Consider the following 55,408-nt stretch of genomic DNA (forward strand, 5'->3'; position numbering starts at 1 on the left):
GCGCCTCGTTCCCGTCTCCCTCGCCGTGGCCTGCGCGATGATGCTGACCGCCTGCCAGACGGGTGAGCGGACCAACCGCGCACCCGTGGTGCAGGGGACCGCCAGCGCCTCCCCGGCCGGACTCGACACCGTCTCTGGCGAGTGGGAAACCGACAAGACCACCGCGCTGCGCTCGCAGCCGAGCAACAGCGCGCCCATCATTGCCACCTTCCCGCCCGGCCAGCCTTTGAAGGTGCTGGGCCGTGCCCGCGGCACCGACTGGGTGGCGGTGCAGGCGGTGGGATCGACCGCCTATGTGCGGATGCATCTGCTGCGCCTGCGCGGCAGCGCGCCCGTCCAGGCCGCCCGCGGCACGACGACCACCGTCGCCAAGCCGGAGGACAACGCCGGCCCCTCGATCAAGGCCGCCCCGCGCCGCAAGATCGAGGCGACGCCGATCGCGAATTGAGGCGGGGGGTGCGGCTTGCCCCCACCCCGGCCCTCCCCCTCTTCGAGGGAGAGGGTGCCTTCTGCGAAGCGGCATCCGTCCCCTCCACCTCGAAGAGGGGGAGGGTTAGGGAGGGGGCAACGTCAGCGTCCGCATGACCTGACGAAAACGCTCAGAACTCCTTCCAGTCGTCGTCCTCGCTGACGTTGCGCTTGAGCGCGGCGCCCGAATGGGCCGCTGCGCGGGTCGGGCGGGACGCCGAAGCGGCCGGACGCGCCACCGGCGCGACGTGCCGCGGGCTCGAAGCGGTGGTCGCAACCGCGACCGGCACGGCCCGCGGGTCCAGCTTGAAGAAGCCGATCAGCCCCTTCAGGTCGTTGGCCTGACCGGCCATGGCCTGCGCCGCCGCGGTGGTTTCCTCGACGAGCGCGGCGTTTTTCTGGGTCATCTCGTCCATTTGCGAGACGGTGGCGTTGATCTCGTCGAGCGCCGCCGCCTGCTCTGACGAGGCCGAGGCCATCTCGGCGATCAGCCCGGCGACCTGCTGGACGCCCGAGACGATGCCCTCCAGCGCGTCGCCGGCCTTCTTGACCAGCTCCACCCCGTCCTTCACCTGGGCGTCGCTGTCCAGGATCAGCCCCTTGATCTCCTTGGACGCCTGGGCGGAGCGCTGGGCGAGGTTGCGCACCTCCTGCGCCACCACGGCGAAGCCGCGGCCGGCGTCGCCGGCCCGCGCCGCCTCGACCGCCGCGTTCAGCGCCAGCAGGTTGGTCTGGAAGGCGATCTCGTCGATCACCCCGATGATGTCGGTGATCTTGCGGCTCGACGCCTCGATGCGCTTCATCGCATCGATGGCCGAGCCCGCCACCGTCCCTCCGGACTCCGCGGCGGTGCGGGCGTCGGCGGCCATGCCGTTGGCGCGCTGGGCGTTGTCGGCGTTGGAGCGCACCGTGGCGCCCAGCTCCTCCATGCTCGCCGCCGTCTCCTCCAGCGAGGAGGCCTGCTGCTCCGTCCGCTCCGCGAGGTCGGAGGAGCCGATGGAGACCTCGCCTGCCGCCGAGGCGATGGTGTCCGCCGCCTGGGTGATCTGGCCGACGATCTCCGACAGCTTGGCGGAGGTGGCGTTGACGTCGGTCTTCAGCGTCTGAAAGGCCCCCTCGTAGTCGCGCTCGACCCGCTTGTTGAGGTCGCCCTGGGCGAGCGCGCTGAGCACCGCGCCGAGATCGGCGATGACCGCCTCGACCGTGTCGGTCAGACGGTTGATGCCCGCCGACATGGTCCGGTAGAAGCCGTCCTTGCCGGAAAGGTCGAGGCGGCGCGACAGGTCGCCCTTCGACACGCCGTCGATCAGCGCGGCGATCTCCTCGCCGATCGCCGCCTCGCGGGCGCGCTGCGCCTCGTCGGCGCGGCGTTCGGCCTCCAGGCGGGCGCGCTCGGCCTCGTCCATCGCCTTCTTCTGGATGGCGTTGTCCTTGAACACCTGAACCGCCTGGGCCATCTGCCCGATCTCGTCGCCGCGGTCGAGGCCGGGAACGGCGACGTCCAGCTTGTCGGCGGCGAGGTCGTGCATGGTCGCGCTCATCGCCCGCACCGCGCCCATCTGGCGGCGGACCAGGAAGAAGCTGACCAGACCGAAGGCCAGCGTGACCAGCGGCGCCACCACCAGGATGGCGCGCTCCACCTCGTCCACAACCCTCATCACGTCGGCCCGCTTCAGCCCGACGAACAGAACGCCGACCACCGAGCCGGAGGCGTCGAGCAGCGGGTCGTAGGAGGTGAAGTAGCGCTCGCCCAGGATGTCGGCCTCGCCGCGGTAGGGCTTGCGCTGCGTGATGACGCTGTCGAAGACCGGCCCGGCGCCCAGCTTGGTGCCGTTGGCCCGGCTGCCGTCGGGGTTCTGCACGGTGGTGGCGACGCGGGTGTCGCCGCGGAACACCGTGGCCGCACCGCCGGTCAGCTCGCGGATCTGGTCGACCATGCGGGTGTCGCCGTCAACCCGCACCGACCCGACGTAGAGCGCGCCGTCGCGGATGCTGTAGTCGGCGCCGTTCTGCTTCAGCAGCATGTGGGCCAGCGCCATGCTGCGCTCCCGCTGCTCCTGCGCGGAGGCGGCGCTGCGGTCGCTCAGCACATGGCTGGAGGCCAGAGTCAGCACGATGGCCAGGATGAACAGCCCCAGCACGTTCAGAAGGGACAGTTTGGCGGTCAGGGAGAGGTTTTTCAGCACGTTCGGCCCTATGCGGCAATCGCTCCGCAGCCCTCGCCGACGGAGATAGGCTTTTAGTCTAATACGGTTTTATCCATTCGTCCGCGTGCAATTTTTCGGAGTCGGTCTCCCGTCCGTTCCACCGGGGAGACCCGATCGACCGCCATGCAGCGGGCGCACGGCGCGTCTTCCTTGGTTGGCGGCGCATGTGGCCCTAGGTTAGGGCAGCCGCTTTTGGCAACCGACCCTTTTCCCGGACTCCCCCATGCGCCGCCGCACCAGCAACCCCAGCCCGGCCCCGTCCTATGCGGAGGCCGCGTCCAGCACCGGCGACATGGCGGCGCTGCGCTCGCTCGTCCCTTACCTGTGGCCGCAGGATTCCTTCGAGACGAAGCTGCGCGTCGTCGTGGCGCTGGTCCTGCTGGTCGGCGCCAAGGTGGCGAACGTCTGGGTTCCGCTCTTCTACAAGCGGGCGGTCGACGCCCTGTCGCCGGGCGACGCCGGGGCGCTGGTGACGATCCCGCTGGGGCTGATCGTCGCCTACGGGCTGGCACGCGTGATGTCGCTGGTCTTCGCGGAACTGCGCGACGCGGTGTTCGCCAACGTCGCCCAGCGCACGATCCGCAAGGTCGCCCTGTCGGTCTTCCAGCATCTGCACGCCCTGTCGCTGCGCTTCCATCTGGAGCGGCAGACCGGCGGCCTGACCCGCTCGCTGGAGCGCGGCACCCGCGCCATCGAGACGCTGCTGCGTTACGCCCTGTTCTCCATCGTGCCGACGCTGGTCGAGATCACGCTGGTCTGCGTGATCCTGTGGCGGATGTTCGACGGCTGGTTCGCGCTGGCGACCTTCGCCACGGTGGGAAGCTACATCGCCTACACCTTCTTCGTGTCGGAATGGCGCATCCAGTTCCGCCGCGCCATGAACGAGACCGACAACAAGGCCAACACCAAGGCGGTGGACAGCCTGCTGAACTACGAGACCGTCAAGTATTTCGGCAACGAGGGGCACGAGGCCCGGCGCTACGACCAGGCGCTGGCCTCCTACGAGCAGGCGGCGGTGAAGAGCCAGCGCAGCCTGTCACTGCTGAACATCGGCCAGTCGGCGATCATCTCGCTGGGGCTGGCGGTGGTCATGGGCATGGCGGCGCGCGGCATCGTCAACGGCACGATGACGCTGGGCGACTTCGTTCTGGTGAACACCTACCTGCTCCAGCTCTACCAGCCGCTGAACTTCTTCGGGGTGGTGTACCGCGAGATCAAGCAGGCGCTGATCGACGTGGAATCGATGGTGACGCTGCTGTCGGTGGACCGCGAGGTGGCCGACCGGCCGGGCGCCCCGCCGCTGGCCATCACGGGGGGCGAGCTGCGCTTCGACGGGGTGGAGTTCGGCTACGACCCGCGGCGCCCGATCCTCAAGGGGGTGAGCTTCACCGTGCCCGCCGGGCGGACGGTGGCCATCGTCGGGCCGTCCGGGGCGGGCAAATCGACCATCGGCCGGCTGCTGTTCCGCTTCTACGACGTGTCGGGCGGCGGCATCCGGATCGACGGGCAGGACATCCGGGAGGTGACCCAGCAATCGCTGCGCGGCGCCATCGGCATCGTCCCGCAGGATACGGTGCTGTTCAACGACACGGTCTATTACAACATCGCCTACGGCCGCCCCGGCGCCAGCCCGGCGGAGGTCGAGCAGGCGGCCCGGCTGGCCCACATCCACAACTTCATCATGGCGCTTCCCGACGGCTACGAGACCACGGTGGGGGAGCGCGGGCTGAAGCTGTCCGGCGGCGAGAAGCAGCGCGTCGCCATCGCCCGCACCATCCTGAAGAACCCGGCGATCCTGCTGTTCGACGAGGCGACTTCGGCGCTCGACACCCACACCGAGCGGGAGATCCAGGCGAACCTGCGCGAGGTCAGCCGCGGCCGCACCACGCTCGTGATCGCGCACCGCCTGTCCACCGTGATCGACGCCGACGAGATCCTGGTGATGGAGGCCGGGCGTGTGATCGAACGGGGACGCCACATGGAACTGCTGTCGCGCGGCGGCGCCTATGCCGCATTGTGGGCGCGGCAGCAGGAATCCTCGCAGGGGCCGGAACCGGTTCCGGAAGTCCTCGCCCCCACTTAACCTCATCATCACGACGGAGCATCTCTTTGGGACCGGTACGGCAGGCGCTGCGCGAGGCGACCCGCGACATTCATGAACGGCTGGACCGCGCGGCGGTCCTGCGCCCGCTGACCAGCCCGACGATCACCGTGGAGGAGTATCGCAACGCCCTGATCGCCCTGCACGGCTTCAACGCCCCCATTGAGAGGGCGTTGGGCGAGGGGGCCGAGCGGCTGGACCTGCTGCGCGCCGATCTCGCCGATCTGGGGGTGGATGCGGACTCATTACCGGTGGCCGCGGCGTTGCCGGCGCTGGACGGCCTGCCGGCGCGGCTGGCGGCGCGCTACGTGCTCGACGGCTCCGCCCATGGTGGGCGGGCGATGCTGCCCAACGTCACCCGCGCGCTGGGCTTCGACGCCACGCGCGGGGCGCGCTTCCTGGCCTCGGCCGGGATCGACATGGCCGGGCGGTGGAGGGCGCTGCTCGCCCGGCTGGAGAGCGATCTGGAGACGCCCGAATCGGCGCAGGCCGCCTGCGCCACGGCGGTCGGCCTGTTCGCCGCGCTGGAGGTCTGGCTGGACGGGCTGGCCGCGAAGGCGGCGTGACGCTCATCGAAGCCGACCGATCGACGCAGCGGATCGAAGAGGGGCTTCACCGCGCCCGCCGCGCCCGCTAGGGTCCTGCCATGACGACCGCCCCCGCCCCCGCCCTCACCACCCCCGCCGCGCTCGCCGACGCGGTGCTGCGGGGTGACCGCCGCGCGCTCGCCCGCGCCATCACGCTGATCGAATCGACCCGGCGCGACCACCGCGCCCAGGCCGACGCCCTGCTGGAGACTCTCCTGCCCCACACCGGCAACTCGGTGCGGGTGGGCATCTCCGGCGTGCCGGGGGTGGGCAAGTCGACCTTCATCGAGGCGTTCGGGCAGCACGTCATCGCGGGGGGGCACAAGGTGGCGGTTCTGGCCATCGACCCGTCGTCGCAGCGCACCGGCGGCTCCATCCTGGGCGACAAGACCCGCATGGTGGACCTGTCGCGCGAACCGAACGCCTTCATCCGCCCGTCGCCCGCCGGCGCCACGCTGGGCGGTGTGGCCCGCCGCACGCGCGAGGCCATGCTGGTCTGCGAGGCGGCGGGCTTCGACGTGATCGTCGTGGAGACGGTGGGGGTCGGCCAGTCGGAGACGGCGGTGGCCGACATGGTCGACCTGTTCATGCTGCTGCTGCTGCCCGCCGGGGGCGACGAGCTTCAGGGCATCAAGAAGGGCATCGTCGAGCTGGCCGACCTTGTGGTCGTCAACAAGGCGGACGGCGACCTCGCCAACACGGCGCGGCATACCGTCGCGGACTACCGCCACGCCCTGACCCTGCTGCGCCACGGCGACTGGCGCGTGCCGGTGCTGAGCTGCTCGGCCATCACGAAAGCCGGCATCGACTCGGTGTGGGAGACCATCGGGGAGCACAAGGCGATCACCGAGGCGTCCGGCGTCCGCGCCACGCGCCGCGCCGAGCAGGCCCGCGCCTGGCTGTGGAGCGAGATCCGCGAGACGCTGGTCGACGCCTTCAAGGGGCATCCGGCCGTGCGCGCCGATCTGTCGGCGCTGGAATCCCGCGTCACCGGCGGCGCCATCACCCCCACCGCCGCTGCACGCGTTCTGCTTGAAAAGTTCCTCGGACGCGCGGTGGAGTAGGTCCTTTCGGGTATGCTGCACCGCAACATTTCCGTTGCGCCGCGATTCTCCCGTGCATAAGGTGGCGTGGGCGGAAAAGGAGCGCCACCGTGGCGCTTGGGCGAGAGGTTTGCCCGCAGTCTCCTGGGGTATGAGCCGGAGTTGACTTGTCCGACACCGCCTCCGCGTCGAGTCGCCAACGGGAGACCTTAGGACATGGCCGCCAACTTTCTCGATCTGTTTGAACGCTTCAATCCCCTGACCAATGGGCCTCTCGCCCTGTCGCCGCTGGGCAAGGTGAACGCCGGGACCTACGCGGCCCGCACGACCCGCGTCGCCGGCGTGATGCAGGACGGCTGCCGCCGCCTGCTCGACGGCGTCACCGCCGGCATCGGCGAGACGACCCAGCTCGCCGGCGAATTCGCCAAGGTGCGCAGCCCGGCCGACCTGGTCGCCGTGCAGCGCGAATGGGCGACCGTCGCCCAGGCCCGCGTCGTCAACCAGGTGCAGACCGTCCTCGACGTCTCCTCGAAGATCGCCGCCGAACTGGGCGTCAGCCCGGTGGCCCTGACTCCGGCCGCCCCGGCTCCGAAGGCTGCTCCGGTGGCCGCCCCGGTCGCGGCGCCGGTTCCCGCTCCGAAGGCGGAGGCTCCGAAGGTCGAAGCGCCCAAGGCTGAGGAGAAGAAGGCCGAGGTGAAAGCCGAGGCGGCTCGCGCCCCGGCGCCGAAGAAGGCTCCGGCGGCCCGCAAGGCTCCGGTCAAGGCCGCCGCTCCCAAGGCGGAGGCCCCGAAGGCCGAGGCGCCCGCTCCGAAGGCGGAGCCGGTGAAGGCCGAAACGCCGAAGGTCGAGGCGGCTCCCGCCCCGGCGCCCAAGGCGGAAGCCCCGAAGGCCGACGTGAAGGCCGCCCCGAAGGTCGAGGAAAAGAAGGCGGACGTGAAGGCCGAGGCGCCCAAGGCCGAAGCCGCCAAGGCCGACGCGCCGAAGCCGGAAGAGGCCAAGGCCGCCCCGAAGGCTGAGGAGAAGAAGGCCGCCGCTCCCGCCGCCGAGTGAGTCCACCGGATCGCGGTCCCCGCCGGCCCGGGGACCGTCGATCGGCGCGCGCCCGTCTCTTCCTTCCTTGACGGGCGCGCGCTTGTTCGACTATAACGCCGCCTCCTTCGGGCGGTATGCTGCCCGGGACCGGGTTTCATTTGCTAAAATAAAGGATCACTCCGATGGCACGTCGGTGCTCCGTGACCGGCAAGGGCACGCAGTTTGGCAACAACGTCAGCCACGCCAACAACAAGACCCGCCGCCGTTTCCAGCCGAACCTGCAGGAAACCGCGCTGCTGAGCGACGCTCTGGGTCAGATGGTGCGCCTGCGTATCTCCACCAACGCGATCCGTTCGATCGAGCACAAGGGCGGCCTCGACGCCTTCCTGCTCGACGCGAAGGACGACGTCCTCAGCCTGGAAGCGCGCCGCCTGAAGCGCCGCATCGCCAAGGCCCAGGACAAGCAGCAGGCCGTCGCGGCCTGAGGCTGACCGCCTGGAGGCGCCGGAGCGCATCCAGGCGATTCTGGTGATGTCACCGCGGAACGGCAAACTCCGCGGCCGGGTGCTGAGCCCCACACCAGGACAACTCCGACTCTCGGTTGCACCGAACCCCGGTTGAGAGTGCCGCGCGCATCGCCGAAAGGCTTTGCGCGCGTTTTGTCGTGTCCGGACAGCGAGTTCTAGAACGATCGCTGCACGCCCAGCAGCAGGCGGTAGCGCGGCGAATCGGGGCCGAATCCGACGCCGACACCGGCACCCACGGCGAGGTCTTCGCCGACGAGATGCCGGACGCCGGCCTCCACGAAATTGTCGGCCTTGCCGCGTTCCGGCGACTGCTCGCGCACCACGTCGAAGGCCACGGCGGTGGCGGGGCCGACCGGGGCGTTCATCCCGGCGGCCATGATGAAGCGGTTGTCGCGCTCGCCCGGCTCCGGATCGAACAGATGCCGCCAGGACAGGTTGGCGTGCAGGCGCGGCGCGCCGGCGGCGGTGCCGAGTGGTTGGGTCAGGCGCCCAGTGATCCCGGCCTCCGTCGTCTTGCTCCCCGACCCGTAGGGGATGCTGACCAGCGGCTCCACCGACAGGCCCAGCCGGCCCTGCGAGGGTTCGCGGATGTTGTATTCGGCGGACAGCTTGACGTCGCCCTGCTGCGCGTCGTCGGCGTTGCCGACGCGGTAGCCGGGGTTGACCTTCAGCGCCAGGCCGTTGGCGACGCCGACCTGGAGTTCCGGGTCGAAGGTCAGGCGGTTGCGCCCGCCGTCCCCCTTCAGCCGGTCGAAGAAGGCGCGGACCTTCACGTCGACGCTGCCCTTCTCGATGGCGGCGGCGTCCTCGACGGTGATCGGCAGCTCCGACGACAGCGCCATGCGCTCGTCGTCCTGCGCGCTGGCGGTGCCTGCAAGGGCCAGCAGCCCGGCGGCGAGGGTGAGGCCCGCGAGGGCGGCGTGGCGCATGTCTGCTGTCCCGAAACGGTGGCGTTTGCCGAACAACAGCCGGGCGGGGCGAACGGGCCGCGGCGGGGACGGGGTTACTCCACCGAGTTCGGGGTCTTCGGCGTCCACCACCCGGCGGGCGATGTCGTAGGCGAAGCCGGCGCGGCCCAGCGCCGCCAGATCCTTGTCGCGGAATTCCGCGCGCTTGTCCGGCAGGCGGTAGGGGCCGAGCCGGCGGCGGCGGGCCAGCGCCAGGGCGGCGGTCAGGTTCAGGTCGCCCTCCACCTCCTCGTCCAGCGACTCCAGCGCGCGGTCGGCCTCGTCGCGGCCGATGCCCTTGGCGGACAGCTTTTCGCGGATGGCGCGGGTCGAGGTGCCGCGGCGGTGCAGGCTGGCCGCCCGCATCTCGGCGTAGGCCGTGTCGTTCAGCAGGCCGCTGCGCAGGTAGCGGGCGATCAGGTCCTCGACCCAGCGCGCGCCCTCCGCCGGGTCGGTGCCGTGGGCCTGGGCGGAGCGGTCGACCTTGCGCATCAGCACGCGGCGCAGGCTGGCCGAGGAGCTGGCGAAGCGCTGGAGATAGTGCAGGGCCGCGTTCTCCAGATACTGGGCGGTGACGAGGCGCGGCGGCTTGCGGGCCGGCGGCTGGTCGCGGGTCATGGCTGTCTCCCGTCCGGGGGCGGTTGCCGGAACGGGCGCCGCGCCCTAAAGTCCGGTCCAATCCTGTTGATCGTGGTGCGATGACTCATCCTCTCCCTCCCATGCCCCGCCAGGTCGGCGCCGTCAACTGGGTCGGCCTGTGGACCCTCTACGCGCGCGAGGTGCGCCGGTTCCTGAAGGTGCACCAGCAGACCGTCTGGGCGCCCGTGGTCACCACCCTGCTGTTCTACGCCGTCTTCGCGCTGGCGCTGGGCGGTGCGGTGCGGATGATCGGCACGGTGCCCTACCTGGAGTTCCTGGCCCCCGGCCTGATCATGATGGCGATGGCCCAGAACGCCTTCGCCAACACCTCCTCCTCCGTGGTGATCGCGAAGGTCCAGGGCAACATCGTCGACATCCTGATGCCGCCGATGGCCCCGCTGGAGCTGGCCTTCGGCTTCGTCATGGGCGGGGTGACGCGCGGCCTGCTGGTCGGGCTGGTCACCGGGCTGTCCATCTGGGCCTTCGTCCCGGTGCGCATCGCCCATCCGGAATTCGTCATCTTCCACGCCCTGATGGCCTCCATGCTGCTGTCGCTGCTCGGGCTGGTCGGCGGCATCTGGTCGGAGAAGTTCGACAACATCGCGGCGGTCACCAACTTCGTGGTGACGCCGCTGTCCTTCCTGTCCGGCACCTTCTATTCGGTGGAGACGCTGCCGCCGGTGTTCTGGTGGATCGCCCATGTCGACCCGTTCTTCTACATGATCGACGGCTTCCGCTACGGCTTCATCGGGCGGTCGGACGGCACGCTGGGGATCGGGATTCTCGTCATGCTGGCCGTCAACGGCGGCCTGTGGTGGCTGGCTTGGCGCATGCTGAAGACGGGCTACAAGCTGAAGGCGTAAATCCGCCGGAATCCGGCCGAATTCAGCCGGTCGGCGTAGCCAATCCGTTGACAGGGTGAAGTGACATCTTGATATTCGACGGTTCCCGGCGGGCGAGGGTGTCCGCCGGGCTTTCCTCATTCGGAGGTTTTCGCTGTGATTCCGGTCGTCATGCCCACATATGCCCGCGCCGACATCGTGTTCGAGCGCGGCGAAGGTCCGTATCTGTACGCGACCGACGGGCGACGATTCCTCGACTTCGCCGCCGGTGTGGCGGTGAACGTCCTTGGCCACGCGAATCCCTATCTGGTCGAGGCGCTGACCGCCCAGGCGCACAAGCTGTGGCACACCTCCAACCTGTTCCGGGTCGCCGGGCAGGAGAGCCTCGCCACGCGGCTGACCGCCGCCACCTTCGCCGACACCGTGTTCTTCACGAACTCAGGCGCCGAGGCGTGGGAATGCGGCGCCAAGCTGATCCGCAAATACCATTACGAGAAGGGCGACAAGGCCCGCACCCGCATCATCACCTTCGAGCAGGCCTTCCACGGCCGCACCCTGGCCGCGGTGTCGGCGGCGCAGCAGGAGAAGCTGATCAAGGGCTTCGGCCCGCTGCTCGACGGCTTCGACCTCGTGCCCTTCGGCGACCTGGAGGCGGTGCGCAACGCCGTGACCGACCAGACCGCCGGCATCTGCCTGGAGCCGATCCAGGGCGAGGGCGGCATCCGCGTCGGGTCGGTGGAGTTCCTGCGCGGCCTGCGGGAAATCTGCGACGAGCACGGGCTGCTGCTGTTCCTGGACGAGATCCAGTGCGGCATGGGCCGCACCGGCAAGCTGTTCGCCCATGAATGGGCCGGCATCACGCCGGACGTCATGGCGGTGGCCAAGGGCATCGGCGGCGGCTTCCCGCTCGGCGCCTGCCTCGCCACGGAAAAGGCGGCGTCGGGCATGACCGCCGGCACCCACGGCTCGACCTACGGCGGCAACCCGCTGGCCACCGCGGTCGGCAACGCCGTGCTGGACAAGGTGCTGGAGCCCGGCTTCTTCGACCATGTGCAGCGCATCGGCGGCCTGCTCCAGGACCGGCTGGCCGGGCTGGTGGCCGAGAACCCGGCGGTCTTCAAGGGCGTGCGCGGCAAGGGGCTGTTGCTCGGCCTCGCCTGCGGCCCGGCGGTCGGCGACGTGGTGGTGGCGCTGCGCGCCAACGGTCTGCTGTCCGTTCCGGCGGGCGACAACGTGGTCCGGCTGCTGCCGCCGCTCAACATCGGCGAGGCCGAGGTGGAGGAGGCCGTGGCCATCCTCGCCAAGACCGCCAAGGAGCTGGTGTGATGTCCGCCGTCCGTCATTTCCTCGACATCGACCGGCTGGACAAGGCGACCCTGCGCCAGATCCTCGCCATGGCCGCGACCATCAAGAAGGACATCCCGGCCTACCGCTCGCTGTTCGCGGGCCGCACGCTGGCGATGATCTTCGAGAAGCCGTCGACCCGCACCCGCGTCTCCTTCGAGGTCGGCATGCGCCAGCTCGGCGGCGACGTGGTGGTGCTGAAGCCCGACGACATGCAGCTCGGCCGCGGCGAGACCATCGGCGACACCGCCCGCGTGCTGTCCCGCTATGTGGACGCGGTGATGGTCCGCACCATGGGCGAGGAGCGCGTGCACGAGCTGGCCGAGTTCGCCTCGGTGCCGATCATCAACGGCCTGACCGACCAGTCGCACCCCTGCCAGATCATGGCCGACGTGATGACCTTCGAGGAGCATCGCGGCCCCATCGAAGGGCGCACGGTGGCCTGGATCGGCGACGTGAACAACGTGGCGGTGAGCTGGGTCCATGTGGCGGTGCGCCTCGGCGTGGAAATCCGCCTCGGCTGCCCGGAAATCTACGGTCCGGCGCCGGAGCTGCTCGACTGGGTGAAGCGCGAGGGCGGGCGGATCACCGTCACCACCTCGCCGGAGGAGGCGGTGCGCGGCGCCGACTGCGTGGTCACCGACGCCTGGGCCTCCATGCACAACACCGACGTGGACGAGCGGGCGGCGATCCTCGGTCCCTATCAGGTCAACGAGGCGCTGATGGCGCTCGCCGCCCCCGACGCCCTGTTCATGCACTGCCTGCCCGCCCACCGCGGGGAGGAAGTGACCGACGGGGTGATCGACGGCCGGCATTCGGTCGTCTGGGACGAGGCGGAAAATCGCCTGCACGCCCAGAAGGCCATACTGGCATGGTGCCTCGGCGCCACTATTTAAGAGCACTTGGGGCTGAGTGCCCTTGGAATTGGAGTCATGGCCCGGCGCCGCCCCCCGCGATGAGCGGGATGGCGGCGCCGGGCCATGGCCTGTCGTAACTTCGAGGACATCATGGACGATCCTTCCGTCCAACCGATCACCGACGATCTCGTTCTGCCCTTCCAGATCGAGGCGTCGCGCCTGCGCGGCCGCATGGTGAAGCTGGGCCCCGCGCTGGACGAAATCCTGACCCGCCACGCCTATCCGGAACCGGTGGCCCGCTTCCTGGCCGAGACGATGACGCTCGCCATGCTGCTGTCCAGCATGCTGAAGTACGACGGCATCTTCACGCTCCAGACCAAGGGTGACGGGCCGGTCCGGCTGATGGTGGCGGACATCACCTCGGTCGGCGACATCCGCGCCTACGCCCAGTTCGACGAGGAGGCGCTGGCCAAGGCCGGCGACGACGTGGCCATCGCCCCGGCGCCGGCCCTGCTCGGCAAGGGCCACATCGCCTTCACCGTGGACCAGGGGCCGAACACCGAACGCTACCAGGGCATCGTCGAGCTGTATGGCAAGACGCTGGCCGACTGTGTGCAGCACTATTTCCGTCAGTCGGAGCAGATCGACACCGGCCTGACCGTGTCGGTGGACCAGGAAACCCTGCCGGACGGCAGCAAGGGTGCTTGGCGGGCCGGCGGCATCATGATCCAGCGCCTGCCGCAGGACGCCACGGAAAAGGTGCTCGGCTCCGGCGACGAGGACGCGTGGCGCCGCGCCATGGTCCTGCTGTCCAGCACCACCGGCGACGAGCTTCTCGACCCCGAGCTGCCGGCCCGCGACCTGCTGTTCCGCCTGTTCCACGAGGACGGCGTGCGGGTGTGGCAGCCCAAGGCCCTGCGCTTCGGCTGCCGCTGCTCGCGCGAGCGGGTGTCGGACATGCTGTCCCGCCTGCCGCGGGACGAGGTGCAGGATCTGAAGATCGACGACGGGCGCGTCGAGGTGGTCTGCCAGTTCTGCTCCACCGCCTATCACTTCGACGACGCGGACCTCGACCGGGTCTACGGGACGGCGAAGTAAGCGGCTCCAGGTTCCGGATGCGCTCATGAGGCGGCGCGGCTATAGTGCCGCGCCGTTTTTCGTTCTATCGACGTCCTGTCCAACCGGAGCGATCATGCCCACCCGCCGTTTCGTTCTCGCCGCCGCTCTCGCCACCGTGGCCCTGACGGCCTGCCAGAGCACGCCGCCGCGTCCGGCGGCCCGGCCCATCGACTATTCCAACTTCGGCCCGATCGTCCTGAACGCGGGCGGCGTCGACGTGGTGGACGCCCACCGGCCGGCTGGCACCACCGTCGACCAGCGCATCCCCCTGCCGCCCGCCGAGGCGGTGCGCCGCTGGGCCAATGAGCGGCTCCAGGCCGCGGGCGGGCCGGGCCGCGTCCGCGTCACCATCCGCGACGCCAGCATCGTCGAGGTCCAGCTTCCCAAGACCGGCGGGGTGAAGGGCTACTTCACCAACGATCAGGCCCAGCGCTATGACGGGCGGATCGAGGTCGAGGTCAACGGCGAGCTGCCTGGCGAATCGACCTTCCGCGGCATGACCAAGGCGACGGTGACCCACTCCACCACGGTGCCGGAGAACATCTCGGTGGCCGACCGCGAGGCGACCTTGCAGGACCTCGTCCGCCGCATGATGGACGATCTGAACGCTCGGCTGGACGCCGGCATCCGCAAGGATCTGGCGCCGATGGTGCGGCGCTGATGCGACCCACGCCGTCCGGCGCGGCCTAATCCGGATGGCGGGTCGGGGTGGCGGGGCCTTGGGGTTGCCCAGGGCCTTTTACCGCGGCGCATAAGATGAAAATCAGTGTTGCGGCACCCGCAAGTTCGGATTAGCCTTGATCGATCGTCAGGGTGCTCCCGAGTGGGAAACCTTTTTGTTTTTTTCCGGGGGCGGGTGCGCAATGGCTCTTTCGGCCTTCCAAGAGACGAACGATTCCGCCGCAGACACTCCGACCCAAGGCGCGATCCGCACAAACTCCCGCGTCGCGCCGACACGGACCGAACGGACCGGTGAGTCGACGTCGCAAAGCCTTGGTGCCGCCTATCTGAACGCGCCCCGTCCGGAGCGCATGATGCCGGGCGAGGGGGCAAAGGTCACCATGTTCGATGCCCTTCTTCCGGCGGGGGTGCGCCAAGCGTTGGGCCAGCACATCAACCGGAACCGCATCGGGTAACGCCATCCTTCATGGGGAGACACGTCGATTATCTGCGCGAGCCCGTCGCGCACGCTTACGCGATTGCCGTGATCGCGTCTGCCGGACGTGTGTTGGACCCCAGCGACCTCAACTTTTTCCTGGCTGACGCTCTGACGCGCGACATCGCGGATCGCAGCATCGCCAGCCAGCCCTTTTTCGTCGCCTACGAAACCACCTTGCGGTCGTTGCGGCGCGATCCCGGCACGTCGGATCGCGCCTACGCGTTGCTGTGCGCCTGTTCGGGGATCACCTACCAGACGGTTCTTGCCGATCAGGCGTGGGTGGACGGGATGCCCAATCCCATCGACGGCTCCTTCGACTTCCAGGGGGTGGGAAGGGGTTTCTTCCGGGCGGCCTTCGCCGCGACCCTGGTGGGGCGCCTGTGGGGGCAGATCTCCTCCCGGGCCGTCGAGCGCGACCGCGACCTCTTCCAGCGGCTGGGCCTGAGGGTGGCCACCGAAGAGCAGGTCGCTTTGGAATGTGCCGCGCTCGCACGGGATCTGGTCGGCGTTCCCGGCGTCGCCGGGCCTGGCAACCCCATCCTGATGGGGGCGTTCGAAGACGCCTGGGCCCGTTCAGCGGGCGGCACGCTGGTGCCGCGCATGGAAGCGGTCCACACGGCGATCCGCGGGCTGATCGACGATCTGTGCCGGCGCCGCTGAGACGACGGCCTGGCCATCGTCTGGCCGGGGCGCCGCATCCGCCCCATGAAAAAGGGCCGCCCACTGGGGCGGCCCTTTCCGTTCCGATCCGTCCGGAACCGCTTAGTAGCGGTAGTGGTCCGGCTTGAACGGGCCTTCGACCTTCACGCCGATGTACTCGGCCTGCTTGGCGGACAGCGTGGTCAGCTTGGCGCCGATCTTGTCCAGATGCAGGCGGGCGACCTTCTCGTCCAGGTGCTTCGGCAGGACGTAGACCTTGTTCTCGTAGCTGGCGGCGTTGGTCCACAGCTCGATCTGGGCCAGCACCTGGTTGGTGAAGCTGGCGCTCATCACGAAGCTCGGGTGGCCGGTGGCGCAGCCCAGGTTCACCAGACGGCCCTGGGCCAGGACGATCAGGCGCTTGCCGTCGGGGAAGACGACCTCGTCAACCTGCGGCTTGACCTCTTCCCACTTGTAGTTGCGGAGAGCCTCGATCTGGATCTCGCTGTCGAAGTGGCCGATGTTGCAGACGATGGCGCGGTCCTTCATCTGGCGCATGTGGTCCAGCGTGATGACGTCCACGTTGCCGGTCGCGGTGACGAAGATGTCGCCCTGCGGGGCGGCCTCGTCCATCGTGACGACCTGATAGCCTTCCATGGCGGCCTGGAGCGCGGTGATCGGGTCGATCTCCGTCACCAGGACGCGCGCACCCTGCGAGCGCAGCGAGGCGGCCGAGCCCTTGCCCACGTCGCCGTAGCCGGCGACCACGGCGACCTTGCCGGCCACCATCACGTCGGTGGCGCGCTTGATGCCGTCGACCAGCGACTCGCGGCAGCCGTAGAGGTTGTCGAACTTCGACTTGGTGACGCTGTCGTTCACGTTGATGGCCGGAACCTTCAGCGTGCCCTTCTTCATCATCTCATAGAGACGGTGGACGCCGGTGGTGGTCTCCTCCGACAGGCCGCGGACCTCGGCCAGCATCTGCGGATACTTGTCGTGCATGATCTGGGTGACGTCGCCGCCGTCGTCCAGGATCATGTTCGGGGTCCAGCCGTCCGGACCACGAAGGGTCTGCTCGATGCACCACCAGAACTCCTCCTCCGTCTCGCCCTTCCAGGCGAAGACCGGGATGCCGGCGGCGGCGATGGCGGCGGCGGCCTGGTCCTGGGTCGAGAAGATGTTGCAGGAGGACCAGCGGACGGTCGCGCCGAGAGCGGTCAGCGTCTCGATCAGCACGGCGGTCTGGATGGTCATGTGCAGGCAGCCGACGATGCGGGCGCCGGCCAGCGGCTTCGTCTCGCCGAACTCCGCGCGCAGCGCCATCAGGCCGGGCATCTCGGTCTCGGCGATGGTGATTTCCTTGCGGCCCCACTCGGCGAGGCTGATGTCCTTGACCTTGAAGTCGGTGAAGTTGGCGGGCGCGGCCATCGGGGAGTCTCCTGGGGGGCTGTTTGCGGGACAGCAATGAAAAGGGGCGGGCGCACCGGCCCGCTGTGGCGTTGGTGTAGCAGCGCATTCGGAACCCCGCAAGCATAAAGATATCTTTATGTTTGCGGGCCAATCGTTCGCGGGCGACCGCTTGGCCGCAGCCGTTCCGGCCCGGCGGACCTTTTCCGTGCGGGCCGGCGTTCCCATAACCGGTCTGTGACGGACGGGGGGCAGGGGACGGGCGATGGCGCTGGCAGGATTGAGGGCACCCGGCTTCTGGACGAGGCTCGGCCGGCACGAATTGCGGCTTCTCGTTGGCATGGCGGTCAGCGCCGGGCTGATCCTGGCCTTCGCGCTGCTGGCCGGCGAGGTGATCGAGGGCGAGACGGCGGCCTTCGACCGTGCGGTGCTGATGGCGCTGCGGGTGGCCGGCGATCCGGCGATGCCGCTGGGGCCGCCCTGGCTTCACAACGCGGCGCGCGACGTCACCGCGCTGGGCAGCATCACCGTGCTGTCGCTGATCACCGCGGTGACGGCGGGGTTCCTGCTGCTTCAGGGGAAGCGCGGGGCGTCGCTGCTGGTGCTGCTGTCGGTCGGCGGCGGCATGGCGATCAGCAGCCTGCTGAAGAACCAGATCGGGCGGGAGCGCCCGGACATCGTCCCCCATGGCGACATCGTCTTCACCGCCAGCTTCCCCAGCGGTCATTCCCTGCTGTCGGCGGTCGTGTTCCTGACGCTGGGCGCCATGCTGGCCCGCTTCGTCGAGGGGCGGCGGCAGAAGGCCTATGTGCTCGTCGTGGCGATGGCGGTGACGCTGCTGGTCGGGTGCAGCCGGGTCTATCTGGGCGTTCATTGGCCGACCGACGTTCTGGCGGGCTGGTGCGTCGGGGCGGGCTGGGCCACGCTGTGCTGGCTCGTCGCCCTGTGGCTGCAAAGACGCGGTGCCGTCGAACCGGAGGGTGAAACCGGAACGGTGCCGGATCGCACTTGACCCCACCGGTCCTCAGCCGATATTTCGGGTGATCCCGCCGATCAACCCACAGCATGTCGATGCGCGAAGGCACTTTGGACCGTGAAACCCTGCAGGCTGTCGGCGTGCTGAAGCGCGCCGTGGACGAGGCGCGGGTGCCGGGGGTGCTGGAGTTCCGGCTGCTGTCCAGCGCGTTGGACCGCACGCTGGAAACGGAAGACCTGCATGAACTGAACGAGGCCAAGCGCGTTTACGAAACGCTGGACGGCGAATGCCGGACGCTGGTCGTGGAGCGCGCCACCAGCCTCGCCCATGCCGAGGCCGCCGAACGGCGGGCGCCGCATGAGGAGGTGGAGGCCGAGAAGGAGCGTGAGGCCGTCCCCGCGTTCCGGCCCCTTCCCGTCGCCGCGGCGATTCCGCAACCGTCGCCGCCGCCAGCAATAGGAACGCCGGCAACGGGAACGCCGGCAGCGCCTCCGCCGGGGTTGCGCGGTGGCCGGACCATGCGTCCGGCCACCGGCTTCCTGGCGGCGCTGAACGGTGTGCGCTCCGCCGCGCGGAGCCAGCCGCCGGGGCACGCGGCGGGCCAGCCGCCGCCGGACGGCGCGCCGGACAGCCGCGCCACCGCGAAGTCGCGGCTGATGGCCGCGGTGGAAGAGCGGCGCGAGAGCGACCAGGGCGTGCGGTTCCGTTCCGGCGGTCCGGTGTCGGACAGCGATTGATTGACAGAGGATGTTCACAGCATGACAGCGTTCAGGGTCGGGGATCAGGTGACGATCCACAACAGCCAGACCGGCCCGGAGAGGATCGCCACCGTCGATGCCTTCACCGAGGGCAACCGCTGCATGGTGCTGTCCGACGGCACCAAATGGCGGGCGGACGGCCAGCGCCAGTGGCGCGTCGGCAGCGGCTACTACAAGGGACCGGTGGTCGAGCGGACGCGGCCCGGCGACGTCGACATCGTGACCCGGCGCCGCGCCATCGGCGTGATCCGCAAGTTCGCCCAGGACCTGAACATGGAAAGCCCGTTCGACGCTGCGGCGCTGACCCGCATCGTCGAGCGGATCCAGGCGGAGCAGGCCGCCGCCCCCAAGCCTGTGGAGTCCGAGGACTAAAGGACCGCAAGCCTCCGGCCCCGTCCGTCGCGGGGCGCGGGGAGCGGGCCAGCCGTGTTGCGTTGTCATGCAAATGCGTATCATTATCATGGTATGCAGCCGTGAACCGGCCAGGCAACCGCATTCGGGCTGAAATCACATGACGGTCAAAAGGAAGGACGCCGCGACGCGTCCGGAGCCGGAGACGTCCGGTCCGCGCCAGACGGCTCCCGGCAACCCGGAGAACCGGCTGTCGCGTGGGCGTCTGATCGTCGCGCTGGACGCGCTGCTGTCGAAACGGAACGTCACGCTGGCCGCTCGCGACCTCGGTCTGCAGACCTCGGCGCTCAGCCGGCTTCTGGCGCAGATGCGCGAGGAGTTCGGCGATCCCCTGTTCATCCGCTCGGGCCGCGGTCTGGTGCCGACGCCCTTCGCCGAAGCGCTGCGCCCGCGCGTCCAGGCGCTGGCCCGCGGGATCGACGCCCTGTTCGAGCCGCTGGTGGAACGCCCCGTGGTCGATGAGACCTTCGACCCCCGCTGGAATGTGCCGACCGGCATCGACGCGCCGCCGCTCCAGGTGCGGCCCGCCGGCCTGCTGGAGGGACAGCCGTCCCCGGCCCAGATCGACGCCAAGCTGGACGGGATCGCGCCGGACGCCCCCGCGCAGGACCGTCTGGCCCGCCACATCGGCGTGCTGGGCGTCGCCGGCGGCGGCCACGGGCGCCCGCTGACCGCCGAGGAGGCGGAGGAGGCGATGACCATCATCCTGGCGGGCGAGGCCGATCCGGTGCAGGTCGGCGCGCTTCTCGGCATGATGCGGATGCGAGGCTCGACCGCGCCGGAACTGGCCGGGATGGTGCGGGCGATGCGGGCGCACGTCGCCGCCGGGCTTGGCCGGACGATCCAGGCGGACATCGATTGGCCCTGCTTCACCTCGCCCAATTACCACAACCCGCCCTGGTTCTTCCACGCGGCGCGGCTGGTCGCGCAGGCCGGGCCTCGGGTGCTGCTGCACGGCGGCACGGGCTGCAGCGCGGCCTCCGGCCGGTACGAGTTCATCGCGCCCACCGTCGGCATCCCGGTCTGCACCAATGCGCGGGAGATCGCGGCGGCGCTGGCGGCGCAGCGGATCGCCTACGCGCCGCTGGCCGCCCTGTCCCCGCAGATCTACCGGCTGATCGGGCTGCACCGGCTGACCCAGACCCGCTCCGCCGTGTTCGAGGCCGTGCATCTGCTGAAGCCGGCCAAGGCCAAGACCTCCCTGCTGGGCGCGGCGAAGCCGACCTACCGGGAACTGCACCGCGACACCGCCCGCATCCTCGGCTGGAAGCACATGGCCGTGCTGGGCAGCGTGCGCGACGTCGCCCAGTTCACGCCCTTCCGCCCCTCCTCCATCCACCGTCTGATCAACGGCGAGGCGGAGGACCTCATCCTGCCCGCCTGCATGGAGGAGCCGCCGCCGACACCGCGCCCGCGCGGCACCAGCCTGGAATACTGGCAGGGGGTGTGGACCGGTGCCGTGCGCGACGCGCGGGCCGAGCGGATCATCATCGGCACCGCGGCCTTCGCCCTGTTCGCCCTTCCCGGCGCCACCGGACCGGCCTTCGCCGACGCCCTGCGGCTGGCCGAAGGGCTGTGGAAGGCCCGCCTCGGCCGGACCGCCGTGACGGCGCGGAATCCGAGCTGACGTACGAAAGACGTTTGGCCGGCGGCGGGTCCGCATATTGAGAATAATTCTTATTATCGCAGTTGCTTCTTTGCAACAGTCCGGCAGGGCCCATGCCCGCCGCTGTCTTTGAAAGCGTCTGAACAGACACTTTAAGTCACTGATAAAATTTAACAAATTATGTCACCGCCGGGGTCCGTGCGGTCCCCGTGGCGGAGCGTCACAGGGCTCCGCCGAACAGCATATCCCTGAATGCACTGGGGTCGAATGACGGTGATTTTGCAATTTAGAATTATTCTGAATGATCGGCGTTGATGGGGGCGCCGCCCCGCTTGGTAGATAGCCGCCGCTGATCGGCGCATCCGCCACGACGATTTTCCGGGAGAGCCTCATGTTGCAATCGAATGTCCCCGACCGCCTCCGACCCATCATCGCCGGCGCCGCCGCGACGGCGGGGCTGGCGATGTCCTTCTCCACCCTGGCGACGGTCGCCGAGGCGCAGACGGCCGGTGCGGGTGCCGGTTCGGGGACCGCGCCTGCGCCGGGCGCCGCCGCCGGTGACGCCACCGTCCTCGACCCGGTGCGGGTCGGCGCCGACCGCCCGGCCGACACCGGCAACGTGAACGCCAAGCCCACCGGCATCTCCCGCCTGCCCGACACGGTCAAGGACACGCCCCGCGTCGTCAACGTCGTTCCGGAAGAGATCATCGAGCAGCAGCGCGCGACGACGCTGGAGCAGGTCCTGCGCAACGTCCCCGGCATCACCATCTCGACCGGCGAGGGCAACGGCGGCCAGAACGGCGACCAGTTCCGCATCCGCGGCCTGACCGCCCGCGGCGACATCTACACCGATGGCCTGAAGGACTTCGGCGTTTACACCCACGACGTCTTCAACACCGAGACGGTGCAGGTCTTCAAGGGGCCGTCGGGCAACGGCTTCGGCGTCGGCAACTCCGGCGGCGTCATCAACCAGGGCACCAAGAAGGCCGGGCTGGACAAGCGCTACAAGGTCGAGCAGTCGGTCGGCTCCGGCCCCACCTACCGCACCACGGTGGATGTGAACCAGCCGATCAACGAGACGACGGCACTGCGCGTCAACGGCCTGTACCATGACCAGGACGTCGCCGACCGCGACAAGGTCGAGGCCAAGCGCAAGGGCATCGCCGCCGATCTCGGCGTCGGGCTGGGCACCCCGACGACTTGGCACCTGAACTACTCCTACCTCGACGGCGACAAGATCCCGGACATGGGCGTGCCGATGATCCGCGGCCGCGACGGCACGTTCCGTCCGGCGCCCGAGTTCGGGCTCGACCGGTCCACGTCCTACGTCCGCAACCAGGACCGCGACGACACCGACAACCACGTCGTCACCTCGACCCTGGCCCATGAGGTCAGCAAGAATCTGTCCTTCTACAACGACAGCCGCTACAGCCATTACGAGCGCGATTTCGTCTCCACGGCCCCGGCGGCTCTGACCGCGGCCAGCAGCACGCTCTTCCTGAACGGTGGCAACCCGGTGATCGCCTACGGCGCCGGCGGCGGCCTGGCCTTCAAGCAGAAGGGCTGGGGCGTCCAGAACGTCGCGGGCGCCAAGGCGGAGGGCAATTTCCTCGGCCTCTACCACAAGGTCAACGGCGGCCTGGACCTCAGCTACCAGAAGGACGAGCGGCGCGGCGGCACCTGGGTCAACCGCACCAACACCCAGACCATCCGCAACCCCAGCCACAGCTACCCGGCCAACGCCTTCCTCACCTACCCGGCGACCGGCGTGCGTGAATCGAGCGTCGCCAACACCGGCCTGTTCGTCACCGACCGGGTGTGGCTGTTCGACCAGCTGTCGGTGCAGGGCGGCCTGCGCTGGGATTACTTCCGCAGCACCTTCCGCGCCTCCGACCCGACGGTGGCGGGCGGCAGCGCCAGCACCCGGACGCTCAGCCCGTCGGCCAGCCTGATCTACGAGCCGACCAAGGACGCGTCGCTCTATGTCTCCTACGCGCGCTCCAACAAGCCGATCGGCGTGGACATCGCCGCGCAGCTCACCAACGGCACGGCGGAGACTCCGCGCAACGGGCGTGACTTCGATCCGGAGAAGACCGACCTCTACGAGATCGGCGGCAAGGCCGACTTCTTCGGCGGGCGGCTGGGTCTGAACGGCGCCCTGTTCCAGATCGAGAAGAGCAACACCTATTCGGTCGATCCGGCCACCGGCACGGTCACCGACGGCTTCTCCGAGGCCGGTCTCGGCACCCGCATCCGCGGCTTCGAGGCCGGGGTGAGCGGCAAGCTGGTCGAAGGCTGGAGCGTCTACGCCAGCTACGCCTACCTCGACGGCGAGATCAGGGAGTCGCGCACCAACGCGGCGGTCGTCGGCAACGAGGCCCCGAACGTGCCGAAGCACAACGCCAGCCTGTGGTCGACCTACGAGTTCGCCCCCGGCGTCGTGCCCGGCAAGGTCATGGTCGGCGGCGGCATCCAGTACGCCTCGGAATACTGGGCCGACAGCGCCAACACGGGCCGCGTGCCGGAGACGGTCTCGCTGGACAGCGTGGTGTCCTACGAGATCAACAACCTGTCCCTGGCGCTCAACGCCTACAACCTGACCGACCACCGCAACTACGCCTCGGCCTTCAACGCCTCGCGCGCGGTGCCGGCCTCGGGGCGCACCTTCATGCTGACCGCCGGCGTCACCTTCTGATCCGGGGCAAGCAGATTTTCCGAGCCCACATGGGCGGGCTCGGAAAATCTGCAAACCATAGAATCCGCGGGGGTCTCCAGGCCCGGCCTGGAGACCCCCGCGTAGGCCGGACCGTGTCCCGGACCATCCTCCGGGGGCCGGTCCGGCCTTCTTCTTCTGCAAAAGGATTCCTCTCCGTGCTTCTGCAAATCCCCGACGTTCTGACCGCCGACGAGGTCGCCCACTGCCGCGCCGTGCTGGAGGCGTCGCCCTGGGTCGACGGCCGCGTCACCGCGGGCTCCCAGGCGGTGCTGGTCAAGAACAACCTGCAGATTCCGGAGGAGAGCGACACCGCCCGCGAGCTGGGCGTGGTCATCCTGAAGGCGCTGGGCCGCAACCCGGCCTTCAATTCCGCGGCCCTGCCGCTGCGCGTCCTGCCGCCCATGTTCAACCGCTACGACCTGGACATGACCTACGGCAACCATGTGGACAACGCCATCCGGGCCATTCCGGGCACCGGCGGCATGCGGTTGCGGGCCGACGTCTCCACCACGATCTTCCTCAGCGATCCCGGCGAGTATGACGGCGGCGATCTGGTGGTCGAGGACACCTACGGCACCAAGGGCGTGAAGCTGCCGGCGGGGCACGCGGTGGTCTATCCGTCCAGCAGCCTGCACCGGGTGACCCCGGTCACGCGCGGCTCGCGCTGGGCCTCCTTCTTTTTCACGCAATCGCTGGTCAAGGACGACGGGCTGCGGGCGATGCTCTACGACCTCGACGTCGCGATCATCGACCTGCGCCGGGAGTTGGGCGATCAGCACCCGTCGGTGCTGGCCTTGGTCAACCACTATCACAACCTGCTGCGGCGCTGGGCGGAGGTGTGATGAGCGGTGTTGCGGCGGTCCTTCCCGCGGAGGGGCCGGACATCATCGACGTGCAACTCGCCCTGGGGCAGCAGTGCCTCGACCGGGGTGGGGTCGAGCGGGCGCGGGCGGTGGAGTGGTTCCGCATTGCCGCCCGCAGCGGCGACGCCCGCGCCGTCAACATGCTGGGCCGCTGCCACGAGCACGGTTGGGGCGTGCCCGCCGATCCCGTCCAGGCCGCCGCTTACTACCGCCGGGCCGCCGAGCTGGGCGATGCGTGGGCGCTGTTCAATCTGGCCGACCTGCATTGCCGAGGGCTTGGCGTTCCGGCGGACGACGCCGAGGCCTACCGCCTCTACGCCGCCGCGGCCCGCCGGGGGAATGCGAAGGCGCTGAACATGCTGGGCCTGTTCCACGAGGTCGGGCGCGCGGTGGCCGAAGACGGGGCGGGCGCCCGCCAACTCTTCCAGGCCGCCGCTGAGGGGGGGGACTGCTGGGGCCGCTTCAACCACGCCCGCCTGCTGCTCCAGGACGGGCGGGCGGAGGCGGCGCTGGCGTGGTTCGCGCGGGCGCTGGACACCGGTTTCCCCGACTTTTACCGCGGCATGGCCGCCGCCCTGGCCGACCAGCCCGACCCGCGCCTGCGCGCCCTGGCGCGACGGGCGAGGGATTTGGCGGAGGGCTGTTCTTAATAACCCTCTCCCCTCCGCTCACGCGCAAACTTCGTTTGCGCTGACGCGACAGGCGGACCTTCGGTCCGCCGAGAGCGGGGAGAGGGTGGCCCGGAGGGCCGGTGAGGGGGTTGCGCTTGTGCCGGACGTCCCGCCACGCGCAACCCCCTCACCCTAACCCTCTCCCCGGAGGGGAGAGGGGACAATCCATGAGGACATCCGCGATGAGCGTTCCCGCCGACACCGTCTCGCTCTACGACTACGAGCGCCATTTCACCGCCCGCGTCGATGCGGCGACGCGCGCCTACATCGCGGGAACCGGGGCGGACGGCATCACCCGGCAGGCCAACCGTGACGCCTATGACCGGATGCGCCTGATGCCGCGGGCGCTGCGCGACCTGTCGCAGGCCAGCGCCGCCACTATGCTGTTCGGGCAGGCCATGCCCTATCCCATCCTGATCGCGCCGATGGCCTTCCACCGGCTTGTCCATCGCGACGGGGAGCGGGCGACCGCGCAGGCGGCGGGCCTCACCGGCACCTGGATGACCGTCAGCACCCAGGCCAGCGTGACGCTGGAGGAGGTTGCGGCGGCGGCCGGTGGGCCGTTGTGGTTCCAGCTCTACACCCAGCCCCGGCCGGAGGACACGCTGGCCCTGGTGCGGCGGGCGGAGGCCGCGGGCTACCGCGCGCTGGTGCTGACGGTGGACGCGCCGGTCAGCGGCCTGCGCAACATCGAACAGCGCGCCGGCTTCCGCCTGCCGGACGGCATCGCCCCGGTCAATCTGGCCGGTCTGGCGCCGGACAGCTTCACCCCGTCGCGCCCCGGCAGCCCGGTCTTCCAGGGCATGCTGCACGCCGCGGCCACCTGGGACACGGTGCGCTGGCTGTGCGCCGAGACGCGCCTGCCGGTGCTGCTGAAGGGAATCATGAACCCCGACGACGTTGACCCCGCCGTCGAGGCCGGAGCGGCGGGAATCATCGTGTCGAACCATGGCGGGCGGACGCTGGACACGCTGCCCGCGGTGGCGGAGGTGCTGCCGCTGGTCGCCGCCCGCGCCGCGGGCCGCCTGCCGATCCTGGCGGACGGCGGCATCCGGCGCGGCACCGACATCCTGAAGGCGCTGGCGCTGGGCGCCGACGCGGTGCTGGTGGGCCAGCCGGTGCTGCACGCCCTGGCGGTCGGCGGCATGGCGGGGGTGGCCCACATGCTGACCATCCTGCAGACCGAGCTGGAGGTCGCCATGGCGCTGAGCGGGCGGGCGCGGCTGGCCGACATCGACCGTTCGGTGATCTTCGACCCGCCGCGCGTCTAAAAGGCTCTATTGATAATACAGCGCGATGCGCTGGCCGGCGTTCTCCATCACCTGCGCCTCGACGCCGTAGACGTCGTGGATGACCTCGGGCGTGATGATGACCTCCGGCGGCCCCTGGTGCACCACCCGGCCGTCGCGCATCGCGACGATGCGGTCGGAGTAGCAGGAGGCGAAGTTGATGTCGTGCAGCACCAGCACGATGGTCTTGCCGAACTCGTCGGCGGTGCGGCGGAACAGCTTCATCATCGCCACGGCGTGCTTGACGTCGAGGTTGTTCAGCGGCTCGTCGAGCAGGATGTATTCGGTGTCCTGGCACAGCACCATGGCGATGAAGGCGCGCTGGCGCTGGCCGCCCGACAGCTCGTCCAGGAAGCGGCCGGCCAGCGGCTCCAGGTCCAGATAGCGCAACGCGTTGCGGATGTGCCCGCGGTCCTCGTCGGTCAGGCGGCCCTTGCTGTGCGGGTAGCGGCCGAAGGCGACGAGGTCCTCCACCGTCAGGCGGGACATGATCTGGTTGTCCTGGCGCAGGATGGACAGGCGGCGGGCCAGCACCTCGCCCGGCGTGGTGGTCACGTCCAGCCCGTCGATTTCCACCGTGCCCGAGGACATCGGCAGCAGGCGGCTGATGATCGACAGCAGCGTCGACTTGCCAGCCCCGTTCGCCCCGATCAGCGAGATCACCCCGCCCGCCGGCAGGGACAGGGACACACCGTCCACGACGACGGTGCCGTTGTAGCGCTTCGTGACGGTCTTGACGTCGATCATCGGGCCGACCCCCGCACCAGGATGAACAGGAAGGCGAGACCGCCCACGAACTCGATGACGATGCTGAGCGCGGCGTTGTAGCCGAACACCCGTTCCAGCACGAGCTGGCCGGCGACCAGCGTCAGCACGGCGAGCAGCACCGCCGCCGGCAGGATCAGCGCGTGCCGGTGCGAGCGGACCACCAGATAGGCGAGGTTGGCGACCAGCAGCCCGAAGAAGGTGACCGGCCCGACCAGCGCGGTGGACACCGACACCAGGATGGACACCATCACCAGAACCCCCATCACCGCGCGCCGATGCTCCACGCCGAGGTTGATCGCCGCGTCGCGCCCCAGCGCCAGCACGTCGAAGGTGCGCATCCACCGCCAGCCGGCCAGCGACACCGCCAGAACGACCAGCGCCGACACGGCCAGCAGCTGCACGTCCACGCGGTTGAAGTTGGCGAACAGCCGGTCCTGCACGGTCAGGAATTCGTTGGGATCGATGACGCGCTGGAGGAAGCCGGTGACGCTGCGGAACAGCACGCCGAAGACGATGCCGACGAGGAGCAGCAGATGCAGGCTGCGCCGGTTGTCGCCGCGGCCCGCCCCGTTGAACAGCCACCAGTAGAGCAGGCCGGAGAAGACGACCATCGACGCCACCTCCACCCCGAAGCGCAGCCGCGGGTCGAGCGACGCCACCAGCCCGCTGCCGAACTGGAAGACCAGCACCGTCTGGATCAGCCGGAAGAGATGGTCGAAGCCCATCACCGAGGGGGTGAGGATGCGGTTGTTGGTGATCGTCTGGAACAGGACGGTTGATACGGCGACGGCGTAGCCGACCAGCACCATCGCGGCGACCTTGGTGCCGCGGAAGGCCAGGATGAAGTCCCACTTGCCCCGCGCGCCCAGCGTCATGAACAGCGCGATCGACAGCAGGGTCAGCGCCGACAAGCCGCCCAGCACGACCGTCGGCGAGAGGATGCGGCGGTCAGCCGGCATGGCCGTTCCTCCGCAGCAGGAGATAGAGGAACAGGGCGCTGCCGATCACCCCCATCATCGTCCCGATCGGGATCTCGTAGGGGTGGATCACCAGCCGCCCGGCGATGTCGCAGGCCAGCACCAGCCCGGCCCCCATCAGCGCGACCCAGGGCAGGGACCCGCGCATGTTGTCGCCGCGGACGAGGCTGACGACGTTGGGAACGATCAGCCCGAGGAAGGGGATCATGCCGCAGGTCGCGATCACCGCCGCGGTGGTCATCGACACGATGACCAGCCCCAGCGCCATCACCTTGCGATGGTCGATGCCCAGGTTGGTGGCGACGTCCCGCCCCATCCCGGCGACGGTGAAGCGGTCCGCCGCCAGATAGGCGACGCCGGTCAGGGCGGCGCTCAGCCACAGCAGCTCGTAGCGGCCGAGCAGGATGGCGGAGAAATCCCCCGTCTCCCACGCGCGCACCGACTGGATCAGGTCCTGGCGGTAGGCGATGAACTCGGTCATCGCCGTGATGACCCCGCCCAGCATGATGCCGACCAGCGGCACGACCAGCGGCGAGCGCAGCGGCACCTGCCGCAGGATCGCCAGGAACAGCCCCGTCCCGGCCAGCGCGCACAGGCTGGCGACGGCCATGCGCCCGAGCACCGGCATCCCCGGCGCCAGCAGCGAGACCATCATCATGCCGAAGATGGCCGATTCCGCGGTGCCGGCGGTGGAAGGCTCCACGAAGCGGTTGCGCACCAGCATCTGGAGGAGCAGGCCCGACACCGCCATGGCGGCGCCGGCCAGGATCAGCGCCAGCGTCCGGGGCAGGCGGCTGACCAGCAGCACCTGCGTCGCTTGGTCCGTGGCCCCGCCGCCGAACAGCGTCGCAAGGCTGACGTCGCTGACGCCGACGAACAGGCTCCAGGCCGCCAGCAGGCCGATGCCTATGGCGGCCAGCGGCAGCGTGGCGATGGGGAGCGGGAGGGGCTTCACGGCTCAGGACTTCCGGGACAGCGCCGCCAGGAGGTGGTCCACGTCCTGCTGGAGCGCCTGCAGCCCGCCGCCGACGAGGTACCAGTTGCCGCCGTTCAGATAGACGACCTGATTCTTCTGCCAGGCGGTGGTGCGGCGGACGATGTCGTTGTCGAGGAACTGCCGGCCCGGGGTGCCGTCCTGCCCGATGGCCGCGTCGCGGTCGATCACGAACAGCCAGTCCGGGTTGGTCTCCAGGATGAATTCGAAGGAGATGGCCTGCCCGTGGTTGGCGACCTTCAGGTCGGGGGCGGCCGGCTGGACGCCGAACTCCGAGTGCAGGATGCCGAAGCGCGACCCCGGCCCGTAGGCGCTCATCTTGCCGCCGGTGGTCAGCACCAGCAGACCCTTGCCGGCGTTGCCCGCCACCGTCTTCAACTCGGCGATGGAGGCGCGCAGCCGGTCCAGCCTCCGCTTGACCTCGGCGGTCTTGCCGAAGATGCGGCCCAGCGTCTCGGCGTTGGCGATGGCGCTGTTCAGGAAGTCGGTCTGGTCGGTCGTCATGTCGAGCGTCGGCGCGATGCGCGACAGCTCGGCGTATTTCGGGGCGGAGCGACCCCCGGCGATGATCAGGCCAGGCTCGGCGGCGTTCACGGCCTCGTAGTCGGGCTCGAACAGCGTGCCGATCTTCGCGTAGGACGGCCCGTCATACTTGGCGAGATGCTTCGGCTTCAGCCCGGTGGGCACCCCGGCGATCGCCACGCCCAGCGCGTCCAGCGTGTCCAGCGAGGTCATGTCGAAGACCAGGACGGGGTCGAGCTTGGCGGGAAGCCGGGTCTCGCCCTGCGCGTGCCGCACCGTCATGTCCTGGGCGTAACCCGGGACGGGCGCCAAGGCGGCCAGGCCGACCATGGCGGCGGTCATGGCGAGGGCGTGGCGTCGGGTCAGCTTCATCCTTGACTCTCCTTCAACTTTGCCGGGACGGCCTATGCCGGATGGGCGGGCGCACTGTGGTCCCGAACGCGGCGGATCGTCAATGCGAATTGCTCGCATTCGCAGTATGCTTGACGGGCGTGGCTGAGGATTCCCGCTTTCCCTCTCCCGCCCCGGGAGAGGGAGGGACCCGCCGCGAAGCGGTGGGAGGGTGAGGGTACCGGCAAGGATCAGCGATTTGATTCTCGCGCAACCCTCACCCGGCGCCTCCGGCGCCACCCTCTCCCGGGGCGGGAGAGGGAAAAAACGCCAGGGCAGGACTTGTGTCTCGACATGTCGCGATATATCTTTGACCTATCGAAACGCAGTGGAGCCCCTGTCATGAGGTTTTTCCCGAATCCCTTCTGCGGCCGGATGCGCCGCCATCATCCCGGCCCGCACGGCGATGGACCCCATGGCGGCGGTCCCCGTCATGGCGGCGGGCGTCACGCCGCGGAGGGCGGCTGGGGCCATGAGCGTCACGAGCGGCGGGGTGGCCGCGGCGGCCGGCGCGGCGTCTTCGAGGCGCCGGAGCTGCGGCTGGTCCTGCTGAAGCTGATCGCCGACGAGCCGCGGCACGGCTACGACCTGATCCGCGCCGTCGAGGAACTGACCGGCGGCGGCTATGTGCCGAGCCCCGGCGTGATCTACCCGACGCTGTCGCTGCTGGAGGAGATGGGGCACATCGCCAAGGCGGACGCCGACGGCGCGCGCAAACCCTTCGCCGTGACCCCGGACGGCACCGCCCAGCTCGCCCAGGACGCGGCCACCGTCGAGGCGCTGTTCGCCCGCCTCGCCGCCCTGGCGACCCGGCGGGCCCACACCGATGGCGCCCCGATCCGCCGCGCCATGGAGAACCTGAGGGCCGTGCTGATGCACCGGCTGGGGCGCGAGGGCGTCGATGCGGATACGGTGCACGCCGCCGTCTCGATCCTCGACGAGGCGGCCCAGCGCATCGAGCGTCTTCCCTGAATCACTAGCCTGAATCCCAGGCCTGAATTACCGGCCTGAATCATCGGCGCCAGACAGAAGGATCACCATGAGACACGCCAGCAGCGTCCGCGTCGCGACCCCGAACGGCAGCCGCTACCTCCAGCAGCTCTGCAAGCACTGGGCGCACAATCTGACGGTGGAGTACACGCCGGAGGCGGGGAGCGTCGTCTTCCCGCACAACGCCCGCGGCGCCGATTGGCCGGGCGACGCCACCCTGACGCTCCAGGCCCGGCCGGACGCGCTGGAGTGCCGGCTGGACGCCAGCTCGGACGAGCATCTGACCGCCCTCAAGGGCGCCCTGGAGCGCCATCTCGACCGCTTCGCCTTCCGCGAGGCTCCGCTGGCCTACCCCTGGCAGGACGGGGAGGCCTGATCCGGTTGTCCCTTTGTCCCTTGTTGCAACAGGAGATTTTTTGTCACCGCAATGTTCATCGGCCTGCGTGGATATGCCTTGAACTTCCCCGCCGGAATACGGGAAGAACCATCCTGAAGGAACAGGGATGGCAGGAGGGGGTAACCATGCCGAAGCGCGGCAATGGTGGGGCGGGGCGTTTTTCCGGCTGGCGGGCCGTCCTGGCCGCTGGTGCCGTCGCGGCGCTCGGCGCTGTCGCGCCGGCCGTGTCGGCGGCGGAGCTGTCGATCGTCTTCACCTCGACGATGGCCGACATCGAGCCGGTGGAGGGCGAGGGCGGGCTCGCCAACCTCGCCACGCTGCTGGGCACCAAGCGGGCGGAGGGCAACACACTGTTCCTGCACGGCGGCGCGTCGCTGACCGCGGGCGTCCTGTCCACCTTCGACCGCGGCGCCCACATGATCGACCTGCTGAACGAGCTTCAGCCCGACATGATGGCGGTGACCAAGCGCGACCTCGGCTTCGGCAAGGACGAACTGACGCTGCGCAGCTACGAGGCGCGCTTCCCCTTCGTCAGCGCCACCACCATCGACCGCAACACCGGCAAGGTGATGGAGGGGCTGGAGCCGTCGGCGCTGCTCGACACGCCGGTGGGGAAGATCGGCGTGGTCTCGGCGATCTCGCCGGAACTGACGGTGCAGTACATCGTGCCGGACATCGAGGTGCGCCCGCCCGCCACCATCGCGGCGGAGGCCCGCGCGCTCCGCGCCCAGGGGGCGGCGTATGTGGTCGCCATCCTGGACAACGCCCCGGAGGCCGTGGACGCGTTGCGCGGTGAACCCGCCATCGACGCGCTGCTCCAGCTCTCCGCCACCGGCAAGGACGTGCTGGAGGCCGATAAGGGCAAGCTCTTCGGCGTCCACGTCAACGTGAAGGGATCAGCCTTCGTCCTGCGGCTGGACGGCGACGGCAAGGCGCCGCCCGCGCTGGCCGGCGCCGACATCGTGCCGCTCGCCGGGCTGACGCCGGATGCGGCGATGGAAAAGCGGGTCGGCGTCTATCTGGCCCGGCTGTCGGAGCTGCTGGACATCAACATCGGGACGACGGCGACCCCGCTCGACACCCGCCGCGCCGCCGTGCGCACCGGCGAGAACGCCTTCGCCTCGCTGATCGCCGACGCCATGCGCGGCCATTTCAACACCGACGTCGCCTTCATCAACGGCGGCAACATCCGCGGCAACCGCCAGTACGAGGCGGGGACCGTGCTGACCCGCCGCGACATCCAGCGCGAACTGCCCTTCCGCGACACCATCATCGCCGTGACGCTGCCCGGCAAGGCTTTGCGCGAGGCGCTGGAGGTCAGCGCCGCCGGGGTGGACAACCAGAAGGGCAGCTTCCTCCACCCGTCCAACATGGCGGTGGTCTACGACCTGAAGCAGCCCGCGGGCAGCCGCGTCGTCTCCGTCACGGTGGGCGGCAAGCCGCTCGACCCGGACGTCCGCTATTCGGTCGCCCTGCCCAACTACCTGGCCCAGGGCGGCGACGGCTACGGCATGCTCAAGTCGCCCGGCGCCGCCCCCGGGAGCGGCGGCAAGCTGCTGTGGGAGATCATGGCCCAGCATCTGACCGACCGCGGGACGGTGTCGCCCCGCATCGACGGCCGCATCACCGCGCGCTGATGACGAGCCCGCCCGCCTCGACCGCGCCGGTCCCGCGCGCGCCCTTCCGGGGTGGCGTCGGGCGGCGCGTCGGGCTGGGCCTGCTGGTGATGGTGGGGGTGCTTCTGGGCGTGTCGGGTGCGGCGCTCTACGACCTCGCGCAGTTCCGCCACGCCCTGTCGGACCTGTCCAACGGGGCGCTGCCGCGCATCACCACCGGGGCGGTGCTGAACGGCGGCCTGCAGCAGGTTCTGTCGCAGGCGACCCGGCTGGGCGGGGCGACGAGCCACCCCGAGCGGCGGGTCACCCTGGCCGAACTGACCGCCAATCTGACCGCGGTCACCCGGTCGGCCCAGGCCCTGTCCGACATCGAGGGCGGCGCCACGCTGGCCGGCGTGCTGGGGACGCTCGTCCCGACGCTGGCGGACCTCGACCGGCTGGTCGCCGAGCGCATCGACGCCGCGGCGCGCAGCGACGACGCGCTGGACGAGACCCGCCGCCTGTCGGCGGAGGCCGGCGCGCTGGTCGCCGCCGTGCTGCCGACCCTGCCGCCGGACCGGCTGGGGCCGCTGACCGCCTGGACCAACACGGTCAACCGCGTGCTGAACGAGAGCACCCACGCCGGCAACAGCCGCTTCCAGCGCGAGATCGCGCGCGCCCAGAAGGACGCGGCGGCGGCGCTGTCGGCCCTGCCGGCGCTCCACGCCGGGCTGCCGCCGGAGCAGGCGGAGCGCTTCGCCGCCCTGCACCGGCGGCTGGAGGTGGCGCTGCTCGGCCCCACCGGCCTGCTGCCCAGCCTGATGGAGCGGCAGGCGGCCATCGCCCGCAGCAAGGCGCTGACCAACCAGGTGCTGGTGATGGTCGAGGAGGTCGTGAAGATCGCCCACGCGCTGTTCGAACGGATCAACGCGGCGGCGGCGGACGAGGCGGACGGTCTGTCCGAACTGGCCGCGACCCAGAACCGCATCCTGGTCGGACTGGGCGCACTGGGCTTCCTGGTGGCGCTCGGCGTGTATCTGTACCTGCGCCGCTTCCTGACCCTGCGCCTGGTCCGGCTGAACGACGCGGTGCTCGACCGGGTCGAGGGGCGGGAGACGCCGCTGCCCGACGGCGGCACCGACGAGATCGCCACCATCTCCCGCTCGATCCGCCACTTCCTCGACGAGATCGCGCGCCGCCAGCAACAGGTGGAGGAGGCCCGCCACCGCGCCGAGGAGGCGTCGCGGGCCAAGGGCGATTTCCTGGCGAACATGAGCCACGAGATCCGCACGCCGATGAACGCCATCCTCGGCCTCAGCCACCTCGCCCTGCGCGCCGGGCCGCCGCCGCGCCAGCGCGGCTACCTGACGCGCATCCGCGCCTCGGCCACGGCGCTGCTCGGCATCATCAACGACATCCTCGACGTCTCGAAGATCGAGGCGGGCATGCTGACGCTGGAGCGCGTGCCCTTCGACCTGTCCGCCGTGCTCGACATGGTGGCCGGCACCGCCGCCCTGTCCGCCGAGGAGAAGGGGCTGGCCCTGCGGCTGGAGGTCGCTCCGGACGTGCCGACCGCCCTGCTGGGCGACCCGCTGCGGCTGGGGCAGGTGCTCCTCAACCTCGTCAACAACGCGGTGAAGTTCACCGAGAGCGGCAGCGTGGTCCTCGCCGTGAGCGCCGCGCCGCGCGGGACGGAGGATGCGGAGACCGAGCTGCGCTTCGCCGTGCGCGACACCGGCATCGGCATGACGGCGGAGCAGGTCGCCCGTCTGTTCCAGCCCTTCGCCCAGGCCGACAGCTCGACCACCCGGCGCTACGGCGGGACCGGGCTGGGGTTGGCGATCAGCCGGCGGCTGGCCGTCATGATGGGCGGCGGCATCGCCGTGGACAGCACGCCCGGCCTGGGCAGCACCTTCCGCTTCGCGGTCACGGTCGGCGTGCAGGACGGCTCCGTAAACGTGTTGCCCGCGCTCGCCGATCCCGTGCTGGCCGGGCTGCTGGTGGAGGAACCGCTGCGCGGCCTGCGCGTGCTGGTCGCCGACGACAACGCCGTGAACCGCATGGTCGCGCGCGAGTTGCTGGAGGACGCCGGGTTGTCCGTCACCGCGGTCGGCAGCGGCGGCGAGGCGGTGCGGCTGGCGCTGGAACCGGGGGCGGGCTACGCCGCGCTGCTGACCGACGTCCAGATGCCGGACATGGACGGCTTCGCGGTGGCGCGGGCGATCCGCCGCCATGTGGGTCCCGACCGACTGCCGATCATCGCCATGACCGCCCACGCCCTGGAGGAAGAGCGGCGGCGCTGCCTGGAGGCGGGCATGGACGATCACATCGCCAAGCCGGTGGAACCTCACCGCCTCGTCGCCGTGCTGAACCGCTGGCTGAAGCCGTTCGGGCGGCCGCGGACCCTGCCGCTCGCCCCGGCGGTGGAGACCGATGCGGGGGCCGGGCTTCCCGACGCGCTGGCGGGGTTCGACCTCGCCCCGGCGCTGGCGCGGATGAACGGGCGGGCGCGCACGCTGCGCCGGGCGATCCTCGACTTTCTCGACCGCTACGGCGACGCGCCGGTCCGGTTGGAGCATCTGCGCCGGGCGGGTGACGGACCGGCGCTGGAGCGCTTCGCCCACGGGCTGCGCGGCAGCGCCGGAACGGTCGGCGCGATGGCCGCCAGCGAGGCCGCCGCGGCGCTGGAACTGGCGGCGCGCGAGGAGCGGTGGGAGGCGATGCCGGGGCTCGTGGCCGCGCTGTCCGCCGCGCTCGGCCCCGCGCTGGCCTCGGCGGAAGCGCTGCGCGCGGTGGAGGTGGGTTTGGAGCCGTCTCCGGACGTCCCGGTGGGCCCGCCGGGACGTCCGGACGGGTTGGAGGACGCGTTGCGCGCGCTGGAGGAGGCGCTGCGCAGCGGCAGCCTGTCGGCGGCGGCGCGCTTCGCCGCTGTGCGCGGCCTGCTGGCCGGGCGCGGCCATGACGAGGCGATGGACGAAGTCGGGCGGGCGGTGGAGGCGTTGGAGTTCGCCGCCGCCCGCGCGGCGCTGGAGCGGCTCGCCGCCGCGTGGACCAGGGAACGGGACCGGGAGACGACACCGTGAGCGGTGGTCACATACTGATCGTCGACGACGACACGGCCAACATCCGGGCGCTGGCCAGCGTTCTGGAGGACCGGCACGAGGTGCGCTTCGCGACCTCCGGCCGCCGCGCGCTGGAACTGGCCTCCGCCGATCCGCCGGAGCTGGTGCTGCTCGACGTGATGATGCCGGGGCTGGACGGCTACGCGGTGTGCGGGCTGCTGAAGACCGACCCGGCCACCGCCGACGTCCCGGTGATCTTCATCACCTCCCTGTCCAGCCCGGAGGAGGAGGCCTTCGGGCTGGAGACCGGGGCCGTCGATTACGTGACCAAGCCCTTCAGCCCGGCCATCGTGCGCGCCCGCGTCGCCACCCACCTGTCGCTGCGCCGGGCCAACCGCAGCCTGAAGGACGAGAACGAGCATCTGGAGGCGCTGGTCCGCGAGCGCACGCGCAAGCTGGCCCAGGCGCAGCGCGAGAAGATGGCGGCGCTTCGCCAGATGGTCGCCGGCGTGGCGCACGAGATCAACACGCCCATCGGCGTGGCGCTGGGCAGCGCGTCCCACCTCGGCGACCGGGTCGCCGCGATGACGGAGCGGCTGGCCGCCAACCAGCTCCGCCGCGCCGAGCTGGAGCGCTTCCTGGCGAGCGCCGGGGAACTGGCCGCCCTGCTGTCCGGCACCATCGCCCGCGCTGGGGAGATCGTGCGCTGCTTCAAGGGGGTGGCGGCGGACCATGGCGGGCTGCGCCAGACCATCGCGCTGCGCCCCTTCCTGGAGCAGGTGACGGAGAGCCTGCGCCCGCAGTGGGAGCCGCTGGGGCACCGCATGGCTGTGGACTGCCCCGCCGACCTGCGCATGGTCAGCAACCCGGCGATCCTGTCCGCGGTCCTGGAGCAGCTCGTCCGCAACGCGCTGGAGCACGCCTTCCCATGTGGGCGGCACGGGCTGGTGACGGTCGGGGCCGCGGCGTCGGGGCCGGAGACGGTCCTGCTGTCCGTCGCCGACGACGGCGCCGGCATCGCGGAGGGGACCGCCGGGCGCATCCTGGAGCCCTTCTTCACCACCCGCCGCGGCACCGGCTCGGTCGGGCTCGGCCTGAACATCGTGGACAATCTGGCGTCGGACCGGCTGGGCGGGTCCTTCACCATCGCCTCGCGCACCGGCGGCGGTACCCTGGCGACCCTGCACCTGCCCGCCCGCACCCCGCCGGATTTGTAAGCGAACGGTCCTCAGTGCCCCAGCCGCTCCCACGCGGCGAAGGACTCCGCGGGCGGCGACAGGTACAGGCTGGGCACCCAGCCGTCCGGAATCGGGACGGTCGCCGCGTGGGTCCGGCCGCGGGCCAGCAGCTTCGGCAGGACGTGGGTGTGCGGGCCCTCCGGGCTGCGGCCGTCGGGCGGCGGGATCGGCTGGCTGACCTCGATCCGGCCGAAGGGGCCGATGAAGACGCGGTCGGGGCTGAGCGCCGGCAGGTCGGGCGGCAGGGGGTTGCCCGGCGCCAACAACTCCGTCCCGACGACCGCGCGCAGGCGGGCGATGGTGGCGGGGTCGGCGCTGCGCACGCAGACGTCGGTCTGGAAGACGTCGAGCCCGAGGTCGAACAACAGGGCGCCGCGGTCCGCCCCGGCGATGGCCGCGTGGTCGGGGCCCAGCTCGGTCACCACGCGGCGCCGGTTCATCGCGCCGACATGGCGGGGCAGGCAGAGGGCCACGGCGAGCCCGCCGCTGCGCGTCCGGTAGGGCACTGGGCGGATGGCCGGCGTGCGGCGCAGCCGCAGCCCGCCGCGGGCGGTCCGCGCCTCCAGGTCCGGGCCATCCGCGTGCAGGGTGACGGGTTCGTCGGGGTCGCGGATGAACTCCGCGATGGCACCGAACGCGCCGAGGCTCCAGCCGGTGGCCGGGTCGTTCAGCGCGTCGCGCAGCAGGGAGGCCAGGTCGCTCATCAAGGGGTCTCCGGTTTGGGCATCGGGGATGGCAGGGCGTGCCAGGGAAGCAGGAAGGGTTCGCCGCCGGCCTCGCCGCGCTGGACGGCGATGCCGTAGGCGGCGCGCAGATGGTCGTCGGTCAGCACCCGGCCGGGCGGCCCGTCGGCCAGCACGCCGCCGCCCGACAGCAGGATCAGCCGGTCACAGAAGCGGGCGGCCAGGGTCAGGTCGTGCAGAACCGCCACCACGCCGCTGCCCCGGCGGGCGGCGTCGCGCAGCAGCGCCATGCAGGCGAGCTGGTGGCCGGGGTCGAGGGCGGCGACCGGCTCGTCAGCCAGCAGGACGGGCGCCTCGGTCGCCAGGGCGCGGGCGAGCAGGACGCGCATCCGCTCGCCCCCCGACAGGGTGCCGACGATCCGCCCGCGCAGGTGGGCGGCGTCGGCGGTGGCGAGCGCCCGCTCCACCGCCGCACGGTCCGCCGCGGTGATCCCGCCCAGCGCGCCGCGGTGGGGCAGGCGGCCCAGCATCACCAGCGCCTCGGCGCGCAGCGGCCAATGCACCGGGCCGCTCTGCGGCAGATAGGCGATGGCGCGGGCGAGCGCCCGGCGTCCGGCTTGGGCGGCGGTCCGTCCGTCGAAGGTGACGCGGCCAGCCGCCGGCTCGGCGAGACCGGCAAGGAGGCGCAGCAGGGTGGTCTTGCCGGCGCCGTTCGGGCCGATCAGCCCGGTGAAGGCGCCGGGCTCGATGGTGAGGTTGACGTCGGTCAGGATGGTGCGCCCGCCGGCGCCTGCGGGAGTGGCGGCGGACAGGCCGTGGGTTTCGATGCGCATCACGCCTCCTCCCGCCGCAGCCGGGCGATCAGGACGATCAGGAAGGGCGCCCCGATCAGGGCGGTGACCACGCCCAGCTTCAGTTCGGGCCGCGTCGGCAACAGCCGGACCGCGATGTCGGCGGCGAGCGTCAGGCACGCCCCGGCCAGACCGGCCAGCAGCAGCAGCCGTCCCGGCCGCGCCCCGGCCAGCGGGCGCATCAGGTGCGGCGCCACCAGCCCGACGAAGCCCACGGCGCCGATGACCGACACCGCGCTGCCCACCGCCAGCGCCGCCCCGGCGATCAGCCGGACGCGCAGCCCGGTGAGGTCGAAGCCCAGGCTGCGCGCCGCGTCTTCCCCCAGGGTCAGCGCGTCGAGGGCGCGGGCGCCGGACAGGCAGAGCGCCCAGCCCACCAGCATCGGTGGCAGGACGAGCCAGAGCTGGTCGGTGCCGCGGTCGGCCAGCGACCCCATCAGCCAGAACACGATCTCCAGCGCCGCATAGGGGTTGGGGGCGAGGTTGAGGGCCAGCGCGGTCAGCGACCCGGCGAGGCTGTTGATGGCGATGCCGCCGATGACCAGCGCCGTCGTTCCGGCCCCCCGCGCCGCCATCAGGTTCAGCAGCACCGCGGCGGTGACCGCTCCGGCCATGCCGCCGAGCGGCAGGGCCAGCGACAGCGCGGCGGACAGGCCGCTGTAGAAGACGATCACCGCGCCCAGCGCCGCGGCGCTCGACACGCCGACCAGCCCCGGTTCGGCCAGCGGGTTGCGCAGCCAGCCCTGCATCGCCGCCCCGGTCAGCCCCAGGCTGAAGCCGACCAGCAGGCCGAGCAGGGCGCGCGGCAGGCGCAGCTCGGCCAGCACCAGCGCACCCAGGGTGGGGCGCCCGGCGAGCCAGTCGGACAGGGCGGCGCCCAGGTCGAACGGCACATAGCCGACCGCCGCCGACACCGCGCAAAGCGCCAGCGCCAGACCCGTCAGCCCGGCGACCAGGGCGGGGTAGGGGATGCGGGACTCCCACGTTGCGGCAGCCGTCATGGCCGGGCCTCCCGCGCGGCAGCCAGCCGTTCCGCGGCCTCGGCGATCTGCGGGCCGGGGCAGGTCCACAGGCGGGAGGGCAGCGACAGGGTGCGGACCTGACGCTTCATGGCTCTCAGGGCCGGATGCAGCAGCAGGGCGCCGGCCAGCGACGGCGGCGCGTCGGGTGCGGCGTCGACAATCAACACGTCCGCGCCACCCAGGATGATGGCCTCCAGCGGCAGGGCGCCCTGGCTGCCCAGCGGCAGGCGGTCGGCCATGTTCTCCAGTCCAGCGCGGGTCAGGAGTTCATCGACCAGCGACCCGGACCCGGCGACGAAGCCGTTGGGGCGCAGCACCACCGCGGTCGGGCGCGGTCCCGGCGCCGCGGCGGGCAGGGCGTCGAGGCGGGAGAGCAGGTCGGCGACCAGGGCCTCCCCGCGGTCCGGCTCGCCGACGGCGCGGGCGAGGCCGCGGATCTGCTCCGCCACCCCCGCCACGCTCTGCGGGACGTCCAGCTCCAGCAGAGGTGCCTTCAGCCGCGTCAGCAGCCCGACCGCGACCCGCGTGGTGTAGCGCCCGGCGACGATCAGGTCGGGGTTGAGCGGCAGGATCTCCTCCGCCGTCCCGTGGTTGACCGGCACCCGCGCTGCCAGCGCCGCGACGGTGGAGGCGCGGGGATCGCGCGCCAGCCACGTCACCGCGGCGAGGCGCTCCGGCCCGACCAGCCGCAACAGCAGCTCGTCGGCGCAGAGATTCAGGGAGACGATGCGCTGTGGTTTTGCGCGCGGCGCCTCCCAGGCCGCCGCCGGCCCTCCCGCGATCAGCAGGAGAGCGGCGGCCAGCCCGAGACGGGTGGGCCTCACAGCGACAGCCGCAGCCCGAGATACCCGGCCCTGCCGGATGCGCCGTAGGTCCAGACCTCCTGATACCGGCGGTCGAACAGGTTCTCCACGCGCCCGAAGAGTTCGACCCCCTCGGACAGCGCATAGGAGCCGGCCATGTTGACCAGCGTGTAGGGGGCGAGGTTCACGACCTGCCGGTTGTAGAAGGGATCGTAGGCCCAGTCGCTGGACCGCCCATTGTAGACCACGCCGAGGTTGGCGTTCGCCCGGTCCTCCAGGAAGCGGTGATTGACGGTCAGGCTGGCGAGCTGCTTGGGCCGGCGCACCAGCTCCGCCCCCGTGGAATCCTCGCCGTCGGTCCAGGTGTAGGAGCCGCGGACGGTCAGCCGGTCGATGGGCTCCACCGACAGGCCAAGCTCGAAGCCGCGGATGTGGGACTCGCCCGGCATGTTGACGGAGGTCCGCCCGGTGCCGGTGATGAGGTCGCGGATGCGCTGGTCGAACCATGTGCCGTCCACCGACGCCCGCGTGCCCCACAGCGCCTGATCGAAGCCGGCGTCCCAGCCGCGCGCCCGTTCCGGCTTCAGGTTCGGGTTGCCGGCGTAGGTGGCGGTGTAGCCGTACAGCTCGAACAGGGTGGGATTCTTGACGCCGGTGCCGTAGGAGGCGCGCAGCTTCGTCCCGCTCTCTTCGATCAGATAGGCCGTCGTGGTGCGCCATGTGGTGGCGTCGCGGAACAGGTCGTTCTCGTCGTGGCGGACGCTGCCGGTCAGGGTCAGCCGGTCGAACAGGCCCAGCTTGTACTGACCCACCAGCCCGGTGGAGCCGATGGAGCGGTCGAAGCTGGAGAAGGCGCTGCGGCTGATCGCCTTGTCCTCCTCACGCTCCACGGCGGCGGTCAGCACATGGTCGGCGGGGCCGCTGCTCAGAGCCAGGTTGGTCTGGTAGTCGGCCTTGGTCTTGCGCCCGTCGTAGCGGCTGGTCACCGTCTTGGCGGCGTCGCGGTAGTCGCGTTGCTGGCGGCCATGGGTCAGGCCGACGATGTGCTCCCACTTGCCGTCGAGAAGGGCGATCTTGCCCTGGAGGCGCCCGAAATACTGCTCTCCGGCGGTGCTGGTCCCGTCATCGACGGCGCCGCGCCCGCCGACGAAGCCGTCGGTGTCGGTGCGGAAGCGGGTGTAGCGCCCGGTGATCGCGATCTCGCTGCGCTCGGTCGGGCGGACGGCGGCGTTTCCGGTCAGCGTGCCGTTGCGGTAGCCGTCCTTCTCCGGGTTGCCGAGCCGCTTGTCGGCAACCGACACGCCGTCGCTGGTGACGCCCTGGCCGCTGAGGAACAGGTCGTAGCGGTCGTTCCCCGTGCCGAAGGAGGCCCGCCCGGCGGCGGTGCCGAAGGACCCGCCTTCGACGGCGGCGCGGAACCGGGGGGCGCCGGAGCCGCGGCGGGTCACGATGTTGACGACGCCGCCGACCGCGTCGGAGCCGTAAAGCGCGCTCTGCGGGCCGCGCAGCACCTCGACGCGCTCCACGTCGCCGGCCAGCAGATTGGCGAAATCGTATTCGGAGCCGGACGCCGGGTCGTTCACCTCGATCCCGTCGATCAGGACGAGCGTCTGGTTGCCCTCCGACCCGCGGATGCGGAGCTGGGTCAGGGTGCCCATCGGGCCGGTGCGGTTGACCGCGACGCCGGGCACCGCGCGCAGCGCGTCGGACAGCACCTGGGTCTGGCGCTGCTCCAACTCCTCGCGGGTGATGACGGTCAGGGCGCTGCCGGTTTCCTCGGCGGCGGTGGGGACGCGGTTGGCGGTCACCGAGACCGGCGGAAGCGTCGTGATGGTGATGGAATCGGCGAAGGCCGACGTGGGGTAGGCCGACACGGGAAGGGCAAGGCTTCCCAGAAGGGCGGCGAAGGACGCCGTCCGGTGAAGGCGGGGAACGCGGACACTCATTGAGACCTCGGGCGGGACGCCGGTGGCACGTCACCGCGAACGAAGTCCCACCGGACGCTCCGCGAACGGAGTTCCGGTTCGACGACCTTCGGTGCACCCCGCCCGAACGTGTTCGCGTGTGACCACGACTGACGGCAGGTCTCCTGGCTCGCGGGTTATCGTCGGCCCATCGCCTTCCCAGGATCGCGATCCCAGTGGCATTCCGATGGACGACTCGCCGCTTACAGTTGCGGGGGCAGCCTCGGCGTTGGACCCTTGCACGGCGTTTCGCCGCGGGGTCCGCACCGTGTTCCCATTTTCAGCCCTTTCGGGCAACCGTCGGGTGCGAAGCTACGCGGGCGGAACGGCTCCGGTCAAGCCGCATTCCGCCCGACCGCTGTCAGAGCCTGGTTCTCGGCCCGACGGCGGACCCATCCGGCATGGGCGGCACCATTTCCTTGCAATTGACGACGCAATAGGTTTGCGCCTCGATCCGGCCGCCGCAGGATTTGTAACAATCGTCGTAGTCGGCGGAGCAGGTGAGCTCGCTGTAGCAGCTGGGGCTCCGGTCGAAGTCGCTGAACGTCCTGATCTTCTTCTTGTCCGCATCCTTGGGCAGAGACCGGAGATAGGACTGATACTCGCCCTGGGCGCGGGTCGTCGCCTCGGCCCGGCAGGTCTGAACGGCCAACTCCTTTGCGGATTGGCAGATCGTCTGTGCCTGCTTGCACTGGGCGACACAGAGCTTTCCCGCCTCGCTGACCGGTGGAAAATAGCTTGCGACCGTCTCGAAACGCGGGCCGCAACCGGCCAATCCGGCCGCCAGCAGGCAGCCGAGCAAAATGGAGCGCCGCATCGTTGTGGGTGTCCTGCCGTGAATTACCGTCAATCGCTACAAACAACCCACCGGTGCGGAATCATCCATGGGCGATGTGGAATTCGCAAAGCCGGCTTCCGGTGGGAAAACCGACAACCCATGGGCGATCAAGTGGATGGTGTCGTTGCTTGTGGCCATCGCACCGATCGCGGTCCGCAAACGCCGTTCCCCCCTCTTGTCGCCGGGAAGGGGCCTGACTACATGACGGGTGAGGTCCGGGCCCCTCTGGCAGCGTCGCCCGGCGCTGTGATGTCGGACTTCCCATTGAGCCGTCGCCTTGGCGCGGCCTTGCGGAAGCTGGCCCTGTTCTTCCCCCTGGGTCCCGCTCCACCACAAGGTCCACCGCCGGACGACGGTCCCCGACGGGCCTTTGGGAGACATCGGCATGGACCGCAGCGAACCAACATCCTGACCAACCGCCACGCCTCCACGGCAAACGATGGAGGCGGGTGTCCTGACGCGCCTCGGCCGAGCCGTTGCGCGCGCTTTTCCGTCGGCCGCAGACCTTGCGGCCGCGATTCCAGTCCGGGCCCCTCTGGCCGATGCGTCCCGCCGTGGCGCACCGGTGATGTCGGACTGCTCATGTGACGATCGACGTCTCCGCTTGCGGGAGCGGAGTGCATGAAGCAAGGGACAGTTCCATGGACCAGATTGTCTTAATGTGGGCCGGCTTCGCCGTCTTCGTTGGCGTGCTTTTGGCCTTTGATCTTGGTGTATTTTCCAAGAAATCCCATGTGATCTCCGGCCGCGAGGCGTTGATGCGCTGCGCGGCCTATTCCACGCTGGCGATGATTTTCGCGGCTGGCGTCTTTCATTTCCAAGGGTCGCAGAAGGGGCTGGAGTTCCTGACCGGCTACCTGATCGAATACAGCCTGAGCGTCGACAACATCTTCGTGATCGCGCTGATCTTCACCCATTTCGCGGTGCCGCCGCAGTACCAGCACCGGGTGCTGTTCTGGGGCATCCTGGGCGCGCTGGTGATGCGCGGCGTGCTGATCGTCGCGGGCACGGCGCTGATCCAGGAATTCCACTGGATCATCTACATCTTCGGCGCCTTCCTGATCTTCAGCGGCATCAAGATGCTGATGTCGGTGGACGACGAGCCGGACATGGAGAACAACCGGATCGTCAAGTTCATGCGCTCCCGCTTCCGCATGACCGACGGGTACGAGGGGCAGAAGTTCTTCGTGATGCGCGACGGCGTGCGGATGATGACGCCGCTGTTCCTCGTGCTGATCCTGATCGAGTTCACCGATCTGGTCTTCGCCGTGGACTCCATTCCGGCGGTCTTCTCGGTGACCACCGACCCGTTCATCGTCTGGACCTCCAACGTTTTCGCCATCCTCGGCCTGCGCGCCCTCTACTTCGCGCTGGCCTCGGTCATCCACCGCTTCCATTACCTGAAATACGGCCTGTCGCTGGTTCTGGTGGTGGTCGGCGCCAAGATGCTGATGATCGACATCTACAAGATGCCGACGGCGGTGGCGCTGGGCATCACGGCCTTCCTGGTCGGCGGCTCCATCGTCTTCTCAATGCTGAAGACCCGCGCCGATGCGGCGACGGATGGGGCGCCGGACGGTGCGGACGGCGAGGCCCGCCGCTGGTGGGTGCCCGGCAGCCCGGCGAAGGGGGCCGGTGGTTCCACGCCGGCCTCCTCCGGCGAGGCGGCCGCGGTGTCCTCGGACGGCAAGGGCCAGTGAGCGGCTTGCTCGGAAGCTGAGGGACAAGACGGCGCGTCCGGTCCGGTGGATCGGGCGCGCCGCGCGGTGCCGGACAGGGGCATTCGCAAAAGTAGTAATACTCGTTTCGCGGAGACGATGATGTGGATGTGCGGGGCGGATCGCGCCCCGCTTGGCGGCAGACGCCAATCCTTTCCAACCCAAGGAAGAGACATCCATGTTTATCGGCACGCAATTGACCGGCACCCAGTTGATCGGCACGCAGCGGACCTCCATCGCCCTGTCGGCTCTCCCCATCCCGTCGGGGCCCCTGTCCGGCCTGCTCCAGGCCGCCCGCGACGAGCTCGTCGGTCTGGCGGCCGGCCGCGGGGTCGCGCTTTCCGTCGTGTTCGACATGCCGGCGCTGGTGCGCGTCAACGAGGCCGCGGTGGCCGCGGGCTCCTGGGAGCCGATGCTTCCCGCGGCCCATCCGGCCTGCCGCTCCCTGACTCCGGCCAACGCCTTCTGGATCGGCGGGACGGCCGCCTCCGGCGACGTGGTCACCGCCCAGGCCGGGCTGCTCTACGATTGCAGCGCGCAATCCATCGGTGACCGCTTCAACGCCATGACGGTGTTCTACGACGACCCGGCCACCCAGGCGCCGGCCGGCGAATGGTGCACCTGCACCTCCGACACCGCCAACAGCACGCGCGGTCAGGTGGTGTGGACGAACGCGGGGTGGACGCGGCCCGACTTCCAGGGCCGCGGCCTGTTCCCGATTTGCCAGCGGGTGAACAAGCTGGCGGCATGGCTGCTGTGGTCGCCGACCTGGTTCATCTCGGTCGTCGACCCGGACATCGTCCCGGTGTGGGCGGAGCGCAAGATGGGGCCGCGCCACATCGACCAGGAGCCGGCCATCACTTACAACCAGATCGGCCTGAAGACGCTGCCGATGCATCTCGTGCGCTTCAGCCGCGCGCAGTTCCTCGGCGATCTGGCGCAGATCGCCGCGGACCTCGCCCAGGCGGCGTAATCGGACGGCGTGATGGGGCGGTCGATCCGCGTCAGGAATCGATCAGCGCCAGCAGGGCCTGCCGGCGCTGGCCCAGCGACCAGCCGAAGAGGAGGTGCCGGTAATTGACCGGCGGGCGGGGAAGCCCGGTGATCACCAGATGGTTGTACACCGGCTCCCCGCCTTCCACCGCTTCCCGGTATTGCGCATCGATGGCCCGGGCGTAGGCGCTGTGCACGTCCTCGAGATGGGGCTTGCCGATGTTCTGGTCGGCCCAGCGGTCGCCGAAGACCCGGCGGGTCGGATTTCCGATGTAGCGGAAGCACAGCGGTCCGCCGTCCTGCGCCGTCAGGATGACGCAACGGGACAGCAGGCCCGTGCCTTTCAGGTCGTCGTGCAGCCCCGGCCCGAAGGTGGGATGCCGCTTCCACAGGGCGATCATCTCCAGATGCCAGTCCAGCGCCGTGCGCAGGGGCTGGCGGTGGATGTCGACGCGGGTTTCCGCCGGTTCGGGCGGCCGGTCGCCGCGGCGGCCGCGCAGGATCGTCACCAGTCCCCGGGCAAGCGGCTTGGCGATGCGATCCTTGAGAAACCCCGTCGACGGCGTCGTGATGGGCAAGGCGACCGTCACTTCCCGACCCCTTTCCTCGGTGCCAGAAACTCCGACGCCATAGCCTGATAGATCCGCCGCGCCGCGTCCAGGGCGACGCTCCCCGCCTTGGCTCCGGCGGCCAGCATGCGGTCGGTCGGCTTGGTCGGCAGGGCCTTCGGCATCGCGGCCTCGAAGGCGTCGGCCGCGTGGTCGAAGCGGGCGACGGCGTCCCGCAGCGCCAGGCACTCCACGGCCGCCACGGCCTCGTCCAGAAGCGGGGCCAGCCGCTCCGCGCCGGTCTCCCCGTCCACCATCGCGGCGCGGCACGCCCGCAGCGTGGCGAGAACCCCGTCCAGGCTTTGCGCGGGCGCCGTCGCCAGGACGTCCGACGCCGGACCGCGGTCCGCGGCCGGCCCGATGCCCGCGTGATCGGCGGCGGCCTGGAGCCGGTCGAGGAACAGGGCCACGCCCTCGCCGAGGGCCAGGGCCTTCGTGTCTTCGATGATCCCCTCCTGGCAGAGGGTGTGGGCAAGGCGCGCCTCGCGGGCCGTGGTCAGGGGCAACTGCCGGATCATCAGGCTCGACAACTCGCGCAGGCCGCCGTTCAGCAGGTCGAAGGCGTGGGGGCCGCTCGGCGGGTTGGCGACCATGTCGGACATGTGTTCCGCGGCCCGGGTGAACAGCGTGTCGCGCCGATCGAAGGCCATGTTCAGATCGAAGGCGGCCTCAGGCGCACCGCCGCCGTTCCGTTGTCCAGAGCGCATCCTGCATGCCTTTCCGTGTTCCTGAAGACCCAGGTTTCTGAAGACGGGGGCCCGCCAGTTCTGGTCTGTCCGCCGGACGTCACGCCTCAACGGATGGGCGTGCCAGTATTCTACAATGCGGAGTTGTCAACAACCGGTGCGATCGTTCGATTGGGGCGGGTTTCGCTCTGGATTGCGCATCAGGGCTGCGGCTGGGCGTCCCAGCGCAGGCGCGTCGGCCAGTTCCGCGTGTCGCGCAGCATGTCGACGAAGGCCCTGACCTTCAGCGGGCGGAAGCGGGTGGCCGGATACACGGCGTGAATGCCGCCGGACGGCAGGCTCCAGTCCGGCAGAAGCGGAACCAGCCGGCCCGCCGCGATCTCCTCCGCCACCAGGAATTCGGGCAGGACGGCGAAGCCGCCGCCGGCCTGCACCGCGGCGAGCGCCGCCGGCGTGGCGTTGACGCTCAGGATCGGCTGGACCCGCAAGGTCCGCTCCTCCGCGCCGCGCCGGAAGGTCCACAGGCCGGGGTCCTTGAGCGACAGGTTGGCGATGAACGGCCAGGACGGGAGGTCGTCGGGGACCGCGACCGGGCGCTGCTCCGCAACGGCGGGATGGGCGACGGCGATCTGCCGGAAGGTGCCGAGGCGGCGGGCCAGCGCGCTGGAATCGTCGAGCCAGCCGACGCGGATGGCCAGATCGAACCGCTGCCCGATCAGGTCGAGCTTCGCGTCGGTGATCACCAGATCGACGCGGCATTTCGGATGGCGGCGGGTGAAGGCGGCGGCCACCGGCGCCAGGATGAAGGAACCGAAGTCGTTCGGCGCGGTGACGCGCAGGGTCCCGAGCGGTTCCTGAGCCGCGTCGGACAGTTCGGCGAAGGCCTCGTCGGCTTCCCGCAGGATCGCCAGACAGCGGGCGTGCAAGCCCTGGCCGGCCTCGGTCAGCTGCACGCTGCGGGTGGTCCGCGTCAGCAGGCTCACGCCGACGTCCGCTTCGAGACGGGCCACCTGCTGGCTCACCACGGTCTTGCTCACGCCCAGCCGTTCGGCGGCGCGGGTGAAGGACCCCGTGTCCACGACGGCGGCGAAGTAGGCCAGCCGGTTCAGGTTGATGGGTTCGGCCATGCGCGGGCCCCGGCTCCGATTGTCAGCAAAAAGCGCACAGGTCTTATCGTCTGTCGCTGTTTTCCGATCAATAGGGGTTTTGTACAACAGAGGCCGACGCTGATTCCGGAGGGTTGCGATGGTCGAGGTCCGCTATCTGTTCGATCCGCTCTGCGGCTGGTGCTACGGCGCCGCGCCGATGCTCGATCGGCTGCGCGCCGATCCCGGCATCGACCTGACCCTGATGCCGACCGGCCTGTTCGCCGGCGACGGCGCACGGGCCATGGACCCCGGCTTCGCCGCCTACGCCTGGGCCAACGACCAGCGGATCGCCGCGCTGACCGGCCTTCCCTTCACCGAGGCCTACCGAGCCCGCGTGCTGACCGACGCCGCGCGGTTCGACTCCGGTCCGTCCACGCTGGCGCTGACCGCCGTGCGGCTGACCGAGCCGCGGCGCGAGATCGACGCGCTCAAGGCCATCCAGCGTGCCCGCTATGTCGATGGCGTCGACACCTCCGTCATCGAGGCGGTGGGCGCCGTCCTGGTCGCCGAAGGGCTGCGGGAGGCCGCCGCCCTGCTCGCCGGGCAGGACGCCGCGCTGGCCGAGGCCTGCCGCGCGCGGATCGCGGCGGCCGCCGTCGAGATGCAGCGATTCGGGCTGCGCGGCGTGCCCGCGCTGCTGGCCGGGGGTGGGCAGGCATGGCGCCCCATCCGGTCGGACGCCCTGTTCGGCACCCCGGCGAACCTCTTCGAAGCCATCGAGCCGGGGCGGGCCCGGCGCGGCGTCTGAGCGCCGCGGCATGACCAAGCCTTCCGCCGTTGCCAGACCATGCCGCCGGGCGGTGCTTGCCGGAGCGCTGGCGCTGTCCGTCGGCGACTCGCCGTCCGGCACGGCGCAGGCGCGAACCGGATCGACGGACACGACCCCCATGACCATCCGCAACATCGTGCTGGTTCACGGCGCCTTTACCGACGGCAATGTCTGGAGCGGCGTGATCGTCCGACTTCAGGCCAAGGGCTTCACCGTCACCGCGGTCCAGCTTCCGCTGACGTCGCTCGCCGACGACGTGGCCGCCACGCGGCGCGCGCTCGACCGCCAGGACGGTCCGGTCGTCCTGGTCGGGCACAGCTGGGGCGGGGCGGTGATCGGCGGGGCGGGGGCCGCGGAAAAGGTCCATGGTCTCGTCTACATCGCCGCGCTGGCCCCCGACGCCGGCGAGTCGGTCGCCGACCTGCAGAGGCACGGACCGGAGTTCCCCGGCATACGGGGCGCCAGGCCGGACGCGGATGGCCTGCTCTGGTTCGACCCGGCGGGCTACGGGCCGGGCTTGGCGGGGGATGTCGCTCCGGAACGCGTCGGGGTGCTGGCGGCGACGCAGCGGCCGATCGCCATGGCGTCCTTCACCGAGACGTGCAAGGCCGCGGCTTGGCGGGACACGCCGTCCTGGTATCTGCTGACGTCCGATGATCGGGCGCTGGCGCCGGACCTGCAGCGCTTCATGGCGACCCGCATGGGGGCCCGGGTGGGGGCCCGGCTCGTCGAGGTCGCCTCAAGCCACATGGTGCCGATCGCGCATCCCGACGCCGTGGTTTCGCTGATCGAGGCCGCCGCCTCGACCTGACGGGTCACCACGCCATCCACTCTCTTCCGTTTCCCGCAGCGCCTTCGCCCGCGGCGTGCCGATGGCCGCCGCCCGGGGGCCTGCTTGCCCGTTTATCACCGCACAGGGGTTTTGCCATGAAGATTCTCCAGATCAATTCCAGCGCCCGCAGCACCGGGGCGGCCTCGACCCGCATCGCCGACAGCCTCGCCGCCCGCTTGGCCGGGCGGTACCCCGGCGCGACGCTGGATGTCCTGGACTTGGCCAGGGAGCCGGTCGCCGCGCTCGACGACATCGCCGTGGCCGCCCGGATGGCGGCGCCGGACGCGCGCACCCCCGAGCAGGCCGCGCGTGCCGCCCAGGACGATGCGCTGATTCGGCAGTTTCTGGCCGCCGACGTCATCGTGATCGGTGCCCCGATGTACAACTTCAACATTTCCGCCCATCTGAAGAACTGGATTGACGCCATTGTCAGGCCCGGCGTCACGTTCCGCTACACCGAGGTTGGTCCGGTCGGGCTGGTCAGCGGCAAGACGGTCCACATCGCGTTGACGCGCGGCGGTGTCTACCGCGGCACGCCGGCGGACATTCCGGTCCAGTACCTGACGCAGGTGTTCGCCTTCATCGGCATCACCGACGTCCGGTTCGTCTACGCCGAGGGCATGTCGCGCGGGCCGGACATGGTGGACAAGGCCTTCCGCGACGCGGACGCGCAAATCGCTCAACTCGTGGCCTGACGGCGGGGACGTACCATGCTGACCAGACGGACCTTCATGACGGCCACCCTGGCGCTCAGCGCGGCCACGTTCGCCGGCCGCAGCGGCTCCGCGGCCGCGGCCGGCGACACCGCGCTGAATTGGAAACATTTTCCGGCGGGGCCGAACGGCTTCTTCCGGGCGCCCCTGCTCCTCACCGGCCCGTCGGAGGCGCTGCTGATCGACGGCGGCTTCACCTATGCGGACGGGCGGGCCATGGTCGAGGCCGTCCGGGCGAGCGGAAAGCGGCTGACCGCCATCTACATCAGCCAGTCCGACCCCGACTATTACTTCAGCCTGAAGCCGCTGCGCGAGGCTTTCCCCGACAGCAAGGTGATCGCCGCCTCGGCGACCGTCGCGGCGATCAAGGGCAACGTCGCCAAGAAGCTGGAGGTCTGGGGGCCGCGGCTGAAGGAGAACGGGCCGCAGGCGCTGGCCGACATCGTCCTGCCGGATGTGTTCGACGGCCCGACGCTGACGGTGGACGGCCGGAACGTCGAGATCGTCACCGCCGACGGGCTGGCCAACCGCCGCTACCTGTGGGTGCCGTCGTTGAGCGCGGCGGTTGGCGGGGTGCTGGTGTTCTCCGGAGTCCATGTCTGGACCGCTGACACGCCGACGGCGGAAAGCCGCGCGGCCTGGATCGCCAACCTCGACCGGATGGCGGCGCGGCAGCCGGCGATCGTGGTTCCCGGCCATATGGCGCAGGACGCCGCCACCGACGCCTCCGGCATCGTCTTCACCAAGCGGTATCTGCTCGCCTTCGAGGAGGAAGTGCCCAAGGCCGCCGATTCCGCGGCGCTGAAGGCGGCCATGGAGGCGCGCTTCCCCGGCCTCGGCATGGGCGTGGCGCTCGACATCGGGGCCAAGGTCGCCAAGGGCGAGATGAGTTGGGGGTGACGGGTCCGAGGCGGCGGCCGCGACGGCCGGCCGCCTCGGCCGCCATCTCAGCCCACGGCGTTGAAGTCGTCCAGCAGGGCGGCGATGCGCCCGCTGTCGCTCTGGTCCATGATGACCCGGGCGCGGCGGGTGGCCTCCTGGAGGTCGAGCTTGCGGATGCGCCGCTTCACCAGGGGGATGGCCGGCGGCACCATCGACAGGTCGCGCACGCCCAGCCCCAGCAGCAGCGCCGTGTAGCGCGAATCGCCCGCGATCTCGCCGCAGATCGACACCGGGATGCGGGCGCGCAGCGCCGCCTCGATGGTGAACTGGATCAGGCGCAGCACCGCCGGGTGCAGCGGGTCATAGAGCGAGGCGACCTGCTCGTCGCCGCGGTCGATGGCCAGCGTGTACTGGGTCAGGTCGTTGGTGCCAATGGAGAAGAAGTCGGCGGCGTAGGCCAGCGCGTCGGCGGACAGGGCCGCGCCCGGCACCTCCACCATCACGCCCACCGGCGGCAGCGGGTCGGCGATGGGAACGCCGCGGCGGCGCAGGCGGCGGGCCACCTGGCCCATCATCTCGCGCACGCGCTGCACCTCGGCGACCGAGCAGATCATCGGCAGCAGGATGCGCAGCGGCCCGTGGACGCCGGCCCGCAGCATGGCGGCGAGCTGCGTCTCCAGAAGCTTCGGCTCGCGCAGGCCCAGCCGGACGGCGCGCAGGCCGAGCGCCGGGTTCGCCGGCTCGCCGTAGCGCCCCGCCATCCAGCCGGCCAGCTTCTCGCCGCCGACATCCATCGTGCGGGCGGTGACGGTGCGCCCGCCCATGCCCTCGATGATGGAGCGCAGGACGGTGTATTGCTCGTCCTCGTCCGGCAGCTGGTCGCGGTTCATGAACAGGAACTCGGTGCGCAGCAGCCCGATGCCCTGCGCCCCGTTCTCCAGCGCGTGGTCGAGGTCGCGCGGGAGCTCCAGATTGGCCTGGAGGGTCACCGCGGTGTTGTCGCGGGTGATGGCGGGCAGCTTGCGCAGGCCCTTCAACTGCTCGCGCTCGCGCTCGCGCTCGGCGCGGCGCTGCCGGTAGTCCTCCAGCACCTCGGGGGTGGGGTCGATGATGACGCGCCCCTGCACCCCGTCCACGATGACCGTGATCCCGTTCTTCAGCCCGGCCAGCAGCCCGCCGACGCCGAGCACCGCCGGAATCCCCAGCGAGCGCGCCATGATCGCCGTGTGCCCCTCGGCGCCGCCGAGCACGGTGGCGAAGCCGGCGACGCGGCGCGGGTCGAGCAGGGCGGTGTCCGCCGGGGTCAGCTCCTCGGCCAGGATCACCGCGCCGGGGTTGAGCATCGAGAAGGCCTGATACTCGTGGCGCATCAGGTTGCGGATCAGGCGGCGTCCCACCTCGCGCACGTCGGCGATCCGCCCGGCGAGGTAGCTGTCCTCCATGCCCGCGAAGGTCTGGGCGATGGTGGCGATCTCCGCCTGGACCGCGGCCTCGGCGTTGACCAGCTCCTGCTGGATGCGGCGCTCGACGCCGCGCGTCAGGCGGGAGTTGGTGACCATCGCCAGATGGGCGTCGAGAAGGAAGCCGATCTCCTCCGACGCCGAGCCGGGCAGCGTCAGCGCCTTGGCCTTCAGCTTGCGGATCTGGCGGCGCGCCTTGCCGCAGGCGTCGGCGAAGCGCGCGGCCTCGGCCTCCACCTGATCGGCGGCGAGCGTGTATTCGGGAACGCGGACGGCGCCGCTCTCCACCACGTGGGCCGGGCCGATGGCAATGCCGGGCGAAACGCCCAGCCCGCGCAACGACCGTCCCTGGCCGGCGGCCGGAACGTCAGTCTTCATCGAACTTGCGGGTGATCAGATCCACGAGCGCCGCCATGGCCTCCTCGGCCTCGCGGCCATAGGCGTACAGCTCCACCGAGGTGCCGGGGCCGGCGGCCAGCATCATCAGGCCCATGATGGACTCGCCCGACACCTGCGTCTCGCCGCGCCGCACCTCGATCTCGCAGTCGAAGGTGGCGACCAGCTTCACGAACTTCGCCGCCGCGCGGGCGTGCAGGCCGCGCTGGTTGCTGATCGTGACGGTCTGGCAGATCTCGGGATTCCTCTCCGGGGTCGGCCCATCGCCGTCGGAGGCGCCTTGCGCGGGCGCCTTCTCGTCTGGAGAACTCATCGGGTCACCCGTCCGACAGCAGCGAGGAAGCGACGTTGATGTATTTCTGACCGGCCTCCCGCGCGGCGGTCACGGCGTGGGTCAGCGTCTCCTGGCGGCGCACGCTGGCCAGCTTGATCAGCATCGGCAGGTTCACGCCGGCGATCACCTCGACCTTCGCCTTGTCCATGATGGAGATGGCGAGGTTGGACGGGGTCCCGCCGAACATGTCGGTCAGCACGACGACGCCGGACCCGTCGTCCACGTCGGCCACGGAGTTCAAGATGTCCTGACGGCGCTGCTCCATGTCGTCGTCTGGGCCGATGCACACGGCCCGCACCTGCTGCTGCTCACCCACCACATGCTCCAGCGCGGCGATGAACTCTTCCGCGAGGCGCCCGTGGGTTACCAGAACCATACCGATCATGGGACATCCTTCAATTCTGGAGCCTCCCCCGAAGCCACATTCTTATGGCGGTACTTATGAACGATCCCTTATCCGGATCGCTCCAACTCCCCCCGGGCCCCAACCTTCGGCTGTCAGCCGGCCCGCGGGGCCTGCCGTTCCAACTCCCGGTGGCTGATCCCGACCTTCAACCCCAGCCCGTCCAGCCACGCCGCCAGCCGTTCGGCGACGAACACCGAGCGGTGCTTGCCGCCGGTGCAGCCGACCGCGATGGTCAGGTAGCTCTTGCCCTCCTGGTTGTAGCGCGGCAGGAGCGGCTGCAACAGGTCCGTCAGATGACGGAAGAATTCGGCGAAATCCGGGTCTCCCTCCACCCGCGCCGCCACACGGGGGTCCAGGCCGGTCAGCGGTCGCAGATCCGGATCATAATGGGGATTCGTCAGGAAGCGTACGTCGAACACGAGGTCCGCCTCGCGAGGCAACCCCATCCGGAACGAGAAGGAGGTGACGAAGACCTGGAGCGCCGCCTGGGTCCCGATCTGGAAGTTGCCGGCCAGGATGCGGCGCAGGTCGTGGATGGACAGCTGCGTGGTGTCGATGGTCACGTCGGCCTGCTGCTTCAGCGGCAGCAGCATGGTGCGTTCGAGCTGGATGCCGTCGGGCACCGGGCGGTCGATGGCCAGGGGGTGGCGGCGGCGCGTCTCGGTGAAGCGGCGCTGCAGCGTCTCGTCCCCGCAGTCGAGGAAGACCAGCCGCACGTCCAGCTCGTCGTGGGCCTTCAGCGCCTCGACCTCCTCGAGCATGGCGTGGGCGGAGAAGTCGCGAGTGCGGCTGTCGATGACCAGGGCCAGCGGGCGCCGGCGCGGGTCGGCCTGTTCCAGCAGCGCCGGGACCAGCGAGAGGCGCAGGTTGTCCACCGCCTCGTAGCCGAGGTCCTCCAGCGCCTTCAGCGCGACGGACATGCCGGCGCCGGACATGCCGGTGACGAGCACGAGCTGCCCGCCCTGTCCCCCGGGCCGCTCCATCGGCTGGTCCTGAAAGGAATGGCGATCGGTCATGGCAGGTTGGGCACCTTTCCCAGCGAGCCGGCCCGCGCAGCGGCGGCGGCCAGTGTCAGCTTGGCCGGCGCCGAGGCGTCGAAGGGGCAGAGGGCGAGGCGCGGCACGGTCCGGTCGAGCAGGGCGGTGGTCTCTTCGTGGGGCA

53 protein-coding genes and 1 riboswitch (2 of these 54 only partly in view) are annotated in these 55,408 nt (G+C 70.4%); of the genes, 32 read left to right on the plus strand and 21 right to left on the minus strand.

Annotated elements, in window-relative coordinates; translation table 11 throughout:
* On the plus strand, positions 1–448 hold the 3' portion of the coding sequence (locus ACWPN5_RS24260; protein ID WP_492297829.1) for an SH3 domain-containing protein. The gene continues 14 nt to the left of window position 1, outside the view; only the last 448 of its 462 coding nucleotides appear in the window; its start codon lies off the left edge, out of view; it ends in the stop codon at positions 446–448.
* 151 nt (positions 449–599) lie between these two features.
* On the opposite strand, the gene ACWPN5_RS24265 is transcribed toward ACWPN5_RS24260, so the two are convergent.
* Positions 600–2,654, minus strand: a complete 2,055-nt coding sequence (locus ACWPN5_RS24265; protein ID WP_492297830.1) for a methyl-accepting chemotaxis protein — start codon at positions 2,652–2,654, stop codon at positions 600–602.
* 244 nt (positions 2,655–2,898) lie between these two features.
* On the opposite strand from ACWPN5_RS24265, the gene ACWPN5_RS24270 reads away from it, so the two are divergent.
* The 5 genes from ACWPN5_RS24270 to rpmB all read left to right on the plus strand — a co-directional run bounded on the left by ACWPN5_RS24270 (position 2,899) and on the right by rpmB (position 7,923).
* Entirely contained in the window at positions 2,899–4,758 is a 1,860-nt protein-coding gene (locus ACWPN5_RS24270) for an ABCB family ABC transporter ATP-binding protein/permease (protein ID WP_492297832.1), read from the plus strand.
* A gap of 26 nt (positions 4,759–4,784) precedes the next feature.
* Complete coding sequence (locus tag ACWPN5_RS24275; protein ID WP_492297834.1) at positions 4,785–5,342, plus strand: biliverdin-producing heme oxygenase; 558 nt, start codon at positions 4,785–4,787, stop codon at positions 5,340–5,342.
* Positions 5,343–5,422: 80 nt separating this feature from the next.
* Positions 5,423–6,427 carry a methylmalonyl Co-A mutase-associated GTPase MeaB gene (gene meaB / locus ACWPN5_RS24280; RefSeq protein ID WP_145689229.1) on the plus strand — a complete coding sequence of 335 codons (1,005 nt, stop codon included), beginning with the start codon at positions 5,423–5,425 and terminating at the stop codon, positions 6,425–6,427.
* Positions 6,428–6,622: 195 nt separating this feature from the next.
* Positions 6,623–7,456, plus strand: coding sequence for a phasin family protein (locus tag ACWPN5_RS24285; protein ID WP_492297836.1), 834 nt, complete (start codon positions 6,623–6,625; stop codon positions 7,454–7,456).
* A gap of 164 nt (positions 7,457–7,620) precedes the next feature.
* On the plus strand, positions 7,621–7,923 hold the full coding sequence (rpmB, locus tag ACWPN5_RS24290) for a 50S ribosomal protein L28 (RefSeq protein ID WP_014198082.1): 303 nt from the start codon (positions 7,621–7,623) through the stop codon (positions 7,921–7,923).
* Between the two features lie 197 nt (positions 7,924–8,120).
* Here the strand turns inward: rpmB and ACWPN5_RS24295 are convergent, their stop codons facing one another.
* Positions 8,121–9,530, minus strand: a complete 1,410-nt coding sequence (locus ACWPN5_RS24295; protein ID WP_492297838.1) for a regulatory protein RecX — start codon at positions 9,528–9,530, stop codon at positions 8,121–8,123.
* Between the two features lie 80 nt (positions 9,531–9,610).
* On the opposite strand from ACWPN5_RS24295, the gene ACWPN5_RS24300 reads away from it, so the two are divergent.
* The 7 genes from ACWPN5_RS24300 to ACWPN5_RS24330 all read left to right on the plus strand — a co-directional run bounded on the left by ACWPN5_RS24300 (position 9,611) and on the right by ACWPN5_RS24330 (position 15,532).
* Positions 9,611–10,414, plus strand: a complete 804-nt coding sequence (locus ACWPN5_RS24300; protein WP_492297840.1) for an ABC transporter permease — start codon at positions 9,611–9,613, stop codon at positions 10,412–10,414.
* 150 nt (positions 10,415–10,564) lie between these two features.
* The gene (locus ACWPN5_RS24305) at positions 10,565–11,719 is read left to right on the plus strand and encodes an aspartate aminotransferase family protein (RefSeq protein ID WP_492297842.1); all 1,155 of its coding nucleotides are present in this window, start codon (positions 10,565–10,567) and stop codon (positions 11,717–11,719) included.
* Complete coding sequence (argF, locus tag ACWPN5_RS24310; protein ID WP_145689233.1) at positions 11,719–12,633, plus strand: ornithine carbamoyltransferase; 915 nt, start codon at positions 11,719–11,721, stop codon at positions 12,631–12,633. Before ACWPN5_RS24305 ends, argF begins: the two co-directional genes overlap by 1 nt.
* A gap of 111 nt (positions 12,634–12,744) precedes the next feature.
* On the plus strand, positions 12,745–13,692 hold the full coding sequence (locus ACWPN5_RS24315) for an Hsp33 family molecular chaperone (RefSeq protein WP_492297843.1): 948 nt from the start codon (positions 12,745–12,747) through the stop codon (positions 13,690–13,692).
* A 94-nt stretch (positions 13,693–13,786) separates the two neighbouring features.
* Positions 13,787–14,374, plus strand: a complete 588-nt coding sequence (locus ACWPN5_RS24320; protein WP_145689235.1) for a hypothetical protein — start codon at positions 13,787–13,789, stop codon at positions 14,372–14,374.
* A gap of 136 nt (positions 14,375–14,510) precedes the next feature.
* The gene (locus ACWPN5_RS24325; RefSeq protein ID WP_145689236.1) at positions 14,511–14,849 is read left to right on the plus strand and encodes a hypothetical protein; all 339 of its coding nucleotides are present in this window, start codon (positions 14,511–14,513) and stop codon (positions 14,847–14,849) included.
* A gap of 11 nt (positions 14,850–14,860) precedes the next feature.
* Positions 14,861–15,532, plus strand: coding sequence for a hypothetical protein (locus ACWPN5_RS24330; protein WP_492297846.1), 672 nt, complete (start codon positions 14,861–14,863; stop codon positions 15,530–15,532).
* Between the two features lie 102 nt (positions 15,533–15,634).
* Here the strand turns inward: ACWPN5_RS24330 and ahcY are convergent, their stop codons facing one another.
* Entirely contained in the window at positions 15,635–16,939 is a 1,305-nt protein-coding gene (gene ahcY, locus ACWPN5_RS24335) for an adenosylhomocysteinase (RefSeq protein WP_145689238.1), read from the minus strand.
* Between the two features lie 319 nt (positions 16,940–17,258).
* Here ahcY and ACWPN5_RS24340 point away from each other — a divergent pair, with 319 nt between their 5' ends.
* The 8 genes from ACWPN5_RS24340 (at position 17,259) to ACWPN5_RS24375 (ending at position 26,190) form a co-directional block, all read left to right on the plus strand.
* Positions 17,259–17,930 carry a phosphatase PAP2 family protein gene (locus ACWPN5_RS24340; protein WP_492297848.1) on the plus strand — a complete coding sequence of 224 codons (672 nt, stop codon included), beginning with the start codon at positions 17,259–17,261 and terminating at the stop codon, positions 17,928–17,930.
* Between the two features lie 53 nt (positions 17,931–17,983).
* Positions 17,984–18,631, plus strand: coding sequence for a hypothetical protein (locus ACWPN5_RS24345; protein WP_247888898.1), 648 nt, complete (start codon positions 17,984–17,986; stop codon positions 18,629–18,631).
* A gap of 21 nt (positions 18,632–18,652) precedes the next feature.
* On the plus strand, positions 18,653–19,024 hold the full coding sequence (locus tag ACWPN5_RS24350; RefSeq protein WP_145689240.1) for a hypothetical protein: 372 nt from the start codon (positions 18,653–18,655) through the stop codon (positions 19,022–19,024).
* Between the two features lie 139 nt (positions 19,025–19,163).
* Entirely contained in the window at positions 19,164–20,690 is a 1,527-nt protein-coding gene (locus ACWPN5_RS24355) for a glycosyl transferase family protein (RefSeq protein WP_492297850.1), read from the plus strand.
* A 370-nt stretch (positions 20,691–21,060) separates the two neighbouring features.
* Positions 21,061–23,364 (plus strand): TonB-dependent receptor, encoded by a 2,304-nt coding sequence (locus tag ACWPN5_RS24360; protein WP_492297852.1) that lies wholly within the window; start codon positions 21,061–21,063, stop codon positions 23,362–23,364.
* A 176-nt stretch (positions 23,365–23,540) separates the two neighbouring features.
* Complete coding sequence (locus tag ACWPN5_RS24365; RefSeq protein ID WP_492297854.1) at positions 23,541–24,227, plus strand: Fe2+-dependent dioxygenase; 687 nt, start codon at positions 23,541–23,543, stop codon at positions 24,225–24,227.
* The gene (locus ACWPN5_RS24370) at positions 24,227–24,898 is read left to right on the plus strand and encodes a tetratricopeptide repeat protein (RefSeq protein WP_492297856.1); all 672 of its coding nucleotides are present in this window, start codon (positions 24,227–24,229) and stop codon (positions 24,896–24,898) included. Before ACWPN5_RS24365 ends, ACWPN5_RS24370 begins: the two co-directional genes overlap by 1 nt.
* A gap of 203 nt (positions 24,899–25,101) precedes the next feature.
* Entirely contained in the window at positions 25,102–26,190 is a 1,089-nt protein-coding gene (locus tag ACWPN5_RS24375) for an alpha-hydroxy acid oxidase (protein WP_492297858.1), read from the plus strand.
* A gap of 6 nt (positions 26,191–26,196) precedes the next feature.
* On the opposite strand, the gene ACWPN5_RS24380 is transcribed toward ACWPN5_RS24375, so the two are convergent.
* The 4 genes from ACWPN5_RS24380 to ACWPN5_RS24395 are packed head-to-tail and all read right to left on the minus strand — an operon-like array spanning position 26,197 to position 29,841.
* Positions 26,197–26,955: an iron ABC transporter ATP-binding protein gene (locus tag ACWPN5_RS24380; protein ID WP_145689246.1), complete on the minus strand. Its 759-nt coding sequence runs from the start codon at positions 26,953–26,955 to the stop codon at positions 26,197–26,199.
* Entirely contained in the window at positions 26,952–27,935 is a 984-nt protein-coding gene (locus ACWPN5_RS24385; RefSeq protein ID WP_145689247.1) for an iron chelate uptake ABC transporter family permease subunit, read from the minus strand. Before ACWPN5_RS24385 ends, ACWPN5_RS24380 begins: the two co-directional genes overlap by 4 nt.
* Positions 27,925–28,908: an ABC transporter permease gene (locus tag ACWPN5_RS24390; RefSeq protein WP_492297860.1), complete on the minus strand. Its 984-nt coding sequence runs from the start codon at positions 28,906–28,908 to the stop codon at positions 27,925–27,927. Before ACWPN5_RS24390 ends, ACWPN5_RS24385 begins: the two co-directional genes overlap by 11 nt.
* A gap of 3 nt (positions 28,909–28,911) precedes the next feature.
* Positions 28,912–29,841, minus strand: coding sequence for a siderophore ABC transporter substrate-binding protein (locus tag ACWPN5_RS24395; protein WP_492297862.1), 930 nt, complete (start codon positions 29,839–29,841; stop codon positions 28,912–28,914).
* A gap of 360 nt (positions 29,842–30,201) precedes the next feature.
* Between ACWPN5_RS24395 and ACWPN5_RS24400 the strand changes: the two genes are divergently transcribed.
* The 5 genes from ACWPN5_RS24400 to ACWPN5_RS24420 all read left to right on the plus strand — a co-directional run bounded on the left by ACWPN5_RS24400 (position 30,202) and on the right by ACWPN5_RS24420 (position 37,120).
* Positions 30,202–30,831, plus strand: coding sequence for a PadR family transcriptional regulator (locus ACWPN5_RS24400; RefSeq protein ID WP_492297864.1), 630 nt, complete (start codon positions 30,202–30,204; stop codon positions 30,829–30,831).
* Between the two features lie 67 nt (positions 30,832–30,898).
* The gene (locus ACWPN5_RS24405; protein WP_200479631.1) at positions 30,899–31,225 is read left to right on the plus strand and encodes a DUF2218 domain-containing protein; all 327 of its coding nucleotides are present in this window, start codon (positions 30,899–30,901) and stop codon (positions 31,223–31,225) included.
* A 146-nt stretch (positions 31,226–31,371) separates the two neighbouring features.
* Positions 31,372–32,883 (plus strand): bifunctional metallophosphatase/5'-nucleotidase, encoded by a 1,512-nt coding sequence (locus ACWPN5_RS24410; RefSeq protein WP_492297866.1) that lies wholly within the window; start codon positions 31,372–31,374, stop codon positions 32,881–32,883.
* Positions 32,883–35,924 (plus strand): hybrid sensor histidine kinase/response regulator, encoded by a 3,042-nt coding sequence (locus ACWPN5_RS24415; protein WP_492297868.1) that lies wholly within the window; start codon positions 32,883–32,885, stop codon positions 35,922–35,924. The genes ACWPN5_RS24410 and ACWPN5_RS24415 overlap by 1 nt, the downstream gene beginning before the upstream one ends.
* Positions 35,921–37,120 (plus strand): sensor histidine kinase, encoded by a 1,200-nt coding sequence (locus ACWPN5_RS24420; protein WP_492297869.1) that lies wholly within the window; start codon positions 35,921–35,923, stop codon positions 37,118–37,120. Before ACWPN5_RS24415 ends, ACWPN5_RS24420 begins: the two co-directional genes overlap by 4 nt.
* An 11-nt stretch (positions 37,121–37,131) precedes the next feature.
* On the opposite strand, the gene ACWPN5_RS24425 is transcribed toward ACWPN5_RS24420, so the two are convergent.
* From ACWPN5_RS24425 to ACWPN5_RS24450, 6 genes are all read right to left on the minus strand, one after another.
* Positions 37,132–37,845, minus strand: a complete 714-nt coding sequence (locus tag ACWPN5_RS24425) for a DUF6925 family protein (RefSeq protein ID WP_492297871.1) — start codon at positions 37,843–37,845, stop codon at positions 37,132–37,134.
* The gene (locus tag ACWPN5_RS24430) at positions 37,845–38,657 is read right to left on the minus strand and encodes an ABC transporter ATP-binding protein (RefSeq protein WP_492297873.1); all 813 of its coding nucleotides are present in this window, start codon (positions 38,655–38,657) and stop codon (positions 37,845–37,847) included. The genes ACWPN5_RS24425 and ACWPN5_RS24430 overlap by 1 nt, the downstream gene beginning before the upstream one ends.
* A complete protein-coding gene (locus tag ACWPN5_RS24435) occupies positions 38,657–39,676 on the minus strand; it encodes a FecCD family ABC transporter permease (protein WP_492297875.1) in 1,020 nt (339 codons plus the stop codon). Before ACWPN5_RS24435 ends, ACWPN5_RS24430 begins: the two co-directional genes overlap by 1 nt.
* Complete coding sequence (locus tag ACWPN5_RS24440) at positions 39,673–40,521, minus strand: ABC transporter substrate-binding protein (RefSeq protein WP_492297877.1); 849 nt, start codon at positions 40,519–40,521, stop codon at positions 39,673–39,675. The genes ACWPN5_RS24435 and ACWPN5_RS24440 overlap by 4 nt, the downstream gene beginning before the upstream one ends.
* Positions 40,518–42,446 carry a TonB-dependent receptor plug domain-containing protein gene (locus ACWPN5_RS24445; protein ID WP_492297879.1) on the minus strand — a complete coding sequence of 643 codons (1,929 nt, stop codon included), beginning with the start codon at positions 42,444–42,446 and terminating at the stop codon, positions 40,518–40,520. The genes ACWPN5_RS24440 and ACWPN5_RS24445 overlap by 4 nt, the downstream gene beginning before the upstream one ends.
* Positions 42,447–42,562: 116 nt before the next feature.
* Positions 42,563–42,781, minus strand: a riboswitch (cobalamin riboswitch).
* Positions 42,782–42,825: 44 nt separating this feature from the next.
* On the minus strand, positions 42,826–43,281 hold the full coding sequence (locus ACWPN5_RS24450; RefSeq protein WP_492297881.1) for a hypothetical protein: 456 nt from the start codon (positions 43,279–43,281) through the stop codon (positions 42,826–42,828).
* A gap of 680 nt (positions 43,282–43,961) precedes the next feature.
* Here ACWPN5_RS24450 and ACWPN5_RS24455 point away from each other — a divergent pair.
* Together ACWPN5_RS24455 and ACWPN5_RS24460 are read left to right on the plus strand one after the other, a co-directional pair.
* Positions 43,962–45,002, plus strand: coding sequence for a TerC family protein (locus ACWPN5_RS24455; protein WP_348982518.1), 1,041 nt, complete (start codon positions 43,962–43,964; stop codon positions 45,000–45,002).
* A 196-nt stretch (positions 45,003–45,198) separates the two neighbouring features.
* Entirely contained in the window at positions 45,199–45,993 is a 795-nt protein-coding gene (locus ACWPN5_RS24460) for a hypothetical protein (protein WP_200478719.1), read from the plus strand.
* Positions 45,994–46,024: 31 nt separating this feature from the next.
* On the opposite strand, the gene ACWPN5_RS24465 is transcribed toward ACWPN5_RS24460, so the two are convergent.
* The 3 genes from ACWPN5_RS24465 to ACWPN5_RS24475 form a co-directional block, all read right to left on the minus strand.
* Positions 46,025–46,603, minus strand: coding sequence for a hypothetical protein (locus tag ACWPN5_RS24465; protein ID WP_186466178.1), 579 nt, complete (start codon positions 46,601–46,603; stop codon positions 46,025–46,027).
* Positions 46,600–47,328 carry a hypothetical protein gene (locus ACWPN5_RS24470; protein ID WP_492297883.1) on the minus strand — a complete coding sequence of 243 codons (729 nt, stop codon included), beginning with the start codon at positions 47,326–47,328 and terminating at the stop codon, positions 46,600–46,602. Before ACWPN5_RS24470 ends, ACWPN5_RS24465 begins: the two co-directional genes overlap by 4 nt.
* A 179-nt stretch (positions 47,329–47,507) precedes the next feature.
* Positions 47,508–48,434: a LysR family transcriptional regulator gene (locus tag ACWPN5_RS24475; RefSeq protein ID WP_145689261.1), complete on the minus strand. Its 927-nt coding sequence runs from the start codon at positions 48,432–48,434 to the stop codon at positions 47,508–47,510.
* A gap of 118 nt (positions 48,435–48,552) precedes the next feature.
* Here ACWPN5_RS24475 and ACWPN5_RS24480 point away from each other — a divergent pair, with 118 nt between their 5' ends.
* The 4 genes from ACWPN5_RS24480 to ACWPN5_RS24495 all read left to right on the plus strand — a co-directional run bounded on the left by ACWPN5_RS24480 (position 48,553) and on the right by ACWPN5_RS24495 (position 51,669).
* Positions 48,553–49,203, plus strand: a complete 651-nt coding sequence (locus tag ACWPN5_RS24480; protein WP_492297885.1) for a DsbA family protein — start codon at positions 48,553–48,555, stop codon at positions 49,201–49,203.
* A 10-nt stretch (positions 49,204–49,213) separates the two neighbouring features.
* The gene (locus ACWPN5_RS24485; RefSeq protein WP_492297887.1) at positions 49,214–50,035 is read left to right on the plus strand and encodes an alpha/beta fold hydrolase; all 822 of its coding nucleotides are present in this window, start codon (positions 49,214–49,216) and stop codon (positions 50,033–50,035) included.
* A 116-nt stretch (positions 50,036–50,151) separates the two neighbouring features.
* Positions 50,152–50,751, plus strand: coding sequence for an FMN-dependent NADH-azoreductase (locus tag ACWPN5_RS24490; protein WP_492297889.1), 600 nt, complete (start codon positions 50,152–50,154; stop codon positions 50,749–50,751).
* A 15-nt stretch (positions 50,752–50,766) separates the two neighbouring features.
* On the plus strand, positions 50,767–51,669 hold the full coding sequence (locus ACWPN5_RS24495; RefSeq protein WP_492297891.1) for an MBL fold metallo-hydrolase: 903 nt from the start codon (positions 50,767–50,769) through the stop codon (positions 51,667–51,669).
* A 47-nt stretch (positions 51,670–51,716) separates the two neighbouring features.
* Here ACWPN5_RS24495 and ptsP read toward each other — a convergent pair whose 3' ends face one another.
* The 5 genes from ptsP to ACWPN5_RS24520 all read right to left on the minus strand — a co-directional run.
* Positions 51,717–53,489 (minus strand): phosphoenolpyruvate--protein phosphotransferase, encoded by a 1,773-nt coding sequence (gene ptsP, locus ACWPN5_RS24500; protein ID WP_200478738.1) that lies wholly within the window; start codon positions 53,487–53,489, stop codon positions 51,717–51,719.
* Positions 53,479–53,820: an HPr family phosphocarrier protein gene (locus ACWPN5_RS24505; RefSeq protein WP_492297893.1), complete on the minus strand. Its 342-nt coding sequence runs from the start codon at positions 53,818–53,820 to the stop codon at positions 53,479–53,481. The genes ptsP and ACWPN5_RS24505 overlap by 11 nt, the downstream gene beginning before the upstream one ends.
* A 4-nt stretch (positions 53,821–53,824) precedes the next feature.
* A complete protein-coding gene (locus tag ACWPN5_RS24510) occupies positions 53,825–54,226 on the minus strand; it encodes a PTS sugar transporter subunit IIA (RefSeq protein WP_014199776.1) in 402 nt (133 codons plus the stop codon).
* Between the two features lie 113 nt (positions 54,227–54,339).
* Entirely contained in the window at positions 54,340–55,263 is a 924-nt protein-coding gene (rapZ, locus tag ACWPN5_RS24515; protein ID WP_200478739.1) for an RNase adapter RapZ, read from the minus strand.
* A protein-coding gene (locus ACWPN5_RS24520; protein WP_145689268.1) for an HPr kinase/phosphorylase crosses the window boundary here: on the minus strand, positions 55,260–55,408 show its 3' end. It continues 343 nt past the right edge of the window; only the last 149 of its 492 coding nucleotides appear in the window; the start codon falls outside the window, past its right edge — the gene reads right to left on this strand; its stop codon occupies positions 55,260–55,262. The genes rapZ and ACWPN5_RS24520 overlap by 4 nt, the downstream gene beginning before the upstream one ends.

Source organism: Azospirillum sp. UENF 211521, from assembly GCF_058780535.1.

What these genes read in the sequence shown, in the direction of transcription:
- ACWPN5_RS24485 (WP_492297887.1), top strand. Translation starts at nt 49,214, where the DNA reads ATGACCAAGCCTTCCGCCGTTGCCAGACCATGCCGCCGGGCGGTGCTT.
- ahcY (WP_145689238.1), bottom strand. Translation starts at nt 16,939, where the DNA reads ATGGCCGCGCCCGCCAACTTCACCGACTTCAAGGTCAAGGACATCAGC.
- ACWPN5_RS24425 (WP_492297871.1), bottom strand. Translation starts at nt 37,845, where the DNA reads ATGAGCGACCTGGCCTCCCTGCTGCGCGACGCGCTGAACGACCCGGCC.
- rpmB (WP_014198082.1), top strand. Translation starts at nt 7,621, where the DNA reads ATGGCACGTCGGTGCTCCGTGACCGGCAAGGGCACGCAGTTTGGCAAC.
- ACWPN5_RS24505 (WP_492297893.1), bottom strand. Translation starts at nt 53,820, where the DNA reads ATGAGTTCTCCAGACGAGAAGGCGCCCGCGCAAGGCGCCTCCGACGGC.
- ACWPN5_RS24270 (WP_492297832.1), top strand. Translation starts at nt 2,899, where the DNA reads ATGCGCCGCCGCACCAGCAACCCCAGCCCGGCCCCGTCCTATGCGGAG.
- ACWPN5_RS24475 (WP_145689261.1), bottom strand. Translation starts at nt 48,434, where the DNA reads ATGGCCGAACCCATCAACCTGAACCGGCTGGCCTACTTCGCCGCCGTC.
- argF (WP_145689233.1), top strand. Translation starts at nt 11,719, where the DNA reads ATGTCCGCCGTCCGTCATTTCCTCGACATCGACCGGCTGGACAAGGCG.
- ACWPN5_RS24445 (WP_492297879.1), bottom strand. Translation starts at nt 42,446, where the DNA reads ATGAGTGTCCGCGTTCCCCGCCTTCACCGGACGGCGTCCTTCGCCGCC.
- ACWPN5_RS24490 (WP_492297889.1), top strand. Translation starts at nt 50,152, where the DNA reads ATGAAGATTCTCCAGATCAATTCCAGCGCCCGCAGCACCGGGGCGGCC.
- ACWPN5_RS24380 (WP_145689246.1), bottom strand. Translation starts at nt 26,955, where the DNA reads ATGATCGACGTCAAGACCGTCACGAAGCGCTACAACGGCACCGTCGTC.
- ACWPN5_RS24450 (WP_492297881.1), bottom strand. Translation starts at nt 43,281, where the DNA reads ATGCGGCGCTCCATTTTGCTCGGCTGCCTGCTGGCGGCCGGATTGGCC.
- ACWPN5_RS24300 (WP_492297840.1), top strand. Translation starts at nt 9,611, where the DNA reads ATGACTCATCCTCTCCCTCCCATGCCCCGCCAGGTCGGCGCCGTCAAC.
- ACWPN5_RS24305 (WP_492297842.1), top strand. Translation starts at nt 10,565, where the DNA reads ATGCCCACATATGCCCGCGCCGACATCGTGTTCGAGCGCGGCGAAGGT.
- ACWPN5_RS24375 (WP_492297858.1), top strand. Translation starts at nt 25,102, where the DNA reads ATGAGCGTTCCCGCCGACACCGTCTCGCTCTACGACTACGAGCGCCAT.
- ACWPN5_RS24295 (WP_492297838.1), bottom strand. Translation starts at nt 9,530, where the DNA reads ATGACCCGCGACCAGCCGCCGGCCCGCAAGCCGCCGCGCCTCGTCACC.
- rapZ (WP_200478739.1), bottom strand. Translation starts at nt 55,263, where the DNA reads ATGACCGATCGCCATTCCTTTCAGGACCAGCCGATGGAGCGGCCCGGG.
- ACWPN5_RS24495 (WP_492297891.1), top strand. Translation starts at nt 50,767, where the DNA reads ATGCTGACCAGACGGACCTTCATGACGGCCACCCTGGCGCTCAGCGCG.
- ACWPN5_RS24320 (WP_145689235.1), top strand. Translation starts at nt 13,787, where the DNA reads ATGCCCACCCGCCGTTTCGTTCTCGCCGCCGCTCTCGCCACCGTGGCC.
- ACWPN5_RS24435 (WP_492297875.1), bottom strand. Translation starts at nt 39,676, where the DNA reads ATGACGGCTGCCGCAACGTGGGAGTCCCGCATCCCCTACCCCGCCCTG.
- ACWPN5_RS24315 (WP_492297843.1), top strand. Translation starts at nt 12,745, where the DNA reads ATGGACGATCCTTCCGTCCAACCGATCACCGACGATCTCGTTCTGCCC.
- ACWPN5_RS24395 (WP_492297862.1), bottom strand. Translation starts at nt 29,841, where the DNA reads ATGAAGCTGACCCGACGCCACGCCCTCGCCATGACCGCCGCCATGGTC.
- ACWPN5_RS24460 (WP_200478719.1), top strand. Translation starts at nt 45,199, where the DNA reads ATGTTTATCGGCACGCAATTGACCGGCACCCAGTTGATCGGCACGCAG.
- ACWPN5_RS24470 (WP_492297883.1), bottom strand. Translation starts at nt 47,328, where the DNA reads ATGCGCTCTGGACAACGGAACGGCGGCGGTGCGCCTGAGGCCGCCTTC.
- ACWPN5_RS24360 (WP_492297852.1), top strand. Translation starts at nt 21,061, where the DNA reads ATGTTGCAATCGAATGTCCCCGACCGCCTCCGACCCATCATCGCCGGC.
- ACWPN5_RS24405 (WP_200479631.1), top strand. Translation starts at nt 30,899, where the DNA reads ATGAGACACGCCAGCAGCGTCCGCGTCGCGACCCCGAACGGCAGCCGC.
- ACWPN5_RS24430 (WP_492297873.1), bottom strand. Translation starts at nt 38,657, where the DNA reads ATGCGCATCGAAACCCACGGCCTGTCCGCCGCCACTCCCGCAGGCGCC.
- ACWPN5_RS24340 (WP_492297848.1), top strand. Translation starts at nt 17,259, where the DNA reads ATGGCGGTCAGCGCCGGGCTGATCCTGGCCTTCGCGCTGCTGGCCGGC.
- ACWPN5_RS24415 (WP_492297868.1), top strand. Translation starts at nt 32,883, where the DNA reads ATGACGAGCCCGCCCGCCTCGACCGCGCCGGTCCCGCGCGCGCCCTTC.
- meaB (WP_145689229.1), top strand. Translation starts at nt 5,423, where the DNA reads ATGACGACCGCCCCCGCCCCCGCCCTCACCACCCCCGCCGCGCTCGCC.
- ACWPN5_RS24370 (WP_492297856.1), top strand. Translation starts at nt 24,227, where the DNA reads ATGAGCGGTGTTGCGGCGGTCCTTCCCGCGGAGGGGCCGGACATCATC.
- ACWPN5_RS24330 (WP_492297846.1), top strand. Translation starts at nt 14,861, where the DNA reads ATGGGGAGACACGTCGATTATCTGCGCGAGCCCGTCGCGCACGCTTAC.
- ACWPN5_RS24345 (WP_247888898.1), top strand. Translation starts at nt 17,984, where the DNA reads ATGTCGATGCGCGAAGGCACTTTGGACCGTGAAACCCTGCAGGCTGTC.
- ACWPN5_RS24285 (WP_492297836.1), top strand. Translation starts at nt 6,623, where the DNA reads ATGGCCGCCAACTTTCTCGATCTGTTTGAACGCTTCAATCCCCTGACC.
- ACWPN5_RS24355 (WP_492297850.1), top strand. Translation starts at nt 19,164, where the DNA reads ATGACGGTCAAAAGGAAGGACGCCGCGACGCGTCCGGAGCCGGAGACG.
- ACWPN5_RS24385 (WP_145689247.1), bottom strand. Translation starts at nt 27,935, where the DNA reads ATGCCGGCTGACCGCCGCATCCTCTCGCCGACGGTCGTGCTGGGCGGC.
- ptsP (WP_200478738.1), bottom strand. Translation starts at nt 53,489, where the DNA reads ATGAAGACTGACGTTCCGGCCGCCGGCCAGGGACGGTCGTTGCGCGGG.
- ACWPN5_RS24455 (WP_348982518.1), top strand. Translation starts at nt 43,962, where the DNA reads ATGTGGGCCGGCTTCGCCGTCTTCGTTGGCGTGCTTTTGGCCTTTGAT.
- ACWPN5_RS24480 (WP_492297885.1), top strand. Translation starts at nt 48,553, where the DNA reads ATGGTCGAGGTCCGCTATCTGTTCGATCCGCTCTGCGGCTGGTGCTAC.
- ACWPN5_RS24400 (WP_492297864.1), top strand. Translation starts at nt 30,202, where the DNA reads ATGAGGTTTTTCCCGAATCCCTTCTGCGGCCGGATGCGCCGCCATCAT.
- ACWPN5_RS24510 (WP_014199776.1), bottom strand. Translation starts at nt 54,226, where the DNA reads ATGATCGGTATGGTTCTGGTAACCCACGGGCGCCTCGCGGAAGAGTTC.
- ACWPN5_RS24350 (WP_145689240.1), top strand. Translation starts at nt 18,653, where the DNA reads ATGACAGCGTTCAGGGTCGGGGATCAGGTGACGATCCACAACAGCCAG.
- ACWPN5_RS24410 (WP_492297866.1), top strand. Translation starts at nt 31,372, where the DNA reads ATGCCGAAGCGCGGCAATGGTGGGGCGGGGCGTTTTTCCGGCTGGCGG.